This window comes from Ktedonobacteraceae bacterium, assembly GCA_035653615.1.
In the GTDB taxonomy this organism is placed as follows: Bacteria; Chloroflexota; Ktedonobacteria; order Ktedonobacterales; family Ktedonobacteraceae; genus DASRBN01.
Genome location: DASRBN010000025.1, coordinates 173,014 through 230,684, shown reverse-complemented (window position 1 = coordinate 230,684; position 57,671 = coordinate 173,014). Strand labels below are relative to the sequence as shown.

Annotated in this window: 48 protein-coding genes and 2 tRNA genes (2 of these 50 only partly in view); 15 read left to right on the top strand and 35 right to left on the bottom strand. The window is 53.9% G+C overall.

Going from position 1 to position 57,671, the window contains the following annotated elements; all coding sequences use genetic code 11:
* On the top strand, positions 1-858 hold the 3' portion of the coding sequence (locus VFA09_13645; protein ID HZU68313.1) for a F390 synthetase-related protein. Its footprint begins 474 nt before the window's first position; 858 of the gene's 1,332 nt are visible here — the last part of the coding sequence; the start codon falls outside the window, past its left edge; the stop codon is at positions 856-858.
* A 10-nt stretch (positions 859-868) separates the two neighbouring features.
* On the opposite strand, the gene VFA09_13640 is transcribed toward VFA09_13645, so the two are convergent.
* From VFA09_13640 to VFA09_13615, 6 genes are all read right to left on the bottom strand, one after another.
* Positions 869-2,047, bottom strand: coding sequence for a glycosyltransferase (locus VFA09_13640; GenBank protein ID HZU68312.1), 1,179 nt, complete (start codon positions 2,045-2,047; stop codon positions 869-871).
* A complete protein-coding gene (locus VFA09_13635; protein ID HZU68311.1) occupies positions 2,044-3,237 on the bottom strand; it encodes a glycosyltransferase in 1,194 nt (397 codons plus the stop codon). Before VFA09_13635 ends, VFA09_13640 begins: the two co-directional genes overlap by 4 nt.
* A gap of 276 nt (positions 3,238-3,513) precedes the next feature.
* Positions 3,514-3,771, bottom strand: a complete 258-nt coding sequence (locus VFA09_13630; GenBank protein HZU68310.1) for a hypothetical protein — start codon at positions 3,769-3,771, stop codon at positions 3,514-3,516.
* Positions 3,772-3,817: 46 nt separating this feature from the next.
* Entirely contained in the window at positions 3,818-5,116 is a 1,299-nt protein-coding gene (locus VFA09_13625) for an amidohydrolase family protein (GenBank protein HZU68309.1), read from the bottom strand.
* 13 nt (positions 5,117-5,129) lie between these two features.
* The gene (locus tag VFA09_13620) at positions 5,130-5,822 is read right to left on the bottom strand and encodes a response regulator transcription factor (protein HZU68308.1); all 693 of its coding nucleotides are present in this window, start codon (positions 5,820-5,822) and stop codon (positions 5,130-5,132) included.
* Positions 5,823-5,846: 24 nt separating this feature from the next.
* A complete protein-coding gene (locus VFA09_13615; protein ID HZU68307.1) occupies positions 5,847-8,114 on the bottom strand; it encodes an ATP-binding protein in 2,268 nt (755 codons plus the stop codon).
* A gap of 186 nt (positions 8,115-8,300) precedes the next feature.
* Between VFA09_13615 and VFA09_13610 the strand changes: the two genes are divergently transcribed.
* The 3 genes from VFA09_13610 to VFA09_13600 all read left to right on the top strand — a co-directional run bounded on the left by VFA09_13610 (position 8,301) and on the right by VFA09_13600 (position 14,042).
* Positions 8,301-9,638, top strand: coding sequence for an MFS transporter (locus VFA09_13610; GenBank protein ID HZU68306.1), 1,338 nt, complete (start codon positions 8,301-8,303; stop codon positions 9,636-9,638).
* 402 nt (positions 9,639-10,040) lie between these two features.
* Positions 10,041-11,435, top strand: coding sequence for an MFS transporter (locus VFA09_13605; GenBank protein ID HZU68305.1), 1,395 nt, complete (start codon positions 10,041-10,043; stop codon positions 11,433-11,435).
* A gap of 249 nt (positions 11,436-11,684) precedes the next feature.
* Positions 11,685-14,042 (top strand): glycoside hydrolase family 65 protein, encoded by a 2,358-nt coding sequence (locus tag VFA09_13600; GenBank protein HZU68304.1) that lies wholly within the window; start codon positions 11,685-11,687, stop codon positions 14,040-14,042.
* 4 nt (positions 14,043-14,046) lie between these two features.
* Here the strand turns inward: VFA09_13600 and VFA09_13595 are convergent, their stop codons facing one another.
* The 10 genes from VFA09_13595 to VFA09_13550 form a co-directional block, all read right to left on the bottom strand.
* On the bottom strand, positions 14,047-15,354 hold the full coding sequence (locus tag VFA09_13595; GenBank protein HZU68303.1) for a pyruvate dehydrogenase complex dihydrolipoamide acetyltransferase: 1,308 nt from the start codon (positions 15,352-15,354) through the stop codon (positions 14,047-14,049).
* Positions 15,355-15,360: 6 nt separating this feature from the next.
* The gene (locus tag VFA09_13590) at positions 15,361-16,350 is read right to left on the bottom strand and encodes an alpha-ketoacid dehydrogenase subunit beta (protein ID HZU68302.1); all 990 of its coding nucleotides are present in this window, start codon (positions 16,348-16,350) and stop codon (positions 15,361-15,363) included.
* Positions 16,343-17,401 carry a pyruvate dehydrogenase (acetyl-transferring) E1 component subunit alpha gene (gene pdhA, locus VFA09_13585; protein ID HZU68301.1) on the bottom strand — a complete coding sequence of 353 codons (1,059 nt, stop codon included), beginning with the start codon at positions 17,399-17,401 and terminating at the stop codon, positions 16,343-16,345. Before pdhA ends, VFA09_13590 begins: the two co-directional genes overlap by 8 nt.
* A 16-nt stretch (positions 17,402-17,417) precedes the next feature.
* Positions 17,418-17,885 (bottom strand): CBS domain-containing protein, encoded by a 468-nt coding sequence (locus VFA09_13580; GenBank protein ID HZU68300.1) that lies wholly within the window; start codon positions 17,883-17,885, stop codon positions 17,418-17,420.
* Between the two features lie 204 nt (positions 17,886-18,089).
* Complete coding sequence (locus tag VFA09_13575) at positions 18,090-19,931, bottom strand: phosphoenolpyruvate carboxykinase (GTP) (GenBank protein HZU68299.1); 1,842 nt, start codon at positions 19,929-19,931, stop codon at positions 18,090-18,092.
* Positions 19,932-19,950: 19 nt separating this feature from the next.
* Positions 19,951-20,142, bottom strand: coding sequence for a hypothetical protein (locus VFA09_13570; GenBank protein HZU68298.1), 192 nt, complete (start codon positions 20,140-20,142; stop codon positions 19,951-19,953).
* 13 nt (positions 20,143-20,155) lie between these two features.
* The gene (locus VFA09_13565; protein ID HZU68297.1) at positions 20,156-21,340 is read right to left on the bottom strand and encodes an acetyl-CoA C-acetyltransferase; all 1,185 of its coding nucleotides are present in this window, start codon (positions 21,338-21,340) and stop codon (positions 20,156-20,158) included.
* A gap of 650 nt (positions 21,341-21,990) precedes the next feature.
* Positions 21,991-22,371, bottom strand: a complete 381-nt coding sequence (locus tag VFA09_13560; GenBank protein ID HZU68296.1) for a hypothetical protein — start codon at positions 22,369-22,371, stop codon at positions 21,991-21,993.
* 101 nt (positions 22,372-22,472) lie between these two features.
* Complete coding sequence (locus VFA09_13555; GenBank protein HZU68295.1) at positions 22,473-23,342, bottom strand: MOSC domain-containing protein; 870 nt, start codon at positions 23,340-23,342, stop codon at positions 22,473-22,475.
* Positions 23,343-23,580: 238 nt separating this feature from the next.
* Positions 23,581-24,630, bottom strand: coding sequence for a PQQ-binding-like beta-propeller repeat protein (locus tag VFA09_13550; GenBank protein HZU68294.1), 1,050 nt, complete (start codon positions 24,628-24,630; stop codon positions 23,581-23,583).
* 242 nt (positions 24,631-24,872) lie between these two features.
* Here VFA09_13550 and VFA09_13545 point away from each other — a divergent pair, with 242 nt between their 5' ends.
* Complete coding sequence (locus tag VFA09_13545) at positions 24,873-25,262, top strand: hypothetical protein (GenBank protein HZU68293.1); 390 nt, start codon at positions 24,873-24,875, stop codon at positions 25,260-25,262.
* On the opposite strand, the gene VFA09_13540 is transcribed toward VFA09_13545, so the two are convergent.
* Positions 25,227-28,424, bottom strand: coding sequence for an exonuclease domain-containing protein (locus VFA09_13540; protein HZU68292.1), 3,198 nt, complete (start codon positions 28,422-28,424; stop codon positions 25,227-25,229). The two genes, VFA09_13545 and VFA09_13540, sit on opposite strands and share 36 nt — an antisense overlap.
* Positions 28,425-28,512: 88 nt before the next feature.
* Complete coding sequence (locus tag VFA09_13535) at positions 28,513-29,124, bottom strand: XTP/dITP diphosphatase (GenBank protein ID HZU68291.1); 612 nt, start codon at positions 29,122-29,124, stop codon at positions 28,513-28,515.
* Positions 29,125-29,353: 229 nt separating this feature from the next.
* Here VFA09_13535 and VFA09_13530 point away from each other — a divergent pair, with 229 nt between their 5' ends.
* Positions 29,354-30,109, top strand: a complete 756-nt coding sequence (locus VFA09_13530; protein ID HZU68290.1) for an HD domain-containing phosphohydrolase — start codon at positions 29,354-29,356, stop codon at positions 30,107-30,109.
* Between the two features lie 26 nt (positions 30,110-30,135).
* On the opposite strand, the gene VFA09_13525 is transcribed toward VFA09_13530, so the two are convergent.
* The 3 genes from VFA09_13525 to VFA09_13515 all read right to left on the bottom strand — a co-directional run bounded on the left by VFA09_13525 (position 30,136) and on the right by VFA09_13515 (position 34,645).
* Positions 30,136-30,549, bottom strand: coding sequence for a response regulator (locus VFA09_13525; GenBank protein HZU68289.1), 414 nt, complete (start codon positions 30,547-30,549; stop codon positions 30,136-30,138).
* Between the two features lie 113 nt (positions 30,550-30,662).
* Entirely contained in the window at positions 30,663-31,427 is a 765-nt protein-coding gene (locus tag VFA09_13520) for a hypothetical protein (protein ID HZU68288.1), read from the bottom strand.
* Positions 31,428-31,594: 167 nt separating this feature from the next.
* A complete protein-coding gene (locus tag VFA09_13515) occupies positions 31,595-34,645 on the bottom strand; it encodes a LuxR C-terminal-related transcriptional regulator (protein HZU68287.1) in 3,051 nt (1,016 codons plus the stop codon).
* Between the two features lie 238 nt (positions 34,646-34,883).
* On the opposite strand from VFA09_13515, the gene VFA09_13510 reads away from it, so the two are divergent.
* Positions 34,884-34,955 (top strand) — tRNA-Thr (locus tag VFA09_13510).
* A gap of 120 nt (positions 34,956-35,075) precedes the next feature.
* Here VFA09_13510 and VFA09_13505 read toward each other — a convergent pair.
* The 6 genes from VFA09_13505 to VFA09_13480 form a co-directional block, all read right to left on the bottom strand.
* On the bottom strand, positions 35,076-36,257 hold the full coding sequence (locus VFA09_13505; GenBank protein ID HZU68286.1) for a glycosyltransferase: 1,182 nt from the start codon (positions 36,255-36,257) through the stop codon (positions 35,076-35,078).
* 2 nt (positions 36,258-36,259) lie between these two features.
* A complete protein-coding gene (locus VFA09_13500; GenBank protein ID HZU68285.1) occupies positions 36,260-38,008 on the bottom strand; it encodes a carbamoyltransferase C-terminal domain-containing protein in 1,749 nt (582 codons plus the stop codon).
* A 232-nt stretch (positions 38,009-38,240) separates the two neighbouring features.
* Positions 38,241-38,792 (bottom strand): DUF1992 domain-containing protein, encoded by a 552-nt coding sequence (locus VFA09_13495; GenBank protein ID HZU68284.1) that lies wholly within the window; start codon positions 38,790-38,792, stop codon positions 38,241-38,243.
* Between the two features lie 112 nt (positions 38,793-38,904).
* Positions 38,905-40,107 carry a nickel pincer cofactor biosynthesis protein LarC gene (larC, locus tag VFA09_13490; protein HZU68283.1) on the bottom strand — a complete coding sequence of 401 codons (1,203 nt, stop codon included), beginning with the start codon at positions 40,105-40,107 and terminating at the stop codon, positions 38,905-38,907.
* A gap of 169 nt (positions 40,108-40,276) precedes the next feature.
* A complete protein-coding gene (locus VFA09_13485) occupies positions 40,277-40,948 on the bottom strand; it encodes a hypothetical protein (protein HZU68282.1) in 672 nt (223 codons plus the stop codon).
* The gene (locus VFA09_13480; GenBank protein HZU68281.1) at positions 40,945-41,778 is read right to left on the bottom strand and encodes a sigma-70 region 4 domain-containing protein; all 834 of its coding nucleotides are present in this window, start codon (positions 41,776-41,778) and stop codon (positions 40,945-40,947) included. The genes VFA09_13485 and VFA09_13480 overlap by 4 nt, the downstream gene beginning before the upstream one ends.
* Positions 41,779-42,061: 283 nt before the next feature.
* Here VFA09_13480 and VFA09_13475 point away from each other — a divergent pair, with 283 nt between their 5' ends.
* The gene (locus VFA09_13475) at positions 42,062-43,030 is read left to right on the top strand and encodes an HD domain-containing protein (protein HZU68280.1); all 969 of its coding nucleotides are present in this window, start codon (positions 42,062-42,064) and stop codon (positions 43,028-43,030) included.
* A gap of 20 nt (positions 43,031-43,050) precedes the next feature.
* Here VFA09_13475 and glgA read toward each other — a convergent pair whose 3' ends face one another.
* The 6 genes from glgA to extP form a co-directional block, all read right to left on the bottom strand.
* Entirely contained in the window at positions 43,051-44,520 is a 1,470-nt protein-coding gene (gene glgA / locus VFA09_13470; GenBank protein ID HZU68279.1) for a glycogen synthase GlgA, read from the bottom strand.
* A 100-nt stretch (positions 44,521-44,620) separates the two neighbouring features.
* Positions 44,621-46,108, bottom strand: coding sequence for a hypothetical protein (locus tag VFA09_13465; GenBank protein ID HZU68278.1), 1,488 nt, complete (start codon positions 46,106-46,108; stop codon positions 44,621-44,623).
* A 91-nt stretch (positions 46,109-46,199) separates the two neighbouring features.
* Positions 46,200-47,192, bottom strand: a complete 993-nt coding sequence (locus VFA09_13460; GenBank protein ID HZU68277.1) for a c-type cytochrome — start codon at positions 47,190-47,192, stop codon at positions 46,200-46,202.
* A 170-nt stretch (positions 47,193-47,362) separates the two neighbouring features.
* Positions 47,363-48,061, bottom strand: coding sequence for a ubiquinol-cytochrome c reductase iron-sulfur subunit (locus tag VFA09_13455; GenBank protein HZU68276.1), 699 nt, complete (start codon positions 48,059-48,061; stop codon positions 47,363-47,365).
* A 42-nt stretch (positions 48,062-48,103) separates the two neighbouring features.
* Positions 48,104-48,646, bottom strand: coding sequence for a hypothetical protein (locus tag VFA09_13450; protein HZU68275.1), 543 nt, complete (start codon positions 48,644-48,646; stop codon positions 48,104-48,106).
* 107 nt (positions 48,647-48,753) lie between these two features.
* Entirely contained in the window at positions 48,754-49,530 is a 777-nt protein-coding gene (extP, locus tag VFA09_13445; GenBank protein ID HZU68274.1) for a selenite/tellurite reduction operon b-type cytochrome ExtP, read from the bottom strand.
* 742 nt (positions 49,531-50,272) lie between these two features.
* Here extP and VFA09_13440 point away from each other — a divergent pair.
* Positions 50,273-51,388 carry a sensor histidine kinase gene (locus VFA09_13440; GenBank protein HZU68273.1) on the top strand — a complete coding sequence of 372 codons (1,116 nt, stop codon included), beginning with the start codon at positions 50,273-50,275 and terminating at the stop codon, positions 51,386-51,388.
* A gap of 20 nt (positions 51,389-51,408) precedes the next feature.
* Entirely contained in the window at positions 51,409-52,053 is a 645-nt protein-coding gene (locus VFA09_13435) for a response regulator transcription factor (GenBank protein HZU68272.1), read from the top strand.
* A gap of 86 nt (positions 52,054-52,139) precedes the next feature.
* Here the strand turns inward: VFA09_13435 and VFA09_13430 are convergent, their stop codons facing one another.
* Positions 52,140-52,487 carry a hypothetical protein gene (locus tag VFA09_13430; protein ID HZU68271.1) on the bottom strand — a complete coding sequence of 116 codons (348 nt, stop codon included), beginning with the start codon at positions 52,485-52,487 and terminating at the stop codon, positions 52,140-52,142.
* A gap of 570 nt (positions 52,488-53,057) precedes the next feature.
* Between VFA09_13430 and VFA09_13425 the strand changes: the two genes are divergently transcribed.
* The 5 genes from VFA09_13425 to VFA09_13405 all read left to right on the top strand — a co-directional run bounded on the left by VFA09_13425 (position 53,058) and on the right by VFA09_13405 (position 57,471).
* Positions 53,058-53,249: a helix-turn-helix domain-containing protein gene (locus VFA09_13425; protein HZU68270.1), complete on the top strand. Its 192-nt coding sequence runs from the start codon at positions 53,058-53,060 to the stop codon at positions 53,247-53,249.
* A gap of 92 nt (positions 53,250-53,341) precedes the next feature.
* A tRNA-Gln gene (locus tag VFA09_13420) sits at positions 53,342-53,415 on the top strand.
* A 144-nt stretch (positions 53,416-53,559) separates the two neighbouring features.
* A complete protein-coding gene (glmU, locus tag VFA09_13415) occupies positions 53,560-55,047 on the top strand; it encodes a bifunctional UDP-N-acetylglucosamine diphosphorylase/glucosamine-1-phosphate N-acetyltransferase GlmU (GenBank protein HZU68269.1) in 1,488 nt (495 codons plus the stop codon).
* A gap of 7 nt (positions 55,048-55,054) precedes the next feature.
* Positions 55,055-56,518 (top strand): hemolysin family protein, encoded by a 1,464-nt coding sequence (locus VFA09_13410; GenBank protein HZU68268.1) that lies wholly within the window; start codon positions 55,055-55,057, stop codon positions 56,516-56,518.
* Between the two features lie 5 nt (positions 56,519-56,523).
* On the top strand, positions 56,524-57,471 hold the full coding sequence (locus tag VFA09_13405; GenBank protein HZU68267.1) for a hydroxymethylglutaryl-CoA lyase: 948 nt from the start codon (positions 56,524-56,526) through the stop codon (positions 57,469-57,471).
* A 121-nt stretch (positions 57,472-57,592) separates the two neighbouring features.
* Here the strand turns inward: VFA09_13405 and VFA09_13400 are convergent, their stop codons facing one another.
* Positions 57,593-57,671 carry the end of a CopG family antitoxin gene (locus VFA09_13400; GenBank protein HZU68266.1) on the bottom strand. The gene runs 215 nt beyond the window's last position, so the window shows 79 of its 294 coding nt (coding positions 216-294); its start codon lies off the right edge, out of view; it ends in the stop codon at positions 57,593-57,595.

The following is a 57,671-nucleotide window of genomic DNA, read 5'->3' as shown; positions in this document are numbered from 1 at the left end:
TTCTTCCTGCGCTCCAACAGCAACCTGTACGAGCAGATAGGAGGCCTGCTGATCGCCTTTCGCTATTTTGACCTCATGCAGCCGATTGCTGGAGCAGTTGCCGCGCTGAACGATTTCCGGCCTCATATCATTGTTGGGCCACCATCATTGCTTGGTTTTCTCGCGCAAGAGCGAATACGCGGCAAACTCCATGCCACTCCCGAGCGATTGATCTCGGTGGCCGAAGTTTTGGAACCGCAGGAGCGCGAGCGGATTGAAGCCGCCTTCAACGCCCCGGTTCACCAGATTTACCAGTGTACCGAGGGATTGCTGGCGGTGAGTTGTGCCAGGGGTTCGCTACATATTCAGGAAGATATCGTCATGCTCCAGTTCGAGCCATTGCCGGGCAGCGACGAACGGGTGATGCCGATTGTTACCGACCTCTGGCGCAAAACCCAACCTATCATTCGCTATCGCCTCAACGACATCCTGCAACTCGATCCCGCTCCCTGTGCCTGCGGATGCTCTTTCCGCGTTATTCGAGCCATCGAGGGACGCAGCGATGACATCTTTTATTTTGAATCGCTGAGTGGTGGCCTACGCCCTTTCTTTCCCGACACGATACGCCGTATGATCTTGCTCGCAAGCCCGCACATTGTCGATTACCAGGTCATCCAGGAACGCCACGGGCACATACGTATCTACCTTTGCGCGGCTCCAGGCATAGCTTTCAATACCGTTGCTGAAGCAGTAAAGGCCAGCACCAACGAAATTGTGGCACAGTACGATTGCCGCCCGGCAGAGATAAGCGTCGAAGAGGGACTGCTTCCCTTAGCACCTGGTACAAAAAGGCGCCGGATTCGGCGTGTCAATCCCTGAAAGCCGGTGATTACCCGCGTCTCTGCACATAATGGAAGCCACCACCGCGTTCTACTTCTACAATGTTCCCGCGCCAGTTGATGCGCTGCGATGAAAGCAGGGCCACAAGCAACTGGATCGGAAAAATCACCTGCATCAGCGGCACCAGCCACGACTTACGCCATGGTGTCGCTCCTCGCAGGTAGCGCCTGTTGAAGTGGGCAAAGATGGTATAATTGTAGCCGTAGTAGAGCAATGTGTAGCTAAAAAGACGACGCGATGGGCGTACCAGCAGGCACAGTACGAGCAGCAATGGATAGAGCGCCGGAATCAATCCCAACCCGTAGACAATCAGCCGGTCGCGCAAACTCAGGTGACGCAACAGCGACTCGCGAGGCAAAACAAACCAGCGCTGGATCAAACTCAGATAGCGCCGCGGCCCCCGAACCTGCGTGCTGATGCCATGGCAAAGCGGAGTTTGTGCCAGTCGATAACCATGCGAGCGCACTAACTGTGCCACGGCGAAATCATCGGCAAAAATATGTGATATTGCCTCAAAACCGCCGATCTCTTCCAATATCTCGCGTCGCATCGCATAAAACATGCCATTGATCGTAAAAGGCCGTGTCACTGCCGTATAAGGAATATAGGTCAGCAAACTATTGCTATTGACGAAGGCGGAAACCATACTCGACCACGTGTCTGAAAAATTGACGTAGTAAGGCAGGCCAAAAGCCAGTCCAACACCGGGCAAATCGAGGAACGGCAGGCACATCTCAAGACCAGTATCGGGCAGCATCGTATCATCGTCAAGCACGCACAGTATCTCACCACGAGCGATTCTCGCGCCTTCTATCAGCTTGAACACCTTCGGATTGCAGCTTTCTGGTGGTGGTGGTAAGGTGATGAGCCGCACAGAGCGTTCAGGATAGCGAGCCATTAATTGCTCGCAGGTGCGCAGGCCGGCGTCATCATCGCTATCGGCCAACCAGATAAACTCCAATCGATAGCGGCTCGCCAGTTGCAGGCTGCGCTCAAGGCAAGTAAGCATAGTCGGGTCGCCACTGAGAACCGGTTGAAGAATGCTTACCAGGGCCGGCTCAGTGACGGTCGCTGGAATGGGACGCCGGAAAAATCGCATCACCAGCCAGTGCTTCCATATGCGTTCGAACAGCATCAGCAGACCCGCCAGCAGCCATACCTTCTTCATGAAAGCACCTCCATTTTCCCGCCGCGCCGAATACGCAAGCGCTGGCCGCGCCATTCGATCTCCTCGTTTGAGATCAGCGCCTTCAGTATCTGAAGCGGAATGATCAGCGCTACAAACGGCAACAAAACCCAGCGCTTCACCGGCATGTGCCGCTTCAGATAACCCCGTTGGCACACCGCGTAAACAGCGATGAACAGGCCCAGGCTCATGCCCAGCGCCTGCAATGCGGAACGCCTGCGCGTAACAACGGCCAGCAACACAAGCAGAGCGGGCAGCAGGTTGCTCGCGCTGCCAATAAACGAGACGGTCTTCTCCCATCGTGTCAGGTACGGCAGCATCGCCTGGCGCGGAAAGATAAACCAGCGCTTCACCTGTTTGTTATACGCGCTCAGCGAATCGAAATCGTTATTCACGTCGTAGATCATCGGCGTCTGCACACAGCGCAAACCCAGCTGGCGAACGCGCCGCGCCAGCTCATGGTCGTCGTCAATGCGCTGCTCCATGCTCGAAAATCCCCCGGCCGCCTCGAACACTTCGCGTCTCAAGGCAAAACAGTGACCCGTAATCGTGTACGGCTCGGTCAGGTAGGTAATCGGAATGTAGCTCAAAAGAGCATTGGCATTGACGAACGCGCTCATCAGGCTCGACCACAGCGTGCGCCAGTTTGTGTAGCAGGCCAGACCGAAGACGGCACCCGCTCCCGGTTGATAAAGATAGGGTATCATGAGACGCGCCGCCTCTGGACGCAGTGCCACATCATCATCAAGAAACCAGTAGACTTCGCCGGTCGCGTGAGGAATTGCCGCCAGTAGTTTCTCAGTCTTCGTCGCGATCGCGCCATGATGTGTTTCCACTCGCATGATCTCCGCCTGCAACAAAGGAAATACTGTAGGGACAGCGGCTTGTCCCTGTCCCAATGCCGCCTCGCATTCGGCAATCATTTCGCTATCGCCCGCGTCACAGATCAGCAGGTGTTGAATTGGCGCCGGATAATCCAGGCGCAACCGCGACCTCAACGAATCAGGCAATCCACTTACGCCACGTGTAATCGGCTGAAACAGCGTGATGCTCGGCCACCTTACGGGCGCAGGCGGTATGGGACGACGAAAAAAGTGCAGTATCGCAGTCAGCTTCAAAACTCGATCAAGGGCAAAGAGTGATGTCAGTCCATAAGCCAGCCAATCAAGCATCAAGCTCCTCCTTTCGTCTCGTCATTGTACCATCTCTGCCCTTCCTTTCCACCGTGTCAATCGACCCATTCTCATCATCGACCTATTCTCACTAATCGACCTATTCCCATCATCGACCCATTCTCATCATCGGCCATGTCATTCTGAGCGCAGCGAAGAATCTCTGTCCAACTTCTGCTGATTCTCCAGTATTGAATATACTCTGGCCGATTACACAACGAAGTGAGTAATCTGAAGCTTGCCGTGCGGCAACGAGGAAGGCGTTGCTTTGAAGGGTCAGCATGGTCTCATCTCTTTGCTTCCCACACCGAGCAAGAATTCTGCTGGAGCCACCAGGCCATCAGATCCCTCAAACTGGCTCAATGCCTGCCTCACCTCCCTCAACAGGTGCTGTTGCTCAGGTTTGCTGGGCTGCCCCATCACACCGGCGGTCAACCTGCTTGCTGTCGATTGCAGGAACGCATCGAGCGAAGCATAATGGGACTCAAATGGAAGAGCATGGGTAATGGCCCCGGAAAAGCCAGCTTCCGTCAATTCCCGGGTCCTGGCACCCCAACAAGGACAGGTACCAGACCTGCCCCTACAAGGGAGCGGGAAGGCCACAGCAAATCCAGGCGCCTGCTAATACCGATTCTGGCACTCCATTAAGCTCTGAAAGTGGCCCTGCTACAACCTGACCATCCTTGAAGACCAGCTCGATATGGCGGCGGTCTGCGAGCAGGTGTAGATTATCGAGCGGATTGCCGTCAACGACAAGCAGGTCTGCCACCTTACCCGGCTCAATCGTTCCCAGCCAGGAATCCCAGCCGAGCGCGCGTGCGGCATTGGCAGTAGAAGCGATAATGGCCTGCATCGTCGAAAGCCCGGCCTGCTGCATCCAGAGCAGTTCCATCGCGTTATCACCATGATAGTTGTATGGCGTGGCGGCATCGGTTCCCATGGCTATAGGAATGCCGAACTCAGCTGCACGTCGCACGCTGAGCAGCGCATCTTCCTGGACGGTCTTCATCTTCTCGCGAATCCATGCAGGAATGCCAGGACGGTCTCCTTGCAAAATATCAAAGCCTGCCTTCAATGTAGGCACCAGAAAAATTCCGCGCTCGGCCATCGTTGCCATCAGTCGCTCATCCCGATTGAGGTAGGTGCCATGTTCAATCGTGCGCACTCCGGCAGCTACGGCATTGCGTATGCCTTCCAGTGCATGGGCGTGAGCAGCGACGGGCTTACCGACCTTGCTGGCTTCCTCTACCGCAACGGTTAATTCGTCGAGGTCAAATTGTACCGCGCCTGGCTGTTCACCCGGAGTGAGGACGGCCCCGGTTGCCATCACCTTAATCAGGTCCGCGCCCGCTTTCAACTGCTCGCGCACCCCTTTGCGTACCTCCTCGACACCATCGGCCTCGCGATACATGCCATCAAAATATTCTGTGCCTGCCGAGGTGATGGAGAGCAGCTTTCCCGCCAACTGCATGCGCGGGCCTGTCCAGAGACCTTGTTCAATGGAGCGACGAACCGAGAACTCGAGGCCATGCCGCCCTCCTACATCTCGGACGGTCGTGACACCGGCGGCCAGGCTGTTCTGGGCGTGTTTGAGCATTAGTAATGTCGTCCAGGCCCAATCGCCTTGCAATCTGCTATCAGGTGGGCCATCCATGGCCAGGTGTACATGACAATCGATTAATCCTGGTAATACATAGCGTCCACTCAAATCGAGCGTGATTACCTGTTCATGTTCTTCCGGCTGCCACTGGGCTGCGTCACCAACGAAGTCAATGCGTTTCTCTCGCAAGACAATCACTACGTTTTCACGCGGTGCAGAACCGGTGCCATCGATCAGTGTCACATGTTTCAGGGCAACGGGGATAGTAAGGTCGGGCATGATACGATCTTCCTTATTTCACCATATAATAGCCAATTCCGGGTTCGGTTAAAAGATGCGCCGGGCGCGCGGGATCGTTTTCGAGTTTGCGGCGCAGGCGGCCAATGTAGACACGCAGGTATTCGGTCTCGCTATGGTATTCCGTTCCCCACACTCGCCTCAGCAGCGCCTCGTGCGTGAAAATCTTGCCGGGATGCAGCGCCAGTTCTTGCAGCAAGGCAAATTCCGTGGGCGAGAGCTTTACCAGCATGCCATCTTTCCATACACGCCGCTGCTCGAAGTCGATTTCCAGCTCGCCAAAGCGCCGCGTGCCAACCGAAACAGGTTGCTCCGCCCAGTGATTGCGCCGCAATACGGCTCTGACCCGCGCCAGCAATTCTCCCACCCCGAACGGCTTGGTCAGATAATCATCGGCCCCCTGATCCAGCGCCGCGATCTTGTCGGCTTCTTCACCAAGCGCGGTCAGCATAATAATCGGCACAGTGCTGCGCTGGCGGATTCTGCGGCACACTTCCAGCCCATCCATGCCCGGCATCATGATATCCAGGATCACCAATTCGAAGTTGCCCTTCTCGAAGAAGGCCAGCGCTTCCAGTCCATTGCCGGCAAGCGAAACCTTAAAACCCCGTAACTCCAGATTGCGCCGCATAAAATGCTGAATATCCGGTTCGTCATCCACAACCAGGACATGCTTTTCTTGTGGCATATGCTGACACACCTTCCCATCAATTCACAATGCTCTTCCCAGTTCAAAAGGATTGTTTTGCGCGCCGCGCACATGCACTAAACGCTGTGGCAGCCAGATCGTGAAGATCGCGCCACCCCCGTTCTCCGTTCGATTCTCGGCCCAGATACGCCCACCATGGGCCTCGATAAAGCCACGGCAAATCGCCAGCCCCAATCCCACACCGCTGCTGCCACGCCTCCTTCCACTATCGACCTGGTAAAAGCGCTCGAAAATGCGCTCGGTCAGGTCGCCCGGCAAACCAGGGCCATTATCTGCGATGGTCAGGAAGATGCCCTCATCTTCCTGATCGCGGGCGTAACGCATAGCAATTTCTACCTCGGCTCCATCGCCTGCATATCTCTGCGCATTCTCAAGAATATTGCGCAAAACCATCTCTATCCTGCGCCCATCTACGCGTAACACGGGCAACTCCGCTGGTAGAGCGATATGGATAGGTAAATTGTCGCTTTTCGCCGCCTTGACCGCCCGCTCGATCAGCGTATCCAACCTGTACAGGTCTGGCACCAGCTTCAACGTACCGGCCTCCAACTGCGACATCTCCAGCAGACTGGTCACCAGTTCGGCCATACGGTCCTCTTCCTCGACAATGCGCTGGAGAAAATCGCGCTGCGTGGCGGCATCCAGTTCTACATCCGTCTCGAGCAAGCTGGTTGCATAGCCCTTAATCGAAGTTAGCGGCGTGCGTAATTCGTGCGAGACAATCGCCAGCAGGTTCTTTTTCACCTGCTCAGCCTCGCTTTGCTGCGTCACATCGTTGAAAATCTTGCCTCGCCCAATCAGCTGGCCGGTCATATCTCGTACCTCAAAGAGGCGCATACGGATATGCCGTCGCGAAGGAACCAGCTGACCAAATTGATTGTAGTATCCACGCATCCAGAATGCGATCACCTGGGGGCCGTCGCCGCGTTCCGCGGAAGCAAGCGCCTCATGGTATGCCTCTGGCGCCTCCATCAAAGCCTCCAGGCGCTCGGTCAAACGCGATTCCTGGAAGGAGTCGGACAGCATTTCCTGAGCGGAGATGCCCACAAAGCGCGTAAAACGCTGATTGGCGTAGACGATTTGCCCGGAAGGGCTCTCCAATAAAACGCCCTCGTACATACTGCGCATAATCGCATCCAGCGTTTGCAAGCGTGTATGGCTTTGCGCGTCACTCTTGCGGAAGAGTTCATGCATCTCCTCTTCCATCGTCGAGAAGGCATTCACCAGGCGACCAATCTCGTCTTGACGGCTCTTTTCCCTGGCCAGCCGCTTGCTAGCGGTCACTTTCACCGTCTGATCCGGCCTCATCATCGCCACGGCCTGCGCCAGGCGGCTGATCGGCGCGACTACCCAGCCATGCATGACGAACCAGAAAACGCTTGCCCCGACTAACAACATCACCAGCGCAATGATCAGGCTGTGTTGAAAGCTAATGGCTGTCGCAAACGTCGCATCCACGGGCCGGCCCACGGCTACCGCCCACTTTGTACCGCTGACCGGGACATAGCTATACAGCCAGCCTCGCTGCTCATCCTGGGCAACCAGGTTCCCAGCTTTGCCCCGCAAGGCAATCCGCAGGCTGGGGATGCGCCGTAAAAGACTGCTCCGCGGGGAAACTCCAACCGTGTTAGCAATAGTATCGCCATTACTATCGATGATCCAGATGCGTACCTCGCCATTGGCGGTTAGTTGCTGCTGCACAGCTTTCAGATGCGCGTTCAGTTGTGCCAACGAAAGATTGAGAATCATCACACCGATCAAGTGGTTGTGGCCATCGCTAATCCCTGTTGCAACCGGGACGACGTAGGAACCGCCCGATTGAATGATGCGGTCAGCAGAGACGACGTAACTGTTGCCGCGCGGAACCTTTTGAAAATAATCGGGGCCACTGAAATTTTGTCCGCAACTGGTTGGACCCGCAGGATAATTCAACACCACTTTGCCGGATGGGTCGCAAATGACATACTGACTGATTTCAGGATGTATCTGTTTTGAAACGGTGAAGAGCGAGAGCATCTGCAGGCGATTGAGTTGAATCACCGCCTGGCTATGTACCAGTTCCATAGCCTCCTGTCCCACATTGTGTACCTGGGTTTCCACGTTTTGCGCAATGGACTGAGCCAGGGCCAGGTCGGCCTGTTGCGCGCTTTGTTGCAACGCATTATACTGGAAAAAATAGAGTTCTAAACCACCCAGCAGGAGAGGAATGACAAACAGGGCGTAAAAGACCAGCAGTTGCAGGGTAATCTTACGCTCCAGTATCTTTAGCATGGTTCTCCTCCTCTGGAAAGCATTGCCCAATTACTTTATAGTATGTGCTAATCTGGCCAGCAATTCAATTGTTTGGGCGTGCAAGAGAGAAATATTTATATTTTTGTTTATTTCAGGGATAGTTCCGTTTACGGATTTTTTACAGTATTCCAGGTACACTCACTTTCAAACAAAAGAGGAGGATCAATGCCGGTTCTTGACCTGGAAAGAAAGGACGAGACGACTACCCGAGAAACCCTTTTTCCAATCATCGTTGCCAGTACGCTTGGCTCAGCGATCGAATGGTCCGATTTCTTTTATTACAGTTTTCTGGCCGTGACGGTTTTCCCGGTGGTCTTCTTCCCACGACTCGACCCATCTACCGGGATCGTGGCGTCATTCACCGCTAACTTTGTCGGCTTCGTGGCGCGTCCCCTGGGCGGCGCTTTGTTTGGCCGCTTCGGTGATCGCGTTGGGCGCAAATCGACCCTGGTAGCGACACTGTTATTGATCGGTATTACGACGATGCTGATGGGAGTGCTTCCCGGCTATGCAAGCCTGGGGATTGTGGCGCCTCTGCTGCTGGCATTGCTGCGATTTCTCCAGGGCGTTGGCGTGGGAGGCGAGTGGGGCGGCTCAGTCCTGTTGACAATGGAGTTTAGCGAGCAGCGCCACAGGGGTTTCTGGACAAGCTGGCCACAGACCGGGGTTCCCATAGGTCTGGCGCTTTCCTCGGCTTCCATCCTGCTCTTCGAGAACCTGTATCCTGGTGAAGCTTTCCAGAGCGTGGGCTGGCGTATGCCTTTCCTGCTCAGTTCAATGCTGGTAGTAGTTGGCCTGTACATCCGCCTGCGCATCCCTGAAACGCCCGCTTTCCTGCGCCTGAAATCTCGCTTGCAAACCACACCCATATTTTGGGATGCCTGGCGACTCCACTGGCAGGAAATTTTACTCTCGGCGCTTGTTCGCTGCGGCGAACAGGCTCCTTTCTATATCTTTACCACCTTTGCGCTTTCGTATGGCGTGCAGGTTCTCCACCTGGATGCGCCGCTGCTCTATACCGGCCTGATCGTCGCCGCCGGTGTTTCGTTCTTTACCATGCCAGCTTTTGCCGCGCTCTCAGACCGTATTGGGCGACGCTCTACAACCATCTGTGGCGCGCTGGCGATGATGCTTTTCGCGTTTCCCTACTTCCTGTTACTCAACACCAGGATTCCCGGCCTGGTTGTTCTGTCGCTCGCGCTCGCGTTGGGATGCGCCCACGCCTGTCTTTATGGCCCGCAGTCTTCTTTCATCGCCGAGCGCTTTCCTACCAGGCTGCGTTATACCGGAACTTCACTGGGTTATCAACTGGCCTCAATTATCGCCGGCGGGCCTGCCCCCATCGTTGCCACCTACCTGCTGGCACCCTCCTCGTCTCAATCCCTCGTTACCCCTGCCTGGGGGCTTATCGCGCTGTATATTGTCGCCACCGCCCTGGTCTCGTTCTTTGCTGCTTTGTCGTTAAAGGATTTTGCCGGACAAGCCCCTGCTGAAGAGGCTTAAAAATATTTATACATTTGTTTACATCTTCCTCACTTTGTTTATGTAATATTTACCCGCGTCTTCTATGCTTTCCGTAGGAGCGTACCCTGGTGGTCGCCCGCTGTTCTTCGTCACACTCTGTTGGATGTTACCAATCAAAGCCGGTCGTGTCATTCTGAGCGCAGCCCTGAGCGGCTCCAGTCGTGTCATTCTGAGCGCAGCGAAGAATCTCAGCACAACGTGGCACCGATTCTTCGCTGCGCTCAGAATGACGCGGCCGTGAGATCAGAGTGGCACGACCGTGAGATCAGAGTGGCACGACCGTGAGAAAGGAGGTAAAGCAGAACATACGACAGTTCTTCGTCACGCTTTTCCCAATCAGGTTGCGGTAAAGTGAAGTTTTTTGCGAATACGGAGGAAATCATGGCGACTGATAACACTGTACAGGCGCAATCAATGACGCCTGTCATCTTCTCAAGTACCATTGGCACGGCTATCGAATGGTACGACTTTTTTCTCTATGGCACGATGTCAACCCTCGTCTTTCCCAAGGTCTTTTTCCCTGAATCTAACGTCTTCGTAGGCACCCTCCTGTCATTGTTCACCTTCCTCGTTGGCTTTATCGCTCGTCCTTTTGGTGGAGCGCTCTTTGGACACCTGGGCGACCGTATTGGTCGAAAATCCACACTGATTGCCACACTCCTGCTGATGGGCCTTTCGACGTTGATCATCGGATTCCTGCCCGGCTATGCCACCTGGGGAATCGCTGCCGCTGTTATTCTTGTCGTTCTACGCCTGGGCCAGGGGCTGGGAGTCGGCGGTGAGTGGGGTGGTTCCGTTCTGCTCGCCCTCGAATACGGCCATAGGCGTAATCGGGGATTCTGGGCAAGCTGGCCGCAGATGGGCGTACCTGTAGGACTCATCTGCTCAACGGTGATTGTCAATATCGTGCAGGCCGCTTCAGGCCCGGCCTTCCTGACCTGGGCATGGCGCATCCCATTCTTCATTAGCGCGCTGCTCATCGCTATCGGCCTGTATATTCGCTTGAGAGTCCTGGAGACGCCGCTCTTTACTGAGGTGAAAAGACAGGAGCGCGATGTCAAAGCCCCAATCATCGAGGCATTCCGGCATAGCACTCCCGAAATTCTGCTCAGCGCCGGCGCGCGGTTTGTCGAACAGGCCCCGTTCTACCTCTTCAGCACCTTTGTCATCACCTATGGCGTGGACAAGCTCCTGCTGGATAGAACCTTGATCCTGAATGCCATCACCATTGCCGCGGTCGTGGAACTCTTTACGATCCCGCTTTTTGGCTACCTGTCTGATTATGTCGGACGGCGCAGATGGTACCTGATTGGCTGCGTGCTGATGGCCGCCTTCGCCTTCCCGTACTTTTTGTTGATGAATACGAAAGTGAGCGCCGTCTTTATCCTGGCCGTTGTCCTCTCCCTCGCTATGTTCCATGCCTGGGTATACGGTCCTCAAGCGGCCCTCATCGCAGAGCGTTTCGGAACGCGGGCGCGCTATAGTGGCGCCTCTCTGGGCTATCAACTTGCCGCGCCATTTGCCGGTGGATTGGCTCCAATCATCGCCCTGATACTGCTTAATGGGAAGAGTAACCTGGCCCCGCTCGGTCTGAGCAAAGTTGTGGTGAGTATCGGCGCCGGCTCCTGGCAGGCAGATTCGATCTACATCATCATTCTCGCGGTTATCTCATTCGCCTCAGTGCTTGGTCTGAGAGAACTGACGAAAGCAGATATCTCGAATGTTGAGGCTTTCAAGATCACTGAGGATGAGGTCGTGCTGGCCGGCACCGACTAATCGGACGAGCATTTTTCCGGCATTTATGGAAGGCCACCAACCTGTACTGGTGGCCTTCTCGTCTTTTTGGCCCCAAAGCAATCAGGGACTTCTTACGCCTCAACTGCTGTTTGTCCAACTGTATAAATTCAAGCGCTTAGAGGATGTTAACCTTGAAACCTTTCATCCCTATTTTGTATGTTTCTAAATGGGTACTGCGATAAAAGTATGACTGCCTGGCATTAAGAAACATTTGAAGGAAAAAATCCAATGATTGAGCATCCTGCCTTTACTGTCGAACCCTGGAGCGTACACGAAACGCAACTGGACCTGGATAAACTGGCGCCGACCGAATCTGTTTTTGCGCTCTCTAATGGGCATATTGGATTGCGCGGTAACTTTGACGAGGGCGAGCCGCACGGTATTCCCGGCACGTATTTGAATTCTGTTTACGAATTACGCCCTCTGCCCTATGCCGAAAGGGGATACGGCTACCCTGAGTCCGATCAGACGGTCATCGATGTGACGAACGGCAAGCTGATCCGCCTGCTGGTGGACGATGAACCTTTCGATGTACGATATGGCACGCTCGAAGAACATGAACGCGAGCTTGATTTTCGCGCCGGAGTCTTGCGCCGCAACGTTCGCTGGACCTCACCGGCCGGACGCACCATCAGGGTATCGTCCACGCGTATGGTTTCATTTACACAGCGTGCTATCGCGGCAATCAGCTACGAGGTCGAGCCGGTAGATAATCCGGCGCGTATGGTTGTCCAGTCGGAATTGGTAGCGAACGAAGAACAACCTGACGCCGGTATGGATCCGCGTGCCGCCGCGACTATTCAATCGCCATTGGTGAGCGAAGAAGACTGGGCACATGACGCAGCCGGACTGCTCATTCATCACACGAAGTTGAGCGGTTTGCGCATAGGGGCCGCGATGGACCATATCATCGAGGGACCCGAGGGAATGGAAGTCACGTCCGAAAGCTCTCCTGATGTCGCTCGTGTCACCATCACCGTGACACTAAAGCCGGGCGAACGTTTACGGATTACCAAGTTCATTGCCTATGGCTGGTCAAGCGTGCGCTCGCGGCCCGCGATCCACGACCAGGTTCGTGCGGCACTGTCAGCCGCGCGCTCAACCGGTTGGGAAGGATTGCTCAAAGAACAGCGCGACTACCTGGACGATTTCTGGTCGCATGCTGATGTCGAACTTGAAGGAGATCCAGAGATACAGCAGGCAGTGCGTTTCTCGCTCTTCCACGTCTTACAAGCAGGAGCACGCGGAGAACGACGCCCAATCCCGGCAAAAGGATTGACGGGGCCTGGCTACGACGGTCACACCTTCTGGGATACCGAGACATTCGTCCTGCCAGTTTTGACACTGACCCAGCCTGCCGCAGCTGCCGATGCCCTACGCTGGCGCTACTCGATTCTGGACAAGGCGAAGGAGCGTGCCCACCAGCTCGGATTTAAAGGGGCGGCTTTTCCCTGGCGCACGATTGCGGGCGAGGAATGTTCAGGCTACTGGCCCGCGAGTACCGCCGCTTTCCACATCAACGCGGATATCGCATATGCTGTGGTTCACTACCTTGGCGCCACTGGTGACAGTAAGTTTGAAGAAGAGGTCGGCGTAGAACTGCTCGTAGAGACGGCCCGTTTGTGGCGTTCGCTTGGCTTTGAAGATGCGAGTGGGCATTTCAGCATCGATGGCGTGACCGGTCCCGACGAGTACAGCGCCCTGGCCGATAACAACGTTTACACCAACCTGATGGCGCAGCTTAACCTGCGCGCTGCAGCAGATGCAGCTGAGCGCCATCCCAAAATAGCAGAGAAACTTGGAGTAGAGGCCGGAGAAATTTCACGCTGGCGCAGTGCCGCCGAAAAGATGCTGATCCCTTATGATCAGCGCCTGCAGGTGACACCGCAAGACGAGCATTTTACCGAATATGAGGTATGGAATTTCGCCGATACCAGGCCTGACCAGTACCCACTGTTCCTGCATTTCCCCTATTTTGATCTCTATCGCAAACAGGTCATCAAACAGGCAGACCTGGTTCTGGCGATGCAACTCTTCAGCAGCGCGTTTTCTGCGGAGATGAAGGCCCGTAACTTCGCCTATTACGAGCCTTTGACCGTACGCGATTCATCGCTATCAGCAGCCCCGCAGGCAGTCATGGCCGCTGAGGTGGGACAACTCGAACTTGCCTATGATTACCTGGGAGAGGCAGCATTGATGGACCTTGACGACCTGGAACATAATACAAAAGATGGGCTTCATATTGCTTCGTTAGCAGGAAGCTGGACGGTGCTGGTAGCCGGATTTGGAGGCCTGCGCTGGCAGGACGGAGCAATATCCTTCGCGCCCCGGATACCGCGGAATATTACTCGACTGGTTTTCAATATCCTGTTTCGCGGCAGCCGCCTGCGTGTCGAAGTAAAGGACTCGGAAGCAACGTATCATCTTCTCGAAGGTTCACCGCTCAAGACATGGCACCATGGCGAGGAAATACGCCTGGAAGCAGATAAGCCGGTAACGCGGCCCATTCCACCTATCCACGCTGGACCACGACCGGCTGAACCACCAGGACGCGCACCAACCCCACGCGGGGAACATCGCTCCTGATTTATTAACCCAACAGGCTATATGGATTCTGGAGTAGCCGCTTGACCTCTTGCAGGAAACGAGCGACCGTGGCCCCAGAGATAATACGGTGATCGGCGGACAGGGTCATGGTCATCATATCGCGGATGACAGGCTGTCCATCGATGGGAACAAACTGCTTCCGAGCCGCTGCCACCGCCAGAATTGCCGCCTGGGGAGGATTGATGACCGCAATAAAGGTAGAGGTATCCATCATACCCAGGTTCGAGACCGAAAAGGTTCCGCCCTCCAGGTCGGCAGGAGCCAGCTTATTATTGCGGGCCTTCGCGATCAACGCTTTGGATTCGCGGGCGATGGAGCGCACTCCTTTGATGTTGGTATCGCGGATAACAGGCACCACCAGCCCGGTCGGCGCGTCGACGGCCATACCGATGTTGATATGCTTGTAGCGGATAAAGGAATCGTCTTTAAGCGTGCTATTCACTTCAGGAAATTTCTCCAGGGCCAGGGCCGCCGCCTTCATAATCAGGTCATTGACGGTAATCTTCTCCCCTTCTTCGCCAGCAGACGCATTGAGGGTCTGGCGCATCGCCAGCAGATCGGTCATATCGACCTCGCTACTGATATAGTAGTGCGGGATCGTCTGCTTCGATTCGGTCAACCGTTTTGCGATAAGCTGCTGCACGCGCGTGAGTTTGACGACCTCGGCATCAGGTGGAATAGCAGGTGCCGTCGTGGGAGCGGGCTGTGTGGCAGGAGCGGGAGCAGGGGCAGCTGCCGGGGCCTGCTGTGGTGCCTGGGCGACTGCCGGTTGATGCTCCTCCCGGAAATCCAGAATATCATCGCGCACGATGCGCCCACCGGGTCCGGTACCATGAATTTGACTCAAATCGAGGCCATATTCTTCAGCCATGCGACGAGCCAGTGGCGACGCCTTGACTGCTCCGTTTCCGGCAGGGGCGGCCTCGCGTTGAGCGCTGGCGGCCGGTGCAGCAGGAGGAGCGGACGATACCGGAGGAGCAGGTTGTGCTGTTTGTTCGTCCGAAGCGGCAGCAGCCCTGGCAGGCTGCTCTTGTTGGGGTTGAGCAGCAGCAGCGGTTCCTGTGCCGATAATGGCTATGGGCTGGCCTATCGAGGCCGTTTCGCCCTCCTGCACCAAAATTTGTTCTAGCACGCCGGCGTCGTAGGCCTCCAGGTCCATAGTCGCTTTATCGGTCTCGATCTCTCCCAGGATATCGCCTTTGTTGACCTTGTCGCCTGGCTTCTTGAGCCAGCGCGCAATCGTACCCTCCTGCATTGTATCGCTGAGTCGCGGCATAGTTATTTCGGGCATCGTATTCTACCTCCTGCGGCGGGGCGCGAGTTCTTGAATAGCCTCCTCTAGCTGTTTGGCCCCCGTCAACGCTGCCAGCTCTAAAGGTTTGGAGTAGGGCAATGGAACCTCCACACTGGCTACTCGCTTGATGGGCGCGTCCAGATAGTCGAAAGCCCCCTCCTGTATGCGGGACACGATTTCCGCCCCCACGCCGAACGAGAGCCAGTCCTCCTCGAAGACAATGGCGCGATTCGTTTTCTTGACGGAATTGACGATGGTATCAATGTCCAGGGGTCGTAGCGAACGTACATCGACAACCTCAATACTCAGCCCATTTTCCTGTTCTATACGACGAGCGACATCCAGAGCTACCGCCGCCATACGCGAATAGCTGATCACGGTCAAATCCCTGCCTTCCTTCGTCACTTTAGCTTTACCGAAAGGAATCATATAGTCGCCATCAGGAACATCGCCCTTGACATTATAAAGTGCCAGGTTTTCCAGAAAGATCACCGGATTGTTATCACGCACGGCAGTACGCAGCATGCCGCGGGCATCGGCTGGTGTGGATGGCGCTACAACCTTCAGACCGGGGACATGAGCGAACCAGACCTCTAGATTCTGGGAATGGGTAGCCGCCAGTTGTTGCCCACCGCCGCCTGGGGTGCGAATAACCATGGACACCGGGCACTGGCCGCCAAACATGTAATAAATTTTGGCGGCATGATTGACAATCTGGTCCATAGCCAGGATAATGAAATTGATGGTCATGATCTCTACAATAGGGCGCAGCCCGAGCATTGCGGCGCCGGTTGCCATGCCCACGAACCCATTTTCACAGATAGGCGTGTCTACCACCCGCCTGGGGCCGAATTCATTGAGAAGGCCTGCCGTGATCTTGTAGGAGCCTTCGAAGGTGCCGATTTCCTCACCCAGCAGGAACACATTTTCGTCTCGCAGCAGTTCTTCGCGCAGCGTATCATGCAGTGCCTGTCGATAGGTCATCTCAGCCATTGTTACTTCCTCCCTCCGCGGTGGCAGACTCCGTTTCAGATGGAGCATAAATGTAGTTGAAGAGCGTATCCAACGGTGGATCGGGACTCTGATCGGCGAACTGAACCGCCTGGTCTACTTCAGAATCTACCTGCTGCTCGATCTGCTGCAGCCCCTGCTCATCGACCAGCGATGCTGCTTGCAGGCGTGCTGCAAAGGCTGTAATGGGGTCATTGGCGGCCCGTTCTGTTTTGACCTGCTCCTGATCGCGATAGCGGTCAGGATCAACCACGGAGTGACCGCGAAAACGGAAGCTGACAGCCTCAACCAGGCTCGGTTCATGCCGCTCGCGTGCCAGTTTTGCCGCCTGGCGCATGATATCCCGCACAGCCAGCACGTCGGTGCCATCAACGCGCCAGCTTTCCATATCAAAAGCGCAGGCCTTGCGATAAATTTCGGCGACCGCCGATCCCTGCTCTACGCGCAGTCCCATGCCGTACTGGTTATTGACGACAAAGTAGACGATGGGCAGGTGATAAATCTTGGCCAGGTTGAGCGATTCGAAGAAAGCCCCTCCATTAGTCGTGCCTTCACCCATCTGGCAGGCAACAATTTCACGCGCATTGCGATAAGCAAGCGCAAAAGCCGCTCCGGTTGCCAGCGGAACTTGCCCACCCACAATGGCGTAACCTCCCATAAAGTGGCGATTGATATCGAACAGGTGCATAGAGCCGCCTCTTCCGCGGGAAGCTCCTGTCTCCTTGCCGAATAACTCGGCCATGACCGCTCCCGGTGAGATACCGCGCCCAATGGCATAGCCATGCTCGCGGTAGTTCGTATAGACGTAGTCATCTGGTTCCAGCCCCTCACAGAACCCGATAATAGTAGCTTCCTCGCCCAGATTCAGGTGACAATAGCCGCCAATTTTGGCCCTTGTATACATTTCGCCGGCCTTTTCCTCAAAACGGCGAATGAGCAGCATGTCATGATAATAGCGAAGCAGCGTCTCGCGGTCTTCTCCCTCTGGAATGGGGGCTTGAGCAGCTGCCTGTTGTTTCCTCGTAATGTCCAAATTTAGCTCATCCTTTCTATGACCCCGGAGCTGCCGGTTCGACGGAACGGGACACGTTTTTTGCCCCGCAGCGAGGACAACGTTCGGGCTGTTGCCCACTCCGTACAACTTCACCGCATACGGGGCATATCCAATGCTCAGCCACCTGTCTTACCAGGTCGGCGCGACTGACGATGCCTACCAGCCGCCCCTGATCCAGCACCGGTAAACGTTTGATGCGTTCATTGACCAGGATAGTGCGTACCACTTCCAGGTCGGTATCCGGCGTCACACTAATGACATCGCGGCTCATAATCTGGCCAACCGTCTGACCCTGTTTGCTAATGACATCAAACTCGCTGACAACCCCCACCACTGCATTCTCATCATTGACGACCGGCAAGCCACTGATACGATGCTGGGAGAGCAGGCGCGCCGCCTCCTGTTTGCTTTGTTGTTCCGTAACAGTAATAACCCTGGTCGTCATGACATCTTCAGCTTTCATGCCCGCACCTCTCTATTCAGTAAGAAAATAACCCGTAGGGGCGTACTCTGGTGGTCGCCCGTCTTTCGCTTTTCATTGATAGTATGTGCTATGGTACCTTTTCGTTTCAGTCCAAACGAAAGGTCTCACTACCGGCTGGTTATTCGTCCCATCATATCGCGACATGATGACTGCCGGTTATGCCCAAACCTCAGCAACTGGCGTTTATTCGGGTTCCAGGCCCCAATGCTGGGGAGAACGCCACAAGGCCGAGAGAATCAGCTCGCGGATGAAGAGCAATTCCTTGGGCAGGCGGTCGTAGAGGCGTATAAACAGTTCCTCGTGCGCCAGTAGCTCGCGCTGCCAGAGATCGCGATCCACGGACATCAATTCGCTAAAACGCTGGCGCGTGAAATCCTCCATCCCTCGCCAGTCCAGGTCCTCGTAGCGTGGCATCCAACCAATGGGACTTTCGATGCTGATAGCGCGGCCACGAGCCCGTTCGACGATCCACTTCAAAATGCGAAAGTTCTCGCTAAAGCCCGGCCAGAGGAAATTGCCGTCCGCATCCCGCCGGAACCAGTTGACATTGAACATGCGCGGCGGGTTCGGCAACTGCCGCCCGAAGTCGAGCCAGTGATTAAAGTATTCGGCCATGTGATAGCCCGCGAACGGCAGCATCGCAAACGGGTCGCGGCGCACTTCTCCGGTTTTGCCAGCGGCAGCCGCCGTTGTCTCCGAACCCATTGTGGCCGCGGAGTAAACGCCGTAGTTCCAGTTGAAGGCCTGGTAGACGAGAGGCACGGTATTCGCGCGCCGCCCGCCGAAAATAAAGGCAGAAATCGGCACGCCCTGCGGGTCATCAGCTGCCGGGTCATAGACCGGACACTGGCGAATCGGAGCGGTGAAGCGCGCATTGGGATGCGCGGCCTTGCGACCACTTGCGGGCGTCCAGTCCTGGCCGGTCCAGTCGATCAGGTGCGCGGGCGGCGTCTTCGTCATACCTTCCCACCACACGTCGCCGTCATCGGTAAGCGCAACATTGGTAAAGATGGCATTCTCGGCAATCGTAGTCATGGCATTGGGGTTCGATTGCATATTGGTGCCGGGTGCGACGCCAAACATGCCGGCTTCAGGATTAATGGCGTAGAGTTTGCCGTCCGGTCCTGTCTTGATCCAGGCAATGTCGTCACCAACTGTGGTAACCTTCCAGCCCTCTTCCTGGAACTCCTGCGGCGGAATGAGCATGGCGAAGTTGGTCTTGCCGCAGGCGCTGGGAAAAGCAGCAGCAACATATGTCTTCTCTCCCTGCGGGTCTTCGACGCCCAGGATGAGCATATGCTCCGCGAGCCAGCCCTCATCTCGCGCAAGTACCGAGGCGATGCGGAGCGCGAAGCACTTTTTGCCGAGCAATGCATTGCCACCATAGCCGGAGCCATATGACCAGATAGAGCGCTCCTCCGGAAAATGCACAATGTATTTGGCATCTTTGTTACACGGCCAGGCAACATCCTTCTGGCCCGGTTCCAGCGGCATACCGACCGAGTGCATGCAAGGGACGAAATCTCCCTCCGGCCCCAGTACATCATAGACGGCACGGCCCATGCGGGTCATGATACGCATGCTGACGGCAACATAGGGCGAATCGGTGAGTTCGATGCCGATGTGAGCAATTGGCGAGCCGAGCGGCCCCATGCTGAAAGGAACAACATACATGGTACGCCCGCGCATGCAACCATCGAATAGACCCCTGAGCGTCTCCTTCATCTCCCTTGGATTAACCCAGTTGTTGGTTGGACCGGCATCGGCCCGACTGAGGGAGCAAATAAACGTGCGGTCCTCGACGCGAGCGACATCGCCGGGATCGGAACGCGCCAGGTAGCCATTCGGGCGCTTCTCAGGATTAAGCCGGATGAGGGTTCCCGACTCGACCATCTGCGTGCAAAGCTGGTCGTACTCCTCCTGGGAACCATCACAAAAATAGACGCTGTCCGGCTTACATAACCCAACCATCTCTACGATCCAGGCACGCAATTTGGCATTCGTTATGTATTCAGGTATATCCATGAGCTCTCCTATCCGGGTACTACAACTGGAGCCAGAGCAGCTCCAGCTCTATGAAAATAGCAAACAGTTTCTCATCTTTCGAGATTCTTCCCCATTCGCTGCGCTCAGGGCTTCGGCTTCTTTCGCTCAGCATGACACGACCAGGGTCGCTCAGATTAGCGATTCGGTTGAAAAACTCATCAGGATTCCTCATCTGGTTGTCAAAACTCATCAGGATGGTAGAATCATTGTTCGACAATCATCGCCACGCCCTGGCCTCCGCCAATACAGAGGGTTGCCAGACCATAGTGGGCCTGGCGACGGCGCATCTCGTAGAGCAGGGTAACCAGAATGCGTGTGCCGCTGGCGCCGATGGGATGACCGAGAGCAATAGCGCCACCGTTGACATTGAGCTTCGAGCGATCAAATCCAAGTTCTTTGCCTACTGCTACGGATTGCGCGGCAAAAGCCTCGTTGGCCTCCACTAAATCCATATCCGAGACGGAGAGGCCCGCCTTCTCCAAAGCTTTCCTGCTGGAAGGGATGGGCCCCAATCCCATAAGGCTGGGATCCACGCCCGCCGATGCGTAGCTCCGAATGGTGGCCATAGGCTGCAAACCGAGTTCCGCGGCCTTGCGACGGCTCATCACGACAACGGCGGCGGCCCCATCATTGAGGCCTGACGAGTTGCCCGCCGTGACCATGCCACCCTGTTTAAAGGCGGGGCGCAATTTTGCCAGCGCTTCGGCGGTGGTATCTGCCCTCGGCTGCTGATCCTGTTCAAAGAGGGTTGGCCCTTTCTTACCCGGCACCTCTACCGGCACGATCTCGTCGCGGAATTTGCCAGCTTCGATGGCATGCAGCGCGCGCTTCTGGCTTTCCAGGGCAAACTCGTCGAGTTCTTCGCGACTCAAGTTACAGGCGGTACAGATATTTTCCGCGGTGATGCCCATATGATAGTGGTTAAAGGCATCCTCCAGGCCGTCACGAATCATGGAGTCAACCAGCGTGCCATCACCCATGCGATAGCCAAAGCGCGCCTTTTCTACCAGGTAAGGTGCTCGACTCATGCTCTCCATGCCACCGGCAACGATGATATCCGCGTCGCCCAGCCTGATGGCTTGAGCGGCCAGCGAAACCGCTTTGAGGCCGCTGCCGCATACCTTGTTAATCGTCATAGCAGGAATATCTACCGGCAATCCTGCATTCACGGCAGACTGCCGCGCCGGGTTCTGTCCCAGACCGGCCTGCAACACATTGCCCATAATAACTTCATTGACCTGGTTAGGTTTCAGGTCTGCTCGTTCTAAAGCTGCTCGAATACAAATTTCACCCAATTTCACGGCTGGCACTTCCGCCAGTCCGCCACCATACGTGCCTATCGCGGTACGCACAGCGCTTACGATGACCGCATCCTGTAATTCTGCCATGTTCGTCTGCTCCTTAGTAGACTTGATACGAAACTGCACATATATCGATGCTGATGGGACGTGATAAATCAGGACCCCGCTGTTAAAGCACTAAAGGGAAGTATTATCTACTACAATTATACACGCTGCAGGGGGTACAGGAAGAGAGAAACCGAGTTAAGGGTGTCAGCATATGAGCTACTATTCTACGTCGCCGGGCGAGGGCGCGGGTCTGTGCCGTTAGAATGCTGCTGGCGTCCATGACGTGCCCGGTAAAACCTCTCAAAGACGTGGCAGTTCGTCAGGATCAATACCTGGTCCATTGTCTGAAACTGATACGATCACCATATCGTGGACGCCTGTTGCATAAACAGTGTGTAAACGTTTGCCTGCCTCTTTATGGTCATTGTCTCTGCCAATGAGAGGTCAGCTTCATGAAGAGATCTTTGAAAAGATCAGGTGAAAGCGTTTCGGGGTGATGAAAAAGTAAATCAGTCCCGTCTATGGAAACAGGGGGTATCCAGAGAGAGTGGCATCCATGAGATGGAGTGCTGGAGAAGAGAACTCCAGGGATTCCTTCTCATAAAGAGGCAAACCGGTCAGCAAGGGAACAACCACAACAACCGGCATATAGGCCTGAAAGACATTTTGAGGGCCAACCCTGGCCAGGGCTAGCCCTTCTTTTTGTCGCGTTCCTTTTTGGCTTTGTAGAACGACTTTGGCTTGGGATGCCGCTCGGTATCCTCGTATGCCGCCGGGGCGGAATCTTCGCGCGCGCTGACTTCGGTTTCATCGCGCTCGCTGAGAAGCTCTTGCAGGTCATTGTAGATGTTGTAATTGTCGCTGGCCTCGCGCATGCGCAACATGTGGCGGAGAACCTGCACCTGTGTGATGCTGGTCTTGTCACCGCGCGCCGCCTCTGCCCTTTTAATAAGCTTCTCGACCAGGTCCATGCTGTCGTCGTGCGCGCCAATACCTTCCAGGCGTTCGCGGACGACGAGTAATTGCTCATAGAGATTCATAGCTGCTATATACCTCCCGATAATGGGCATGATTACGATATCTCATTGCGAAAGTATGGTAACACAGCATGAGATGCGCGTCAAATAGATTGGTACTCATAGACAGGCGAACCGGCCACGAGAGTGCATCCCTAAGAATGTTTCTTCAAGGTGAAATTCGGGGAATCGGCTACCTCGATGATTTCGATGGCATCACCCACATGGATACTTCCCTGTTGCTCATGTATGACGTTCTGGCCAAACATGACGCCGCGCGGGGCATGCCGGTATGTCGAGAGCGTTTTTAATGGTTCCTTACCTCTCTCCGCCGTAACCTGATCTGTGGTCGGAATTTCACAGCGCGCGCATGATTTGACTATATGAAACGTGATATCTCTAATGCGAATAGTTCGCCAGGTATCCTCGGCATAAGGCGCTGTATTTTTCACGACGATGTTTGGTCGAAAACGATTCATAGGAATTGGCTGCTTCAGGCGCGCATTCAGGTCATCGAGCGAGGCCTGGGTTATGAGCAGAAATGGGAAGCCATCGGCAAATCCCACCTCGTCATGCCCGCTTACAGTATAGCGAGGATCGACCGGCCTTGTGGTATCCTCAGGAAATCTTACCAGGCGGCAGTCGGTGTCTAGAAAGGTACTGAACCAGCTGGCAGCAGCATCGCCCTGGTCTACAGCCACACAGGTATCATTCCAGATAAAAACCTCGCGTCTTTTTTCCACTTGCGAAGGGATAATCGTTATCTCTTGCATACCAGGGGCCTTTACCTTCAGCGCGCCATCTCCGGCGAGGGCAGGGGTAATCAGGGCCATGCGCGGTTGTTCGCGTTGCGTAATAAAGTAGCCGAGCGGATCAACCAGCATGTACGCGCGGTCGTGATAAAACCCCCTGGGGCCTATGCTAGCTGTTTCCAGCGCTATTCCCGCACATGATTTGATGGGGTAAATGTTTAATTCTGAAACGATGGGCATTGAAGATGATGCACTGCTCTTTTCAATAGACATATCTAATCTCTCTTTGCTTTCTGCACCACTAGAGGGTGATAGAGGAACATGGAGCGACTTTTATTATACATCATAAGCCAGGGCTTAGAGGTGCAAAATCTCCGTTATACCACACAATTAGAGCGATGGTGAGTAGTCTCGCTCCAGGATTTCTATAGAGATTGAAAAGAGCCTGGCACCTGTTATAGGTGCCAGGCTGGTAGATCAGATGGGATACGACGGTTATAGTGAAAGTGGTCTAGAAGTGATCCGGTGGTGGAGTTTGCCCGTTATAATCGCCTATGACGACCGCCGAGTAGGGCGCGTTCAGCTGGTCAGGTCCGTTGCCGACGATGTTGGTCATACCGTATTGAAACTCGATACGCTTATTCGGGTCGATGATGATGGCCCGGTCGTTGAACTGATCGGCAATGCAGATATCTCCGTCGTACAATTGCACGGCTCCGGTCGGGTTGGGATTGGGATTGCTGTTCTTTCCCTTGTTCGTGAAGTACTGGAATTCGACCTGCTTATCCTGCGTCACTTTGATGATGCGGTTGTTTCCAGAATCGACGATGAGGGTATCGCCATCAGGAAGTCGGCTGGCAAAGGCGACGACGTTAAGCCCCTGGCTGTATTGCCACACAATATGTCCATCACGGTCGATCTCGATGACACGGTTATTGTTCTCGTCGGCAATCAGAATATGACCGTTAGGAAGCAATTCGGCGCTATTAGGGCTATTTAACGCGCCCGGGCCTGTCTTAGGCCCATACGACCATACGATCTCCTTTTCCTTGTTGACCTCAATCACGCGGTTATTGCCCTGATCAACAATCAGGAAATCGTGATTGGGCAATTGAATGGCAAAAACGGGAACGTTGAGGCGATTAAAGCCCCGGCCTGTCTTCCCGGCTACTCCATACTGCCAGATAATGTTGCCGCTCTGATCTACAACGATGACGCGGTTATCAGGGCAATTGCTCGTACCGGTGCCAGGGATGAGGGTGAAGCCATCGGCGAGGCGTTCAGCATCATTCGGCGCGATGATATGGCCTGGGCCGGGAGAGCAATCATTGGGATCGCCTGTACCAAAGCTCCAGACAATGTTTTTATTGCGGTCGACTTCAATGACACGATTGTTGAACTGGTCTGAAATAAGCACATTGCCGGGGTTATTGAAGCCACCTCCTGATGCATGTGCCTGCCTGATGTTTGTGCCCAGCAATGTAAATGCGAGGCAGGATACGAAGAGTGCTGTTGCGATGACAATAGTGAAAGTTACCTGGCGCGGTTTTGCGAAATACATAACGTGGATCTCCTTCCCCAAATTAATATGGACCTGTAGGGGCGTACCACGTGACGAGTGCGATGAATCTGCACGCTACGCAAATCCGCACTCTACAATGGTTGCCCGCCTTTCTCCTGGGTAGTATGACGCCATTACCTACTACGTTGTCGAGTTACACACCGCTTGCTTGTTGAGAGAATGGGTAAAATGTATGAAGAATATACATGTACTGGTAGTTGGATGATGGGAGATGAGATTCGATGGATGGGATTGAGAGGGCGGATACCGCAAGCGAACCCCCCGAAAGAAATACCCCTTCTGGTTATTTCATAGCAATTATAGCAGTGCTGGGCGGAACACTGCTGATACCACCATTTTCTCTTGTTTTTACCTGGATTGGAGCAATGCTGCTGGTGGCATTAATAGTGGTACTGCTTATTTACAGGACAAGACGGGAGCAGAAACGTCGCCTGGGGGTGGGCTGTAGGGGCCAGTTCACCATGCCCATCGCCGATTCATCGGCCTGGAACGTAGGGACTGGGCAGTCCTGTCTGGGGGACAGGCATACTGCGCCCACCGCCGATTCATCGGCCTTATCGCATCCCTGGGCGGAGCTAGTCCCAGGAGCCGGTAGCCGTCAGCCAATCTAGTATTATTTCGGGCATATGCGATACCTGGCCCTGCCGTTGCGAACAATGGGGCAATGTATTCAGGATGGTGGCACCATATTCCTTGGAGATGATGCGCCGGTCAAAGAGGACGACGGCATTACGCCTGTTGCCACTCCAGGCGAGTCGATTAAGGGCGCGGCGGGTACGCAAGGCGGCCATAGGCACGGTGACCTGGTGCAGCTGGTCGGAGTATTGTTCCGCAATGGCCGCGATGGGCGGGTCGTTGAGTACAGGCATGGGAAGGCGCGATAGAAGCACACAGGCAGGTGGCCGACTGACTTCCTCGATCCCATCCCAGAAGCTGCCCGCGCCAAGTAAGACGACACGCTCTTGATCCGAGAACAGTTGCCAGAGTTGCCTGGGCGAACCATCGATGCCATGACCGAGGACAAGGATACCCCGCGCCTCAAGCAAGGGTTTGACAGTTGCATAGGAACTGCGCAGAGCGGCATACGAGGTGAAGAGTACGACCAGCTGGCCGTCGAGCATGATGGCTAGCTGCGCTATAGCTTCATCGAGGTGCCGCTGGTACTGGGGCATATTTGGCTCCGGCACGTCATTTGGCATAAACAGCAAGGTCTGCTCCTGGTGGTCGGTAACGACGGAAAGAGCAGGACAGGTATCAGCATCGAGGCCGAAGCGCCCGCGATAGTATGAAAAGTTGTTGTCTATGGAGAGGGCCGCACCGGCGAAAATAGCGGCGGAACCTGGTGTCAGTATATATCGTTTCAAGAGCGTGGAAGTCTGTACAAGCTGGCCGTAGAGTACAGGTGAATTCTCGGCCTGCACCACCGGTGATGGCACACTGGCCGGAGATGACCCCGGAGAGGCCGAATCTACTGCGCGCTGCTGCGCAAAAGGTAAGGGGGCCGGCGGAACGCGCAGCCAGTAGACCATGGCATCCTCTCTATTTGCAGAATTACCGCTCCCACCCCCGTTTTCGCTTAATGTAAGAGCCTGCTGGCCGAAGCGCTTTTGCGCACGCAGGCGTTCCGCAAGGGCCGCGAATTCCCAGGCAACCGAATCGTCTTCTCCACTGCCTGGATCGATGCGATGGCGAGGGCGCTGCCTGGTAAGCATGATCTTTTCAGCCTCGTGCGCGAGATCAATGACCATCTGCAAGCGATGGGCGGCTTGTTGCCACGCGTGTTCTACTTCCATCCAGCCGGCAACATTACGTATCTGGGAAGTGAGTCGCAAAGGCTGGTCGACGCGTTCGACGCCCCGTGCATTCGCGGAACGCGGCCCATTCTCCATCCTGGTCGCTTTGCCCTTGTTGTTCGGACCGCCGGAATTGCCGGCGCTTGATGCTTCCTGCATGAGTTGGGCAAGCGCGACAAAGAGGGCATCGATGGCCGTGCGCGCCTGGCGGAGCGTTTGAAACCAGCCAAGCATGCGGCTGTCAAGTTCCGCTTTCGCTATCGTGTGAGTGGTTGAGAGGCCGCCAGGGCCATTCTCGCGTAAGGCAGGCGCGGCGAGGGCCAGTAGGCCCTGGTAACGACCATCGGGCAATTCAATGCCAATTGTATTTAATTGCCTGAGCAGGCTCTGATGATCGAGTTCTTGATTATTCCAGCGCGCAGACTCTTCGTCCAACAGATCGGCATCCAGGATCAGGCGACAGTCCACATGACGCAACAGGCTGTTTTCGGAAGAAAGGTCATCTAGCAGCCCGGCATGCGTAGTTACAACAACATCTGCCGCATTCACCCGCTCTTCTGCGCGCCTGACGAAACAATAGCCTTTGCTACGGTAGAGGCAGCGCTGGTAGGGAGTATTGCCACGCCCGTCGGCAAGGGCAAGTGGGACACGCTCAACTCCCGAACAAATTCGTTCCCAGGCTGTAATTTCCTGTGGTAAGATGGTCAACTCGCTGCGCTCACCGGTGAGGGTCTGCTGCGCCCATAGAGCCAATTTTGCTAAACCACGCGCCTGCTCCGCGGAGAGCTCACCACTGGTTCGACGCAAGGCCGATCCAAACCAGCGGTGAATACATAGATAGCCGCCGTGCTCAGCAAGATATGCTACTTTTACCGGTTTCGCAAGCTGCCCTTGCAGGCGCGGCAAGACATGCTCGATCAAGCGACGCGCTGCCTGCGTATTCGCGCAGGCAATGACAAGACGTCTCGCTTCAGTTGAGGCGGCAGAACTTCCATCGCTTGCGGGCTGCTGGCAAATCCATTGCAATGCAGGGAGCAGAGCCGGCGTAAAATCGTTTGCTCCAATCGTGACTTCGAGCAAAAGGCTGCTTCTCTCCTCCAGCGCCTGTAGCACCGCCCGGTGAGCCGCTTGATAACTGGCAGGCTGCTCTGCCAGGATCGGAGTAATATGCTCTGTTGCCGGCATCGCTTCCTCCTGTTGCTCAGGCACAGTGGAAGACGATGTGGCAGGTTGCATTGCCGGCATGACGTTTTCAGCAGTTGATGGTTCGCTACGGGCAATAGCGAAGGATAAAACGCGTGGGTCCATACCTAATTGGGCGGCGAATCGATCACGTAGATTACCGCGCAAGGGAACATTTTGCATGCCATCCGCTGCCACGCGTTCGCGCCACTCCTGGCGGAAAAAACCAAGTAGGGGCCACGAACGAGGGGCATCAAGGTTCGCCAGATCGTTGAGAAGCCCTATATCGACCTGCTTCAGGAGTTCATCCAACGCTAGAAAGACCTTCATTGCGAGGATGGTATCAACCATGGCGCGGTGCCGTCCCGGTACAAGAGGCACGCCTAGAGCCTTAGCGACCTGCCCCAGGTTATAGCTCGGCAAAGACGGCAGTAGTACAGTCGCCAGTTCGAAAGTATCTATGAGTGGATTATTGCGCACCAGGCCGCGCCGTCTCAGGAAACCGGCATCAAAAGGAATGCTATGACCAACAATTGGATGATCGCCTAGAAATTGCTGCAAACGGTGTGCAATAGACTCGAAACCAGGGGCATCCGCTACCTGTTGTGGGGTTATGCCGGTCAGACGCTGCACGCGGAAAGGAATGGAACGCCCCGGGGCAACCAGGGTCTCCATCGTATCAAGTATCGTTCCCCCTTGAAACTTGACTGCTGCAACCTCAAGTATCGCATCTTGTTCAGCATGCAAACCGGTTGTTTCCAGATCAAGTGCCACGCGAACGGGTGGCTGCTTTGACATACAATTCCTTTTTCTCGTCTATATACTGCTGGAACACGATCTTCGGCTAAGGTGGTCAGGGTACGACGACAGGCACCAGGCGCTGTCCCTACCGGCTTCCCTCAAGTGAGGGCCAGTATTTAAGAAGAATGCGAGCCAATTGGGCCGCACGACCACGATGGCTGATACGATTCTTATCTCCTGGTTCCAGCTCGGCAGTCGTCATACCAAGTTCAGGCACCAGGAAAATAGGATCGTAACCGAATCCGTTTTCGCCACGTGGCGCGTCCGCAATTACACCCTCAATCACTCCCTCCACTATACGAGTATAACCGGAAGGCTCGGCCAACGCAATAGCGCAGCGAAAACGGGCGCCCCGCTGCTCAACCGGCAACCCTTCCAATCGCTCCAGGATCAAACGGAAACGTTCCTGATAAGATGTATCCCTGCCCGCAAAACGAGCGGAGAAGACGCCAGGAGCTCCCTCAAGGGCATCTATTTCCAGGCCCGAATCATCTGCCAGGGTGAGCAGGCCCGAAGCCCCGGCATAGGTATGCGCCTTCAACTCTGCATTTTCCGCAAAGGTGCTGCCCGTTTCCTCAACATCCATCTGTAACTGAATATCTTGCAGTGACAGCAACCTGTACGGCAAATCCGCGAAAATGGCTCGGAATTCCTCTAGCTTATGCACATTCGTCGTTGCCAGCAATAAATCACGCATACATACTTCCCAGGCATGAAGATTTTAACATAGGCCCCTATTTTATCATATAAGAGATAAGCTGTCGAGTTTGGATGGAAGCCATCCCCGGTGTCACTTTTTGGACTGATTTTCCGTATAGTATGTTAGAAGAAGTGGTGAATTTTTTCCAATATTCCAGTAAATATGCCTGGAATGCATTTCCCGGAATAAGCTGCTCCCTCAATACGAAAACAGGAGAGTGCCTCCCATGAGTACCCAGATGCTACCCCCTGCATCCAGTGGTGTGCTGGATACATATAACCGTCCCTCTCTGCAACTCCCAGATGAGTTCTTGCCAGGCATCTCGCTGCAAGCCCCCGGCTCTTTTTTTGCGGCTGAGACGCTCTTCCGTATCCCATCAGTAGAGAAGGAAGTGTTTAATGACCAACAAAGACAGGCGTTCGATAGAGAGCTTAGCTTTCTCGGACTGTTATTAAAGGCAAATGATCTTCCCTGTTACGAACACTCCACGCGTGTGAAAGAACTGGCCCATCTTTTTTTAGAAATGATCCACCTTGCGCCGGAAGATGCAATGATTATCGAGGCCGCGGCGCTCCTGCATGATATCGGCAAAATCATTATCGACGTAAAGTTGCTTGCCAAATCGGTACCATTGAGCGCCGGAGAACTTGAGATCATGAAAAAGCATCCAGCATTTGGCGCTATGATACTGCAACAGTTCAAGACGATGAAGTGCGTGATGCCGCTGGTCTATCACCACCACGAACGATGGGATGGCCATGGCTACCCTTGCGGCTTGCGTGGAAAAGCTATACTACCAGGAGCGCGCATTGTGGCAATTATCGATGCTTTTGATGCGATGACCTCTCAAAGACCCTATCAATCAGCACGCATGCCTGATCAAGCTCTGGCAGAGCTACGCGCTTGCGCAGGAACGCAGTTTGACCCGCTGCTGGTCAGACAATTTTGTGATGGCCTGGAAACATCGTTACTCGCCCGTTAACCAGGCTATCCAAAAAGGCTCCTGCTCTATAAGTCGCTTTCATTAGAGAGCAACTGTGCCAGAATATCCAACAGGTCGCTCAGATCAAAAGGTTTACGCAGCATATACATCCCACGTTCGCGTATCTGCTCAAAAGGCAGCGTAGCCCGCGCGCTAATCATTACAACAGGAACGCCGCGCATATTTGGTTTATCCTGCAAGTAGTCATAGAGTTTCAGCCCATCCATAGTAGGCATCATATAATCGAGCAGGATGAGCGAAGGCCGCATATGCGAAGCCGCTTCCAGCGCCAGATCACTTTCAGCTATCCATACCACCCGGTAATTTGTCTGCTGAGTAATGACGGCGCGCAGCATTTCTCCAATATCATGGTCATCATCTATAATTAAGATCGTTTTTTCCTGGCCAGATACATCAGGGGTTATCTTTCCACTCGACATAGCGCCCCTCCTTTTCTAGCATTTCTACTATGAAAAACGTGCCAGGTCCAAAGGGGACATACATGCTTAACATAAGATAGTACCAATGTACCCGAAACTGGATCAACGAGCTATCATAGCGCGGTTATACGCACGCTGAACACTCGGATAATCGCCTTGTCTACCCTCACGTGGATCGGGCCATTCGAGAGGAAATCGGTTTGTGAGCTGGTCGCGCTACTTTTTCTCTCCTGATCGATGAAGAACTGAATCTCTGGTCCCTGCACCTCGATACGATACGTGTGTACGCCTGGAGAGGACTCGTAATCAGAGATTTGGGGTCTGCTCCCAGCGGCATCGATCGGATTTAGGAAGACGAGCACTTCGGGATTGGAAAATTCCGAGTGCGGAGCCGGCCCATGGAAATCCAAAATGCCGGCGGTATATCCATCTTTTTGCGGTGCCTTGTCTGCTACCACGGCAAAGTTTCCTCCATTCACAGGAGTGCTGATGATCTGGTAGCGGACTTCGATGGCATAGTTGGGAACCACAGGCATATATGGTGATGTAAGGATCTCTCCAGCACCTACATCTGATTGCAGCATGCCGTGCATGAGTTTCCACCCGCCAGTACTTTGCCAGCCATCCAGTCCATGCGACCAATCCGACTGGTAGAGTAAGGTGCCAGCAGGCAGCGAGGTTGGCGTTGGCCGGGCAGGTGCAGTTGGGGTTGTTGAAGCTACAGGCGCAGCGTTGCCTCCCGAGCAGCCACACAGAAGCACTAGAAGGAACAGAACCAGCATAATAACCGGCAACTTCCTTCGTCCGCCTGTAAGGATATGTTTAGGGGTCTCGTTTTGGACATTCCAAAGGCCACTGATGGGAGCAGTCGCCCTCATATATTTCTCCTTTCGGTCAGCGATCTGACACCGGTCAGGTCTGGCTATCATCTTGCTCTTTCTCCTGAAAACCCTTCAGATCTTCATGTTTCAATTCCTGCTAGTAGCTTAACAACAGAAAAGAGAAGGCGCATCGTGAGAAATAAGGATTTTTATGAGGGGCGTTGCTAAACGAGGTGATGTTCAACAGCGTAACGCGTTGCCGCGGATCGAGAAGGAACGCCGAGCTTCGCATAGATCGAACTGACGTGGGTGTTGACGGTGGGAAGACTGATGACCAGCTGCTCGGCGATCTGCGCGCTGGTCAATCCCCTCGTCAGCAAACGAAGTACTTCGATCTCTCGCCTGGTCAGTCGCGCCGGGAAACGCGCCTGTGACTTGACGGGAGTAACTGATTGATATCCTGCGGCGGATAATGGCGACATCTTTCTCGATTGCTCTGTGGCAAGGATCTGCTCCGGTCGCATCGTTCTTCCCTCGGCCCAGGCAGCGGTAAATGTTTCCGCCCGAAGGTAGTGACGGGCAGTTGCTATGGAGCGTTCATAGGAAGCCCGTTGAACAGGCCAGATGGGAGCCGCAATGAGTTCCCGCAACGCCTCTGCTGTACCCCAGAGGTTCGCTGCTCGCATAGGCTCTCCCTGCGCTAGCAGTATACTCGCCATTCCTTCCAGGCAGAGCGCGATGTTGAGCCTGCTATTGATCCTGATGGCTCTCCCCAGGCTCTCTACGTACAGGCCATACGCCGCCTCAAGGTTGTCCTGGCATACCGCGACACGCGCCTGCAGGAACTGTACCCAGGTAATCCCCCACAGATCTCCTGTCTCTTTATGCAGCGCCATGCTTTCCTCTAAAAGCTGGCGCGCGGTAGCTGCATCGCCCTGCTCAAGAGCGACTAATGCCGAATGGGAGAGACAACGGGCAAGATTGCTTTTGTCTCCCAATTCCCTGGAGAGCGCGGTACTTTCTTCGAGCAGCGAGCGAACCAGCGTAGGGTCGCGGCGGGAAATAAAAAGTGTCAGCGCCAGCGCACGCTGCGCATGAGCAAGCTCCCTCACATTCCCCAACTTCCTGTACATCATCATGCTTTCTTCCAGCAGAGCGTGCGCTCTGGCATAATCGCCCTGTTGCGTGACCAGTTGCGCCACGCAAGAGAGCGAGTAAGCAATATTCTTCTCATCGCCTACTTCCCTATAGAGTGCCAGTGACTCTTCTATCGGCGAGAGAGCTGTAGCAAAGTTGCCCTGCTGCCAGTCGAGTGTGCCAAGCAGGTAGAGTGAATAGGCCATTCCAGCCTTGTCTCCGCATGCGCGATACCGCTTCAAGCTTTCCCTGCACAGCATCTCTCCTCGTTCGTGATCGTTCTGATAGACAGCCAGACCTGCTGCCAACTCGAGTACCTTTACCCGCGCAGCTGTCTCGTTTCCTTCGCTGGCGGCCAGGACGCGATCCAGAAAGGCTCGACCCTCGCTCCAGTATCCATGTATGACCCAGAAGCCCCGCAGGGCCTGCCCAAAACGTAGTGCCATCTCGCAGCTTCTCTCGCTGCGACCTTCCGCAGCCATGCTGCCTTCGAGAGACCACTGCATTGCTGCCCGCAGATTATCATGCTCGCGCTCTAATCGCTCCAGCCACTCAGCATGTTGTGACTGTTCTGCCCCGGCCTCTTCTGCTAGTTCCAGGTAATAGTGCGCGTGAACCTGCCGCACATGCTCTATCTCACGATAGCTGGTCAGACACTCTCGCCCATACTCGCGGATCGTCTCCAGCATGGTCAGGCGGGTTTCTCCGTCGCGCTGCGCGCTCTGTATTTGTAGCAGACTCTTGTCACGCAGGGAAGCTATCTCATCGAATATATGCTCCGTCTCCTCACCGAGCGCTTTACAGATGGCTTCGGCTGCCTCGACCGTACAGCCACCGGCGAAGACTGCAAGCCTGCGAAAGAGGCGTTGTTCCCTGGCATCGAGCAGATCGTAGCTCCATTGAAGGGTGTTACGCAGGGTTTGCTGCCTGGGGGGACCATCCCGCCTTCCCTGTGTCAGAACAGCCAGCCGGTGCTCCAGGCGCGATAACAGAGCCTGTGGTGAAAGGAGCTTGAGGCGGGCGGCGGCCAGTTCGAGCGACAATGGAAGGCCGTCTAAGCGGTTACAGATCGCGGCAATCGTGCTGGCATTAGCCGCGGTAACTTGAAAATCGGGCTGCACCAGGCGCAGGTGTTGGACAAAGAGAGCTACGGCTCCATACTGTAACAAAGCACCAGGCTCAGGAAGCTGTGTGAGATCGGGGAGCGCCAATGGGCGCACGGGAAATTCCTGCTCGCCGTACACACGTAATGCCTCACGGCTGGTCACAAGTATCTTCAGTGCCGGACATCTTCCCAGGAGTGCGGTCAGCTCTGACGCGGCGTCTATCACCTGCTCGAAGTTATCCAGGAACAGGAGCAATTCTTTCTCTTGTAAGCAAGCGATGAGCCGCTCGATGAACGGTTGCTCCCCGGATTCTCGAAGTCCTAGCGCTCCAGCAACAGCAGGTAAGACCAGCCGGTGATCGCTAATGGGTCCGAGGGAAACAAAGCAAACTCCGCCGGTAAAGTCACCGGCCAGTTCCGTTGCGACCTCAACTCCCAGGCGCGTCTTGCCGACTCCACCGATACCAACGAGCGTCAAGAGACGTACCTCCGGTCGCCTCAACAACGTACAGGCGGCCACCACTTCCTGCTCGCGTCCAACTAACGGGGCAAGCCGGGCCGGTAGCTGGCCTCTTGAGGAGCGGGCCGTTACTGGGGATGACAAAGTGGAAGCTGGCAACAGAGAAAAACTATTCCTTCCATCCCAGCTATCCAGGGACACCATTGGAACAGTTCTCTCCAGATCGTCCAGGCGAGCCTGTGTACCATTATTGTGATTGCCACGACCTGCGAGTGTTGAGGCTACAGTGTTGAGCCGTTCAAGCGTCAAATCCTCGCTTCTGCCCAGATAGGCTTTGCGCAGCCTCCCTGCACGCTTGCGATAGGCATACCAGTACTGCCCGTGACGTTTCTGTTCACGCCGGGCAGTAAAGCTACCCAGGGCGTTTCTGACCGAAAAGGATTGGGTAGCTTGATTCGCCAACCACGCGTACCAGGCATCCGAGCCAACAACGACCGGCGCGAACTGATCCTTTTCTTCGTCGTATCTGAACAGGAGGTTATTGGAGACCTGTGGCAGAGAGCCGCGTTTCATCGTATCATCCCGTCTAAAGTGGGTATTATATCCCAGTATACGAGTTACGTAACACCTTAAGTCTACCATGCGTTGGGTAACCTGTCCATGCCATGCATTTATCAGGCAGAGTTATTATTTCGGCCTGAAAATAGCCCTGGCTAGAAGAGGAGAAGAGGAAAAAAGCTTGACACCCGTCGCACTTCAGGAGTATAATCGGTTGCGTCAGGAATGCCTTTTAAGCCTTACAAAAGGACAAGCCGGTGTAGCTCAGAGGTAGAGCATCGCTTTCGTAAAGCGAGTGTCAAGAGTTCGAATCTCTTCACCGGCTCTTTATATTTCATCATCCTGTTACATGTTTTTCCAGTTAACATATAGCCCTGAAAGGCATTTTGAATTACATCTAACTGGTAGTGCTTATTATAAGAGATGTATGGCTTGAGTAAACTGGCTATAAGAAAAACACGCGAAAGCGTATCGCTCCAATGATACGCCAGAAGATTGACAATGGCGGAATCAGCATCGATGTCACAATCATCTCCAGCACGTGCGAGGGGGCATGAGAGGTATCGCGCAATCGCTGTAAGACGAATCGCCCTGTCATCAACATCCAGGCAGTAATTGCGCCCAACGCGATGAACCAGAACCCGGCCAGGATACTCGCAAGGGCGATGAGCAGCGCAACGACGATACAGTAGTAGTGCCAGGGTGGCGCGGCCTGAACTTTTTGCCTGTAGAGTTGGGGGTGCTTTTTGTAGAGCAGCGCGTTGTACATACTTTTGCGCTGCTGCTTCAGGCTTATCCCCCAGGGCGCCGGGCGCAGCGGGTGAATGACAACCGCCCTGGGAACGTAGATCAGGGCATGGAAAGGATCGCAGTTATCCCCCTTGCGCGCAGGCTTTTTTGCAATGTGGTCGTCCTTGAAAGAGGCAGGGGCCATCATTGTTTGCGCCGGCAGATGTTGGGGTCGCTCGCTACCAACTCCTTGCGCTCGCCCCGGCATGAGTGCGGCACACATGCCTTCTCTGTACCCGCATTGCTCAACATGCTCATGTATGGTAAAGAAAAGGTCGCTGTCCTCGCGCCATGCCATGCGAAAATGTTCATCGAAGCCACCCACGCGCTCGAGTACATCCCGGCGGTAGAAGCAGTTGGCAGTCACGAATTCGGACTTCTCAAGTTGAACGGCGTCGCGCTCGTAATCGGTGGGGATATGATCCAGGGGCATGACGAGTTTTCCAGACACTCCCACAACGCCAGAATTAAAGGTCGCCAGGCCCGCACTGAGCCAGCCCGGCGTTGGAATGCAGTCATCATCTGTAAAGGCGATTATTTCGCCATGTGCGGCACGCCAGCCAATATTGCGAGCCACCGCTGGCCCATGAGAGCCAGTGACGGGAATATAGCGTATCGCAGGCACCGGGCAGCTACCTGGCTTTCTATCCCTCATACACGCGGCCCATTGATCTACCTGCCGCCGGGTGTTTTCGCACGCGGCATCGTCAACGACGATGATTTCATAGTCGGATGGGTCAAGGTCTTGCATACTAAGGGCCGCCAGGCATTGATGGAGTAAATCCGGGCGTTTGTAGGTGGGCACTACGACTGAAATGCGATACGTCTTGTCTGTCACGGTCAACTGCATGGTTTCTCTACTAAAAACGAGCCGATTGCAAGCGCGTCGAGCGGCGAAGTCCAGAAACACTCAAGCGCGTCACGTGGCGAACACACTATCGGCTCACCACGCGTATTAAATGAGGTATTGACGAGCACCGGGACGCCTGTTCGCGCCTGGAATGCCTTGAGCAGATCATAATAACGCGCGTTCTGCTGCCGGTTGATGGTCTGAATACGCGCTGTGCCATCAACATGGCGCACGGCAGGGATAAGATCGGCCTTATCAGGCAGCACATCGTAAACGAAGAGCATGAACGGCGATACACTGGCGCCGGCGAACCAGTTACTCGCTTCTTCCTCAAGCACCACCGGCGCTACGGGACGGAAATCTTCACGGTCCTTGATCTCGTTGAGACGGGCCTGCATAGAGGCGTGCAGCGGAGATGCCAGGATCGAACGCGCTCCAAGCGCGCGCGGGCCAAATTCCATGCGTCCCTGAAACCAGCCGATGACTTTATCTTGCGTCAATATATCCGCCACCTCTTCCGCCACCGAAGTCATGCGGCGATAGGGTATTTTTGCCCATTGCAGGAACTGTTCGATCTCGTCATCGCTATAGGCGGGGCCGAGAAAGGCATGATCCATACAAAAATGGTGCTCGTCATCCCCGCTCTTCTGCCGCTCCTTCGCATCGATCCAGAGCGCGGCGCCCAACGCTGTTCCAGCATCCCCGGCAGCTGGCTGCACCCAGACATGCTGGAATGGGCCTTCATCGCGTATGCGCGCGTTCATGACACAATTCAGGGCGACCCCACCCGCCATACAGAGGTTTTCCTGTGGTGCCTGATTGTACAGCCAGCTCGTCAGTTCCAGCACTGTCTCTTCAAGCGCGGCCTGCAATGAACTCGCAATATCATAATGACGCTGCTCTAGCGGCCCGCCTTTCATCCTGGCCGGGCCAAAGCGCTCCACCAGGCACGGCGAGGCAATCGTATACTGACCATCGGCGCCGATCTGGATGATCTCGCGAAAATCGGCAAGGTAGCGTGGCTTGCCAAAAGATGCCAGCGCCATGACTTTGTACTCGTCCGAAGAGCGCAGGAAGCCAAGATAGCTTGTGACATCTTCGTACAGCAGTCCAAGGGAATGCGGGAAATTCACCTGCGCGATCCAATGCAATTCGTTACCCTCACCTCTATAGTAGCCGGTGGTAGCTTTTTCACCTCGCCCATCGAGCGTCAACACAGCCGCCTGCCGGAAAGGTGAGGCATGAAATGCGCTGGCAGCATGGGCGATATGGTGTTCCACGAAATGCCAGCTATAACGACCTTTTTTCTCCGACGAGGAATTATGCCCGCGGAAACGCGCCTGCAGGTGCAGCGGAACGCCATCAACCAGGTGGCGCGGGGCGTTGACAATCGACGATAAGAAGAGCGGGTCCCACGCGGACTCCCATTCGGCGGGTGTTGGATAGGCGCTTGGCTCCAGGGGTAGCGTTATCATCGTCTCATCGCGAAAGCGGCCAAGCAGCAGAAAAGGATCATAGGAGTAGGCCAAGTGATCGACATCCGCAAGCGTTATTCCCGCCTCGCGCAAGCAGTAATCGATAGCGTGAAAAGGCAGTTCGTAGGTTGAAAAAGGCACAGGCCGTTTACCATGCTTCACATGAGTAAAACGCTCCTCCTCCGCAGCCGCGATTACCCGGCCATCCATGACGATGCAGGCCGCCGGGTCGTGATAGGCGGCATTGATTCCCAGGGTATACATGAATGTTTACGCTCCTCTCACAAAGAGCTACCTTTAAGCATTGCCGAATCCTTGCAATCACCATTACAGGCCCATCCTGATAGCTTCTTACCTCTACACGAGAAGCGCGCTTCTCCCGTTTCACATAGAGGGGCATACCACGCGATGAAAAGGACTATCTCGCATGTCATCTGAGCGCGTGAGCCGGAGTCCTGAGGCACGAAAGGGAAGAAGCCCCTTGCAAGTGCCGGGGTTACACGGTGAACATAGGACAGGATTCGCGAAATTGTTGCACCTGCTTTTCAACCTCTATCAACGGCCTATGCATAGCAGCGGGTGCTGACAAATTTAGCGTGAGTATCTTGCGGTTCAACTCGCGCAGCTTCTGGCCGTATTCGGCAGTCGCCTTCTCTACGGCGGCATTAAAAGCGCGTTTTTCGCTGGGAAATGGGGGAACGCGACGCGCCCGCATTGCCTGCCCTTGATGGCGCAGCTTCTCCAACTTTGTTTCCGCATCAGCAAGCTCCCTCGAGATTTCGTTCGCCAGCTCGATCTCTGGAGGCGCATAGCCATTGCTTTTGAGCAGGTTATAACCCAGAGTCTTATCACCTGTATAGGGGTTGCTATCAAGGTTGAGCGGTTTACCGAACCCTTGAAGGTTCTCAAATTTACCCTGTTCTTGAGCCTCCCGAATCTGCTCATCGATATAATCGTAGAACCGCCTGCCGCGAAACCTGTTGATCTTTGGCGCCTTTTCCTCTTCAGTGTTCTCTTGCGTCGATTTACGCCAATCTTTGAAATCCATGTGTATGTTCCTGGTTGCAAATGAGAAAATGATTTCTCTCTCTTCTCTATCGTTATTTTCTTCTCTGCCTTCTATTATAGGATATATGAGAACAGGTATCTACGCAAGCGTTCTATTTTCCAAAATGGGATTCTATCGCGCGCCGCGCAACATCGTATACCTCCTCCAGCGCAATCCCACGTTCGAGCGCGATACGGTGGCATTCTTCATATTCGGGTGAGGCGCTGATGATGCGCGTACCGAGGCGTTTGACCTTGATCGTTAAGGGACCTAACGCCGTCTCGATTTGCTGCTGGATGCGCTGAGCCTTCAAGCGTTGTACCTGCTGGATGCGCACGCCGAGAGTGCTGGTCTCTCTAAGAAGTAGTTGAGCCATGGCATCGCTCTCTTCGGAACGGCAGATGATTACCAGCATGACAGCAGGGCGATTCTTTTTCATCTGCATGGGAATATAGCTCACATCCAACGCGCCAGCCGCTAACAGGCGATCCATAAGCCCGCCCAGCAGTTCGCCGGTCATATTGTCAATGTTGGTTTCAATGACCGTGACCCAATCGGTATCCGCCAAGCCATTGTCATCCTGTTCCAATCCATATGATGTGCCAAGGCAGGCACGCAGGCAGTTGGGCCAGGGAAATTGTTTGTGTCCAAAGCCATAGCCTACGCGCTGAATAGCAATGGCAGGCATGCAAAATTGCGCCAGCGTCGCGAGAATGGCCGCTCCGGTGGGCGTCACCATCTCGCCTTCGACCGGGCATGGTTTCCATGGCGCATTGATACGGCGCAGGATTTCGAGCGTGGCGGGAGCAGGAACCGGCAATAGTCCATGCGCAGTTTGCACATGGCCGCTGCTCATAGGCAAAGGTGAGGCGTAGAGTTGCGTTATTCCCAGAGCTTCGATAGCAATGGCCGCTCCGGTGATATCAACAATGGCATCAACAGCCCCAACTTCATGGAAATGCACTTCTTCAATGCTGGTGCCATGGACAATCGCTTCAGCCTGGGCCAGGCACTTAAAGATGTCGATTGTCATTTCTCGCACTCGCGCAGAAAGCGTGGAGGATTCAATCAACGTTACGATGTCTGAAAGATGGCGCGTTTGTTGTTGCTGTTCCGAAGGCACAACTTCAAAACGCGAACCTCGAATGCCCTTATCCTGAAAACGCTCGAGCTTGAGTTCATAGCCCTGGAGAGGCAAAGCGGACAGGCCCTGTTTAAGCGTATCTAATGAGAGACCGACATCGAGCATTGCGCCTAGAAACATATTGCCGCTAATGCCAGAATAACAATCAAGATAGGCGATGAGCTGTGCCATATGCAAATCTTCCTAACACTTCCGGTTTAATAGATCAGAAAAAGAAATATTCTATGTCCCTCCCCCACAGGGCGCTGCCAGGTGCAACCTCTTCTCCCCTTCAGGGGGTTGCTTCCCGGCAGCGCCCACCCCTATCACCTACCCGATATTCAAGTCCATCGCCCGGCCTCTATAATCCTTCTCTATCCAGTATCTCGCGCCATGCTTCTTTTTGCTCGTTTGAGAGCGCAATACTTTCTTCAAGAGCCTCGCGAAAGCTCTGCGCCTGATCCTGCTCTCCGAGAACGTACTCCGCGGTGGCCTCGGCTATTCCACGCGCCGGGCCTTTAGCCGCGCGCGGGCTAAAAAAGCCGGCAACACTATCAGGCGGCAGTTCCAGCACGCGCGATAATCGCCTCAGAACCTCCTGTGGTATTGTAGCAGCATGAATGACATGCCGTGCCAGTTTTTCCAGAACATCTACACTCAGTCCGACCTCACCTGCCAATTGCGATAACGACTTTTGCCGTGTATGTGCCACCTGTTGTATTGTCAAAGGAGCATTCATGTGACGCTCATGGCTCTCACCTGCTTGCGATACACGCCTCAATGCTTGATCGAACGCCAGACGAGCATTTTCTGAAAGAGGAGGCAGCATAGAATCTGTAGAGACTTCCTCGCCAGCAACAGAAGGGATATCGACCTCGACGGCATGATAATAGGTTACAAAATCAGTAATTGCGCTGGCGTAGCGTGGATAGCGGAGCAAGTAATCGCTCAAGCGGGGTTGACGACCGGCTTGCTGTTCCGCAACATATTGGGCAGTTATACGCAGCACATCCTCTTCCTCTTCTTTTTTCATAACCATTCATCCCTTCTTGTATGCAACTCCTCACGTAGTAGCTCCAAGGCCTCATGCTTTCGCTTGCGCACAGTTCGATCAGAAACTTCCAAAATCCTGGCGGTATCCGTTTCTGTTCTGCCCTCCCAGAAAATGAGCCAGACAACGGCCTGTAATTTCTCAGGTAAACGCAGGACGAGGCGCGGTATCTCCGCATATTCCACGGTCAACAAAGCCCGCTGTGCCCCTTCATCGTCCATCTCAAACGCCATTGTCTCATCGCCGGCATGCACAAGCATTGTATCCAGACTATCTATATGCTTGCGCGGTATACGTTCAGGGAGTTTGTCCGGCGAGTGCTGCCATCTCCCTTCGCGCACCATAAAGGCATGATAGACATGTTTACGCTCGAAGCGCAAACAGTGCTGAAAATTCTCCTCCCAGAAGATGCGAGTCGGGTCAATCAGCATCCGTATCAGATGCTCACACAGGTCAGCATAGAGATCACTGAAAAACGCTTGCTGCTCCTCAACCCTCAAAGAAAGCGTATTAAGTACACTCCGTAGCCAATACTCGTTAGATACCTGAATATGGCGAATAATGACCGTGAGAATGCGATTACGGCCTTCAATATCACCTTTTGTAACGAGGCTACGCAGGCATTTTACCAGCACTTCCAGTGGAAGCGCCGATTTCATAGATGGCGTTTCAACAGCGCTCCAGAAAGCCTCCGATCCATATATGGGCAAATGTTCAAATATGCCTGCCAGGTAAGCGCGACGCTTGATTACTTCCTCATCGAGCGAGTCCACAAGTGATAGGTCCGCGGCCTGAGAATGCTGTTGCTCCACGACACCCGCTACCTCCGCGAGAGATAATCTTGAAGATTTCCTCTTCAGTATAGGTATGATGGCGCGAAAGGTCAATGGTAACGCTGCATGGGCTACCAGTCAGTAGCAACCGCAAGGGCCGCCGCTATACATCTGTCCCTCAATCTCGATCCATGCTCACCCCGCCCTACTTTCTTTATACGTGTCGTGTCAAAAAAAGCGGAAAGTATGCGGTGCTTCCGCTTTTTTTGACACGACACGTATCTATAAGAATGAAACCACAAACAATCTGGAGGTTTATAGCATGGCAGAGCAATTTTTCCACCATGGCACCGCGCCTGAACCACTTCGTATCAGAGATTTCCAGGTAAAGAGCACCATCTCTGGATGGCTGTTTGCGACAGAAGTGCAGGTGCGCAAGGCAAACAACGGTAAACCCTTTCTTGACCTCACACTACGCGACCAGCTCGGGCAAGAAATCACCGGTCGATACTTCGACCCACCAGGCAACGAGGCTCTTTTGCCAAGGGAAAGTACGGTTGTGCTTTTAGAGGGATTGGTCGAAAAATTCAATAACCAGGTCTATATACGCCTGTTACGGGCCATAACAGATGAAACTGCTCCACCAGAACTTTTCCTGCCCGCAACTCGCCATCCCCTGGCCCAGCTTGAGCAGAACCTGCGACAACTCATAGACAAAGTCTATCACCCAGACCTGCATGCTCTACTCGAAAGCTGCTTTACTCCTGAAGTCGTCGCGCGTTTTCGCCGCTGGCCAGCGGCGGTGCGGCATCACGGAACAGTCATTGGAGGATTACTGGAGCATACAGTACAGGTGGCCTTGATCGCCGATAGGATGACGCAGATGTACCCCTGCAACGCAGACCTGGTGCTGGCAGGCGCGCTCCTGCACGATATCGGCAAATTGGAAGAATTGGAAGAGCAGGTTGGATCGGGCTTCACGCCTGATGGCCGTATGTTCGGCCATATCGTGCGCGGATTGCAATATGTTCAGGAGCGAGCACAGCAAATGAGCACATTAGACGCGGCCATTCGCAACGATCTGCTTCATATCATTCTGGCCCATCACACCAGGGAATACGGTTCGCCTGTAAGCCCCGTGAGTATTGAAGCCTTGATCGTTCATCTTGCCGATAAGGCAGAGGCCAGCCTGAGCGGTTTTATTGAACATTGCGAACGCACAACAGGCCCCGACGGCTGGTCATCCTACAGCGCTAAATATGGAGGACAGCTGAGAATGCCTGCATTGTGACGAATGATGCCGGAGCGCAATTATTGGCCACTGTTGTGAAACTCGATGGCATCGCGGTAGACATCGACATAGGCTTTTGCGGATGCGTGCCAGGAATGGTCAGCAGCCATGCCGTGTTGTTGCAAGGTACGCCAGATATCTTTGAAACGATAAAGCTCCAGAGCGCGCACAATGGCAGCAAACAGTTCCCAGGGATCATAATGAGTAAAAACGAAACCATTACCCTGCCTTGTGTCTGGATCATACTCCTGTACTGTATCTGCCAGCCCGCCAACATGATGCACGATGGGAACGCTGCCATAGCGCATGGCGATCAATTGGCCCAGGCCACAGGGTTCAAAACGCGAGGGCATTAAGAACATGTCGCTGCCTGCGTAAATCATCTGCGCCAGTTCCGTATTGAACGTCAGAAAAGTAGCGACCTGCTCGGGATAGCGAACAGCCAGGTTCTGAAACATTTCGTGATAATGCTGATCGCCAATACCCAGGATAACGAATTGGATGCCCTGGGCAAACAAGGGTTGAACAATCTGTGCAAGGAGATCAAACCCTTTCTGGTCTGTGAGCCGCGAGATCATGGCGATCAGCGGGACATCGGGCTTGATGGGCAGATGCGCCCTTTCTTGTAGCGCGCGCTTATTTTCGGCGCGTTTATCCAGCGTTTCGGCATCATATTGTGCGGCAATATAATGGTCGGTAGCGGGATTCAATTCGGTATAATCTATGCCGTTGAGAATACCGAAGAGACGGTCGCGGCGCGAGCGCAGCAGGTGATCGAGTTTCTCGCCGTAAGTGGGAGTGAGTATTTCTTGCGCGTAACGCTGGCTCACAGTTGTGACGGCATCGGCAAAGAGAATGCCACGCCCCATGATATCGACCACATTGGCGAGTTCAACGATTTGTGGATAGAGAAAACCACCCGCGGCTACACCCGCAACTTCCAGGATGCGATAGCCAAAAATCCCTTGATACGCGAGATTATGGATGGTATATACAGTTGCAGTTGCAGCAAAGAAAGGATCATCGCGATACACGGTATGCGTCCAGTTAGGCACGATGCCGGTTTGCCAGTCATTGCAATGAATGACATCGGGAGACCAGTTCAAAGCGCGAACTGCTTCAAGTGCCGCACGGCAAAACAGGATAAATCGTTCGCCATCGTCAGTATAGCCGTAAATATTCTCGCGATCAAAATAGCGTGGAGCATCTATAAAATAGACCGGTATGCCATTGCCGATGCTCCCCTGTAGGACGCTCACGTGCTCGTGGAAACTGGACATCTGTACTGTGAGCGAATCGACTACGGGCTTCAGTTCGAACCGTTCCGTGGAAATCTGTCCAAAGCGGGGCATCACTATGCGCACATCGTGTCCCAATTTCTGCAACGCTTTGGGCAAGGCACCTACCACATCGGCCAGGCCGCCCACTTTAGCAAATGGCACCGCTTCAGCGGCCAACATCAGTATTTTCAGTGGCTGTTCGTCCTGCATTGCTCTACTCCCCTACGTTTCCATTTTTCGCATTATAACACGAGCATAAGAGCAAAAAATAGGAGCGCAACGCGTGCGCTCCTATTTTTTGCTCTTATGCTTATATCTTATAGCGGTTACGTGTCAGGAAGTAGAACTGAACAGCCGTGAGCACGCCGGTGATGATAATAACCAGCACCGCGTTGATGCTATTGGTTATACCAGCATTCAGCCCGGCTCCAGGAACGAAAGGAATGTTCGGGTTTGTCTCTCGGAAGCCGGGTATAGAGAAGAAGGCGAATGCCGTCAGGTAAATCAGCAAACAGGTGCCTATGACCAACCATTGACCCAGACAACCGAGGTTGTTTTCTCCCACGACTGCGAACTCGCGACGCGCGACGCTTGTCCAGATGACAGCGAGGATAAGGCTCCCTCCACTAACCAGCATAGCGATTAAAAGCTCATCTGGATGCATGTGTGTGACCAGTGTCGCCAGCGCGAGTAATGCCGCGGTCGTTACTCCTGCGATGACAACAAGGTTGCGCCTGGTCTTCCAGAAAGCCACGGCGGCAATCAAAAGGACGAAGTTATTCATCGTGATAACAGCATCTATGATGTATCCTGCCTGCTGGGAGAAGCCACAACTTTGCGGAACGGCGGATGGCTTGCCGCAGACCGTCAGATAGCTACCCAGGCCGATGAAGGTCCAGGAGTGTATCCACGTGATTAATGGATAGATCACGAACCAGGCAAGCAGGCAAACTGCTCCTACCTGCGCGACTACGATACCTGTAATGTACAGGTTCGACATGGTGCGCTTGCGTACCGGGCGCATCAAATAGTGCAGGCGCAAGGCAAATGCCCCCAACGTGCAAAAAATGGCCGCACCGAGAATGACATTCAAAATGGTGTCTATGATAGCCAGCCCGGTGAATGGTCCAGGACACCCTTTAGCCGCGTTGATGGCATAGGGGCACTGCGGGTAAATCATGGGTGCTAAGCTCTGGTCGGTTACGAAGGTATAAAAGAACATAAAGGCGACCAGCAAAACGCTGCCCACGATGAGCAGGGTGCGAATTGTGCGCGTCGTACCAGGGTCGCTGCGGTCTGGATTGCGCAGCTCGCGCAGAGCAAGCATGCTGTAGAAGACCATACCGACGCCAACGGCCATGATTACTGTGCCTATCATCACAAGGTCTATAGCAGCGGGTTCCAACCAGAGTACATTTCCGCCCAGGACGGGATTCCAAAACACATTGGTGTGTGGAAAATACTGATTTCCCGTATACGATGCCCACAGAAGCAACAACAGGCCGAGGACGCCAAGAATCACGCCCAATCCGGTGAAAATAATCGGTGGTATCAACGGCTTGGGGTCAAAGAGCATCACAATCACCTGAACAATGACGAAGGCGGCAATACAAATGACTCCTAACGCCAGTACACCTTGCTCAAAGCCGGTGAGCGACGAGGAAGTCATCTCCAGATTAATATAGCTGGGGATTTGCCCGATGAGCAAGGCGGCAATGAAGAAAAAGCCGACGCCAAATATCATTGCTCTCGACCAGGATATGCGATCAGGCACCTCCCGTTGTGTAGCTTGTTGCATAACTTGCAATCCCTTTCAACACTCTGCGCCTTTCGCCTCGCCTGCATTGGGATGGCGAAAGGCATATCGCAAGATGTATGATGCGAACGATTTATGGCACAATGGTTATCTCAGCTACCATACTAGGGTGAATCTGACAGTAGTAGAGCACCTGATGATTGCTATTAAAGTTATAAGCTGCCGTTGTCACCGTCCAGGTAAACGACTGGCCTGGCTGGATATACTTCGCAGGTGAGTTACCTGAGTCGAATATATTCGAGGCAGGTGTTGGAGAAGTCGGGCTCTCGCCTTTCATCGCAGTCACAGTATGCGGCGAAGTACTCTTATTCACCCAGGTGATGGTGGTGCCAACCTTGACCTTGATGTTTATCAACTGGAAGCACGCGGGGGTGCAGGTAGCGCCAGGTGGCGACTGGATGATATCAACGGTCACGCTCTTCTGGTTCGTAAAATCCTGCGGTGCGCCGAATTGGCCCGCGGCATCCCTCGCGACAGCCGTCTGATAGGTAGATGGAGCGCTCGCCTGCAGATCAGGCCCTACCTGGCTAAAACCGTTAGCGCTTGCACCGGTAGGATAGCCGTTCTTCTGTAAATAGGCAGGGTCGGCCGAGCGAAGCAGTTCAAATAGATATTGAATTTGATTTGAATCCAGGGGACCATTATATTGTTGACTCATTGGCGGACTGAGATATTGCGAGGGATTAGTGGGATTAGGAATACCGGCACTGATAATCGCCAGCAACTGCGCATCACTCAGGTTATTTACGGCAGCGCTCCCATTGAGTTGCGGGCCGGTACTCAGACCCTGCCCCTTAAGACCATGGCATTGCTGACAATACTGCGCGTAAAGCCCGGCGCCATTTGATACGGCGAGAGTATGCTGCTGCACCTTGGCCATAGCCTGCGCGTTTGTCTCCATGATCCAGAGTACGGGAATAAACATTGAGACCACGGCAAGCATTATCAAGGCGCCATACCCGGTCTTTTCAACCGCATTTGTGCGTGAATAGAACAGGAAGAGCAGGGCGCCAACGACTATTAACAGGATAACAATACCTATTACAGCCTGTACTGGATCTATCATAACACACTACCTCTCCTATCGTCCTGCCATGAAGAGGCGACCCTGGTAGTCGCCCGCCTCATCCCTTGCGGACACCACGCAGGACGGATAGATGCCGATTAATAAATAATGTAGGGGCGACCACCAGGGTCGCCCGCCTTACCCTATCTTTGCCCCGAAGGCGCCTATCACTAGACGCTGCATGGTACGCTTGGAATAGCAATCAAGCGTGTGCTGGCGTCCGGGTGCTGGACAGTTTGATTCAGGGTGCCTGTACTCACTACGACGTTACCCTGCTTATCAAAGTACATGGCAAAACGGTCCAGGCTTCTAGGAGCCGGTCCATCAAGCCATTCTCCATTAACATTATAGTGCGAACCGTGACATGGACACTTAAAGCTATCGCAGTCATCGCGGAACGGAACGGTACAGCCCAGGTGAACACAGCGCTGGTACAGCGCAACCCAGTAGGAGCCATCGCTATCTTTGACGAAGTTCTCCGATTGCAGCTGCTCTTTTAGATCGGAACCATGCAACAGGAAAGGCGTATCCGCGGCCAGGTGAGAAATGTACGTTTTGGCGAGCTGTTCGTAAAATACACCCTTCTGGCCTAATATGTAATTAGCAGGCTTGGCAGCAGGAAAGTCCGTCTTCTTGCCAACGGCGATATCCGAACCAAACTGACCTGCCAGATTTGGATACAACATGTACAATGCTCCACCCACGGCAGCGGTCGTAGACAAACCCCAGACTGCCAGCATTGACCTGCGCAGGAACTTTCGCCGCGAGAGACGCTGTTTGGCTATTTCAGCCGCCTCGGCGCCTCCACCGTGCAAGACCTCATACTGCTGTGGTGTAAGAGCAGGTCTATCGCTACTCTCAATACTCATATTTTAACCTCTTCTAGAGAATGGCTGGCCGAATTGATGGTATTACAAATCAAAGTAGATGTGCTGCCAGGGCCAGACCCAGACCCAGCCAGGGCCGCGGAAGAAGCTACCAAACAAGGTGACCACAGCCCAGAATACGGCAAACATGGTAAAGGTAATAATTGCTACTTTACGGTCGGCATAGGCGCGGCTTGGGTTGCGGTCCACATAAGGCAATACCGCAAGACCAACCAGCACCAATCCGGGAACCAGCACGCCGGCAGTAGTAGGCTCGAAGTAGTGCAGGAGTTCCTGCAACCCGAGGAAGTACCAGGGTGCTTTGGCCGGGTTCGGTGTCACATTTGGATTGGCAGGCCCTTGCAGCGGGGCATCGATTTTAATCGACAGCAGCGTCACCATCACCATCACGATGGTTGCGGCGAAAAACTCGCGCACAAGCAGGTGCGGCCATACAAAGACCGAGTCTTCCAGAGGCTTCTCAACACGTGTGATCGCTTCCTGTTTGACTACTGCCAGTGTGCGGTAGCGCCGCTGAGTTGCCGACGCTTGCGTCTGCACTCTTGGTTCTTTTTGTTCAATCGACATGATGCGTACTTCCTCTCATCTCAATGGATAGAACCGTCTACAGGCCGATAAATCGGCCACTACGGTGAAGCCGTAATCGCTAATTACCGGCCTCCACATCATCGCCATTAACGAACTGTGCCCGTCAATGCACGCTCGGCCTGGGTTCGCGCTTCCAACTCCCTGCGAGAAGGTGGTGGTGGACCGGCCGCGCCGCCATCCTTACGAATACGCCAGAAATGAACAGCCATCAACAGCGCTCCCGCCAGGGGCAACAGGATCACATGTCCTACATAGAACCTGATCAGCGTGGCCTGGCTTACTGCTGCGCCACCAACAAGCACGCTGTACACCGGGTTGCCCAGGATCGGCGTATATGGCGCCAGGTTGGTGCCTACAGTAATAGCCCAGATAGCGATCTGGTCCCACGGCAGGAGATAGCCGGTGAAGCTCAGGAACAGGGTTACAAAGAAAAGTCCAACGCCTACGACCCAGTTAAACTCTCTGGGCGGCTTGTACGCGCCATGATAAAAGACGCGAATCATGTGTAACGTTACCGAAACCACCATCAAGTGAGCTGCCCACCTGTGCATATTACGCGTCAGGTGACCAAACGACACTGCGGTGCTCAACTGGTTGATGTTCTGATACGCCGTATTAGTATCTGGGACATAGTAGAACATCAGGAAGACACCCGTGATTGTCAGCAGCAGGAATAAGAAAAAAGAGATACCGCCCATGCACCAGGTATAGGTAATCTTCATTGCCTGGCGGCTGACTTTCACCGGATGCAGGTGCAGAAATACATTGCCCATCATCACCAGCGACTGGTTGAGTGGGGTGTCAGGATAACCATGACGAAATATAGAGCGCCAGACCTGGCTCTCGACCATTTTCTGCGTCATTGTGTCGAGCAAGCTCTTCTTCGGTACAGAACTCACAGTGCCTGCCTTTCAACTAAAAAGTCCTTTGTCTACACATCATCTGGGATGCGTAGAGAGCTGGTTTACCGCACTCGTCACATTAGCGTTGACGGTGTGGCCTGGTGCCAACTTCTGTGGCCGATTATAGCATACAAACTATCTTGCTGTATACCTCTTGTTGAAACTGAAGTGAGAAATTCTGTTTCAACTCTGGCCTGGAAACAATTTGGTCTCTGTTCTGATTGTAACGCAAACGTAAAGAATTGAGAAGAGTTCAAAGGTGATGTACCACTATCAGGTACACCGGATTCCTACTCAAATTTAGATTACTCTAACCCCCAGCAATGGCGTATCAGGTATATACCTGATATTCCTGCCGTATACACCTGATTTCATGCGCTCTCAGCACGCAAAGCTGGCATCCTCACGTATTAGTAGGACACCAACCAGGGCCGGATCGATCGTCACCGGTCTGCTGGATAGGTAACAGGAACGAGACTTCCTCAAGTGATTTGAGCGAGAACCGGGTTTGACATGTTATCCGTACAACCAGTACAATAGAAGTAATATTAGAGAAGGATTTCAATTCTCCTTTCGTCCTCCTACATGTAGGGACGACCCTCGTGGTTGCCCGTCTATGGGTCCGGCACATCCTTGCAGGTTCCAGGCAGGACGAATCAGGAACCAGCATCGCGAGACAGACCGTCCTCCGAGGGATATCACCATGATTTATTCTCGAACGAATCTTGAGACGGAAACAGAGCCGGTACAAAGGAACCGCATGCTCAAACCATTGCTCAGCATCCCTGTTTTCTATAAAGTTCTCATTGCCAACAGCCTGATCATCTTCATTGGCGCAACAGGGGGCACATGGCTGGCTACCCATCTGAACAAGGAGCCATACGCAACGCCCATGTCCCTCATCATCTTTATCGCCATTGGCTGGCTAGTAAGCATCGTCCTCAACTTCGTTGTCTTGCAGGTCGCCTTTCGCCCGCTCTTCCACCTCGGTAAAGTCATGAACCGCGTCCAGCAAGGCGAGCGTTCCTTGCGCGCGCCCCTCACGGGTGTTGACCCTGAAGCTGATCAGCTTGCACGCACATTTAACATGATGCTCGAAGCTCTCGACGAGGCATCTCACCAGCGTGCCAACCAGATCATCAAAGCCCAGGAGCAGGAGCGCAAGCGCATTGCCCGCGAGCTACACGATGAGACAAGCCAGGTACTCACTTCCCTGCTCATTAGCCTTGCCCTCCTCGAAGAATCCATCGGCCCATCCGAAGCCCGCGAGCGGATCGCCGAAACCCGCGCGCTTGCTCATCAAACCCTGCGCGCCATTCGCAATCTCAGCATCGACCTGCGGCCAAGCGCCCTCGATGACTTAGGACTGCTGCCCGCTTTGCGCTGGTATATCAAAGAGTATCAGAAAAAATGCGCCATCGAAGTCGAATTTCAGGCTTCCGGCCTCAAAGAACGCCTGCCCGCCGAAATGGAGACTGCCCTTTACCGTATTGTCCAGGAATCGTTAACCAACACAGCCAGGCATGCCAATGCCCATAAAGTCACCATCACTTTGAAAGAAGATGGTGAAGCCGTCCACGCTACTATTATCGATGATGGCCACGGCTTTGACTACGAGACTCTTGTGAAAACCGGCGGTCAGGAACGCAGCATTGGATTGGCAGGCATGCAAGAGCGAGCAGTATTGCTTGACGGTATTCTGACCATTCATTCAACACCTGGGCGTGGCACAAGGGTCGAAGCCCATATTCCATTGCCATCCTCCGCCGAATGGCGCAAGCCGTCAATAGATGAGTTGGCCCCCCAGGAGGCGCAATAGATCGTGAGAAGGTTATGAAAATGCATATATTATTAGCCGACGACCACACCATCTTACGTGCGGGACTTAAAATGATGCTCAACGCGCAGCCCGACATGGAAGTCGTAGGCGAAGCCCAGGATGGTCGCCAGGCCATTCATGAAGCCCAACGCCTGCACCCCGATATCGTCCTCATGGATATTACCATGCCTGATATGAGTGGCATCGAATCCACGCGCCAGATCAAAAAACTCCTGCCTGACGTCAAAGTCCTCATATTGACCATGCATGAAAATGATGAATACGTCTTCCAGGCTTTACGCGCAGGCGCATCTGGTTACATGCTTAAAGAGGCAGCAGACACCGAGCTCATCTCAGCCCTGCATGTCGTTCAGAACGGCAACTTCTACCTCTCACCCAGCGCTCAGTCTGTCATGGTCGGAGATTACCTGCAGCGCGTCCATGCAGGTGAAGAGAAGGATAGTTACTCAAGCCTTACCGAGAGAGAACGAGAAATATTAAAGCTTGTCGCCGAGGGCTTCACTAATAACCAGATCGCCGAACGCCTTGTCATCAGCCCCAAAACCGTCGATACCCATCGCACGCACATCATGGATAAGCTTAACCTGCACAGCCGGGCCGAACTCGTCAAATATGCCATGCGACGTGGCCTGCTTGAAGACTAGCACGCGATGCATCGGCCCCTACAAGCTCTGTAGAGGCCGATGCAAGGCAATCGCATCTAAATTTTGGAAACCCTCTACAAGCTGCGTTATGTCTCGTCATCCTCGCCAAAATCCAGGCCAGAATCGTCTTCTTCCGCGAAATATTCATCGCTATAAAAGCCGACATCCTTGCCAATATACACGCTCACCAGAAAATCATCTCGCGGCATATCAGCGGACAGCACAAGGTCCTCATCGATCTGCTCGATCAGCTTCGTTAGATCTGTCTCTTCCAGTTCGCGTTCCAAAATAAGCGTCCCGTGAACCGTTGTCGTCGTAAAGTGAATATCTACCGTCCCTAGCCGGTTATTGCTCTGCAAGCTCGAACCCTGCATAATGTAATAGCTTTCAGAGTAAGGTGTGCGAAAATGTCTCTCAAAACGAATATCTTCCATAAATTCCATTCAAAGCGCAGCCCATTGTACTACTGCGCCCTCCTTTCTCAACGTAGAGCCGCAAAAGTGTTCGCTCATGAATCTATTTGACGAGCTAGACGAATGGCTTGATAACATCTTGCTGAACGCATGAATCCATGCTCTGCACATTATACCATTCATTCTTCCGTACGCATAGAAGTTATTCCTGGTGATTCCCCAGAAGTCGGGCGGCTCCGCTCATTAAGAAACCCCTTCTGCGCTGGCTCAATCATGTTGTCTTTGATGAACTTGACAGCATTGCAGTAGTAGGAGAGGTACCTAACGTGTCACCATAGTGAAACTAGTAAATACTGGAAACCAGTCCATGACCATATATATTGTTGTCACATTTTTTAAAGGACTCATTGCCTATGTTACTACATAGCTGCTTCTTTTAGCAAGTCTCTACTAGTGTAGCTGAATTTATCTTATTAAGTACTTGTTTTTAGTGGTTAATACAAGTGTAACCGAATTTTTCCTGTTCTGTCAATGCTCATTGACATCGATTTGCGTCCTGGCTTATAATTACCAGAAAAATGGGGTACTACCGTGAGTGGTAAGGATTTTCTTTCCGTTGAAGAGGTTGCGAAACGTCTTGGCTTAAAGGAAGAAACAATACGCACATATATCCGTCAAGGCTTGCTCAATGCCTATCGTTTTGGGAATGTTCTTCGTGTTCGTGTTGATGATTTTGAGAAGTTTGTGGAAGAGCGAAAAATCAGGCGAGATAAGGACAAATAATTTTTTGGAAAATTACAATGCTTCGGTATCTTGTCAATACTTTTTCAGCATGTTATAATCGCGGCATAGTGATAGTGCTAGCTGATCAATAATCGGGTGTGGCCAAGCGGTAAGGCAGTGGACTTTGGATCCACGATCCCAGGTTCGAATCCTGGCACCCGAGCCAATTTTCTTCTTGAATGGGCAGTGCAGTTCTCGCTAGTTGTATATCTGATAAATAAACGACCGGAGATTGCGCTGAAACGTTTGCAGCATATCAACTGTGATACCACCTCAAAAAATAGAGCAAAAAAGGTTTGTGAACTTTATTATGAACACGTATGCGGCCGTCGTGCTTGCCGCCGGCAAGGGCACACGGATGCGTTCAACTTTACCGAAGGTCCTTCACCAGGTGGCGGGCCTGCCGCTCATTGCGCACGTACTCAATGCTGTCGAAACCATTCCATCCGCTTCAGCCTTCTCGCCGCACCTTGCCAGCCCCTCTGCTGATCGCCCCATCGTCGTCCTCGGCTATGGAGCAGAGCAGGTTGAAGCGACTCTTGGCGACCGCTGCCTCTACGCTATTCAGTCAGAACAACTTGGGACAGGACACGCCGTTCTCGCTGCGCAGCAAACCATTGACGGCCTGCAGCCCCAACCGCAAGCCGTCCTTGTCTGCTACGGCGATACCCCTCTCATTAGCAACGAAATACTTGCTCGCATCCTGATCGAACATTTCAAGCAGCGGGCCACCATCACATTCTTAACCTCCATCACCGATCTGCCATCTGATTTCGGTCGTATCATCCGTGACGACCAGGACCAGGCGCGTGAGATCGTCGAGGTGAAACGCGCTACCGAAGAACAGAAACGCATCCGCGAAGTTAATTCCGGCGTCTATTGCTTTGATCGAAGCTGGCTCTGGCCGGCTTTGCACAACCTGCCGCGCAACCCCTCCGGAGAATACTACCTTACTGACCTTGTCGCCATCGCCAGCTCGCAACAGCGCACCATCATCACCGTCAGCGGCTCCCTCGACGAAACCATGGGCATTAACGACCGCGTCCAGCTCGCCGCCGTTGAGCAGCTCCTGCGCCGTCGCATCCTCGAGCGCCACATGTACAATGGCGTCACCATCATTGATCCTGCCACTACCTATATCGGAGTGGAAGTAGAAATCGGCATGGATACAATCATATTGCCCGGCACCATCATCACCGGCAAATCAAGCATCGGTTCCCACTGTCGTATTGGACCCGGCACCACTATTGATCAATCCACCATCGGCGACCACTGCATCGTCCGCAATTCCGTGCTGGAAGAAACCACTTTTGAAGATGGCGTCAGTATCGGTCCTTTCAGTCATTGTCGTCCAGGCGCGTACCTGGCACGTAATGTACGTATGGGTAACTTTGGAGAAGTCAAAAACTCCTATATTGGTTCGGAAACCGACATTCATCACTTCAGCTATATTGGTGATGCCACTCTGGGCGAGCATGTCAACATTGGCGCAGGCACCATCACCGTCAATTACGATGGCATACATAAAAATCATACCGAGATCGGCGCATGGGCGTCCATTGGAAGTGATACAATGTTAGTAGCTCCTGTTACCGTCGGTGAATATGCGCAGACAGGAGCCGGTTCCGTCGTCAATCGCGACGTGCCTCCTGGGGCTGTGGTTGTTGGTGTCCCGGCGCGTTTTTTGCGCACGCGCCAGCCTATCGATAGCACGGGAAACTCTAACGATGGCTCTGTGAGTTATTCCGTTGATAGCCCCGTAGATCGCTCCAGGGCGGAGAGTGGCGAAAAGGAGTAGTATAGTTATGGACGGCCCTGGCTTAGCCAGAATACTGGCAAGTGCCTCTGCAGTCATCCACGCTGCCATCAATACACAGGCTCCACAAATTGATAGTGGAACCTGGATCCAAATCTTTGTACTCATCTTATCACTCATACTCGCCGGCATGGCCTCCGCCGCGGAAACCGCTTTTACCTCCATCAGCCGCATCAAGCTTAAAAACCAGGTCGAAGAGGGTGATCGCAAAGCGATTCAGATTGATCATCTGCTTACTCAACCGAATGTCTTCCTCTCCACCATTCTCATCGTCAACAACGTCGCCGTCATCGTTGCTTCGAGCATGGCCACTATCCTGGCGTTGCACTTCTCGGCCACACTTGGCGAACTGATTTCGACTATCCTCACCTCACTGGTCGTCCTCATTTTCTGTGAGATCACGCCTAAAACCGCCGCCGTGCAAAACCCTATGCGCTGGGCACGTATGCTCGTCGATCCCGTGCGTGGAGCCGCCTGGGTCCTGCGCCCCATTGTCTGGGCATTGAGCGCTATCACTAACTCGCTTGTGCGACTCCTTGGCGGACAGATCAAGCACCGCGGACCATTCGTGACAGAGGAAGAACTGCGCCTGCTCGTCACGGTCGGTGAGGAAGAGGGCGTACTCGAAGAGGAAGAGACCGACATGATCAATAGTATCTTCGAGTTCGCCGATACTACCGTGCGCGAAGTTATGATACCGCGTATTGACATGGTCACGCTGCCCAGTACCGCCACCGTTGATGAAGCCGTAGACCTCGCCTTACAGGGTGGCTTCTCACGTATCCCCGTCTATGAAGAAAGCGTTGGCATCGACGAAATCATCGGCATCCTCTACACCAAAGACATGCTCCGGCAACTGCGCGAAGGACACAACTCTCTTCCCATACGCGAACTGGTGCGACCGGCCTACTTCGTGCCCGAAACTAAAAAACTCGACGATTTACTGCACGAAATTCGCCAGCGTCGCGTCCACATGGTCATCGTCATCGACGAATATGGTTCCGTAGCAGGACTCGTGACCATCGAAGACCTGGTCGAAGAGATCGTCGGCGACATTCAAGATGAGTACGACCGCGAAGAAGTCCTGTTTGAACGCGTCAATGAGAACGAATACATCTTCGACGCGAAAATCAGCATCGACGATTTCAACGAGGTCATGGATACGGACCTGGAAAACGAGGATTACGACACGCTAGGCGGATTTTTGTATGACAAGCTCGACAAAATACCGGTGGCAGGCGATACCATCACCCACGAAAATATCACCTATACGGTCTTAGCAACCCGCGGCAGGCGCATTACCAAAGTCAGGGTCGTGCGCAACCAGCCACAGGAAAGTAATCCTGCTAACCGGCAGAACGAGGATTCGAAGTCCGCCATGCTTCCGCCGCCAGATCACGAAAACAACAGGCATTCCGATGAGCCTTCTCATCATGAAATTCGAGGAGTGTAACGCTCATGATACCAAGTCCAGGACCATCTCAGGAGTTTTCTCCACAATTTCCGCGTTCAGTACGCATTGTTGAAGTGGGTCCCCGTGATGGACTGCAAAACGAAAAGGCCCTCGTGCCAACCGAACAGAAGATTCAATTCATCGAGATGCTTGCCGGCGCCGGTTTACCCGTCGTCGAAGCCACGTCATTCGTTAGCCCGCGCGCCATCCCGCAACTAAGCGACGCCAGCGCTGTTATGACGAGTATAAAGCGCCTGCCCACCACTTCCTATCCTGTGCTGGTGCCCAATATTAAGGGTATGGAACGCGCATTAGCCGCCGGCGTGCAATCTATTGCCGTATTCACCGCTGCCAGCGAAAGTTTCACCCGCCACAACATCAACGCTACTATTGCTGAGAGCCTGACCAACTTTCGTCCCGTGGTGCAACTGGCGGGGCAGCACAATATTCCGGTACGTGGCTATATCTCCACCGTCTTCGGCTGTCCCTATGAAGGCTATGTTTCCCCTCGTCAGGTTCTAAACGTTGCGCAGGCTTTGCTAGAAATGGGTGTCAACGAACTTTCACTGGGGGATACTATCGGCGTTGCCACACCCAACCAGGTTGTCGAAGTCATCGGCCTGCTCGTCAACGAGGGAGCAATTCCTATCGAGCAGCTCGCGGTTCACTTCCACGATACACGCGGCACAGCCCTGGCGAACGTACTCATGGCGCTGCAAATGGGTATCAGCATCGTGGACTCTTCCGCCGGTGGACTGGGCGGTTGCCCCTACGCCCCCGGAGCAGCTGGCAACCTCGCCACCGAAGACCTGCTCTACATGCTGCATGGCATGGGCATTCAAACCGGAGTGGACCTCGACAAAGTAGTTGCCGCTACGCGCTTCATCGCAGCATTCCTGGGACACGCGCCAACGAGTAAATATTTTCAAGCTGCCGAGAGTACATGCCAATAGCAGATTAGACCTGCGATGAGTGTGGAGTAGGGAAACTCTATCCAGGGGACAGGTAATTGCAGACCTTTCAGGATGAAGTAGAACAAACGCCGGATGACCTGATCCCAAAACTGAGTTATTTCTATGACGCGTGGCGCTCCTTACGGAGACGCTCAAGTACCCAGGAACGTATAAGAGTAGATTTCTTTAATCCTTTTTCG

What these genes read in the sequence shown, in the direction of transcription:
- VFA09_13530 (HZU68290.1), top strand. Translation starts at nt 29,354, where the DNA reads ATGAGTACCCAGATGCTACCCCCTGCATCCAGTGGTGTGCTGGATACA.
- VFA09_13500 (HZU68285.1), bottom strand. Translation starts at nt 38,008, where the DNA reads ATGTATACCCTGGGAATCAATGCCGCCTATCACGACCCGGCGGCCTGC.
- VFA09_13560 (HZU68296.1), bottom strand. Translation starts at nt 22,371, where the DNA reads ATGCCCATTATCGGGAGGTATATAGCAGCTATGAATCTCTATGAGCAA.
- VFA09_13540 (HZU68292.1), bottom strand. Translation starts at nt 28,424, where the DNA reads ATGTCAAAGCAGCCACCCGTTCGCGTGGCACTTGATCTGGAAACAACC.
- VFA09_13570 (HZU68298.1), bottom strand. Translation starts at nt 20,142, where the DNA reads ATGAGTTTTGACAACCAGATGAGGAATCCTGATGAGTTTTTCAACCGA.
- VFA09_13615 (HZU68307.1), bottom strand. Translation starts at nt 8,114, where the DNA reads ATGCTAAAGATACTGGAGCGTAAGATTACCCTGCAACTGCTGGTCTTT.
- VFA09_13450 (HZU68275.1), bottom strand. Translation starts at nt 48,646, where the DNA reads ATGTCGATTGAACAAAAAGAACCAAGAGTGCAGACGCAAGCGTCGGCA.
- VFA09_13455 (HZU68276.1), bottom strand. Translation starts at nt 48,061, where the DNA reads ATGAGTATTGAGAGTAGCGATAGACCTGCTCTTACACCACAGCAGTAT.
- VFA09_13430 (HZU68271.1), bottom strand. Translation starts at nt 52,487, where the DNA reads ATGGAAGATATTCGTTTTGAGAGACATTTTCGCACACCTTACTCTGAA.
- VFA09_13520 (HZU68288.1), bottom strand. Translation starts at nt 31,427, where the DNA reads ATGAGGGCGACTGCTCCCATCAGTGGCCTTTGGAATGTCCAAAACGAG.
- VFA09_13640 (HZU68312.1), bottom strand. Translation starts at nt 2,047, where the DNA reads ATGAAGAAGGTATGGCTGCTGGCGGGTCTGCTGATGCTGTTCGAACGC.
- VFA09_13485 (HZU68282.1), bottom strand. Translation starts at nt 40,948, where the DNA reads ATGAAAAAAGAAGAGGAAGAGGATGTGCTGCGTATAACTGCCCAATAT.
- glmU (HZU68269.1), top strand. Translation starts at nt 53,560, where the DNA reads ATGAACACGTATGCGGCCGTCGTGCTTGCCGCCGGCAAGGGCACACGG.
- VFA09_13440 (HZU68273.1), top strand. Translation starts at nt 50,273, where the DNA reads ATGATTTATTCTCGAACGAATCTTGAGACGGAAACAGAGCCGGTACAA.
- VFA09_13620 (HZU68308.1), bottom strand. Translation starts at nt 5,822, where the DNA reads ATGCCACAAGAAAAGCATGTCCTGGTTGTGGATGACGAACCGGATATT.
- VFA09_13515 (HZU68287.1), bottom strand. Translation starts at nt 34,645, where the DNA reads ATGAAACGCGGCTCTCTGCCACAGGTCTCCAATAACCTCCTGTTCAGA.
- VFA09_13595 (HZU68303.1), bottom strand. Translation starts at nt 15,354, where the DNA reads ATGCCCGAAATAACTATGCCGCGACTCAGCGATACAATGCAGGAGGGT.
- VFA09_13635 (HZU68311.1), bottom strand. Translation starts at nt 3,237, where the DNA reads ATGCTTGATTGGCTGGCTTATGGACTGACATCACTCTTTGCCCTTGAT.
- VFA09_13565 (HZU68297.1), bottom strand. Translation starts at nt 21,340, where the DNA reads ATGGCAGAATTACAGGATGCGGTCATCGTAAGCGCTGTGCGTACCGCG.
- VFA09_13580 (HZU68300.1), bottom strand. Translation starts at nt 17,885, where the DNA reads ATGAAAGCTGAAGATGTCATGACGACCAGGGTTATTACTGTTACGGAA.
- VFA09_13605 (HZU68305.1), top strand. Translation starts at nt 10,041, where the DNA reads ATGGCGACTGATAACACTGTACAGGCGCAATCAATGACGCCTGTCATC.
- VFA09_13590 (HZU68302.1), bottom strand. Translation starts at nt 16,350, where the DNA reads ATGGCTGAGATGACCTATCGACAGGCACTGCATGATACGCTGCGCGAA.
- VFA09_13550 (HZU68294.1), bottom strand. Translation starts at nt 24,630, where the DNA reads ATGTATTTCGCAAAACCGCGCCAGGTAACTTTCACTATTGTCATCGCA.
- extP (HZU68274.1), bottom strand. Translation starts at nt 49,530, where the DNA reads ATGACGCAGAAAATGGTCGAGAGCCAGGTCTGGCGCTCTATATTTCGT.
- VFA09_13600 (HZU68304.1), top strand. Translation starts at nt 11,685, where the DNA reads ATGATTGAGCATCCTGCCTTTACTGTCGAACCCTGGAGCGTACACGAA.
- VFA09_13475 (HZU68280.1), top strand. Translation starts at nt 42,062, where the DNA reads ATGGCAGAGCAATTTTTCCACCATGGCACCGCGCCTGAACCACTTCGT.
- VFA09_13465 (HZU68278.1), bottom strand. Translation starts at nt 46,108, where the DNA reads ATGCAACAAGCTACACAACGGGAGGTGCCTGATCGCATATCCTGGTCG.
- VFA09_13575 (HZU68299.1), bottom strand. Translation starts at nt 19,931, where the DNA reads ATGGATATACCTGAATACATAACGAATGCCAAATTGCGTGCCTGGATC.
- VFA09_13410 (HZU68268.1), top strand. Translation starts at nt 55,055, where the DNA reads ATGGACGGCCCTGGCTTAGCCAGAATACTGGCAAGTGCCTCTGCAGTC.
- VFA09_13610 (HZU68306.1), top strand. Translation starts at nt 8,301, where the DNA reads ATGCCGGTTCTTGACCTGGAAAGAAAGGACGAGACGACTACCCGAGAA.
- VFA09_13495 (HZU68284.1), bottom strand. Translation starts at nt 38,792, where the DNA reads ATGGATTTCAAAGATTGGCGTAAATCGACGCAAGAGAACACTGAAGAG.
- larC (HZU68283.1), bottom strand. Translation starts at nt 40,107, where the DNA reads ATGGCACAGCTCATCGCCTATCTTGATTGTTATTCTGGCATTAGCGGC.
- VFA09_13535 (HZU68291.1), bottom strand. Translation starts at nt 29,124, where the DNA reads ATGCGTGATTTATTGCTGGCAACGACGAATGTGCATAAGCTAGAGGAA.
- VFA09_13525 (HZU68289.1), bottom strand. Translation starts at nt 30,549, where the DNA reads ATGTCGAGTGGAAAGATAACCCCTGATGTATCTGGCCAGGAAAAAACG.
- VFA09_13555 (HZU68295.1), bottom strand. Translation starts at nt 23,342, where the DNA reads ATGTCTATTGAAAAGAGCAGTGCATCATCTTCAATGCCCATCGTTTCA.
- VFA09_13460 (HZU68277.1), bottom strand. Translation starts at nt 47,192, where the DNA reads ATGATAGATCCAGTACAGGCTGTAATAGGTATTGTTATCCTGTTAATA.
- VFA09_13405 (HZU68267.1), top strand. Translation starts at nt 56,524, where the DNA reads ATGATACCAAGTCCAGGACCATCTCAGGAGTTTTCTCCACAATTTCCG.
- VFA09_13545 (HZU68293.1), top strand. Translation starts at nt 24,873, where the DNA reads ATGGATGGGATTGAGAGGGCGGATACCGCAAGCGAACCCCCCGAAAGA.
- VFA09_13625 (HZU68309.1), bottom strand. Translation starts at nt 5,116, where the DNA reads ATGCCCGACCTTACTATCCCCGTTGCCCTGAAACATGTGACACTGATC.
- glgA (HZU68279.1), bottom strand. Translation starts at nt 44,520, where the DNA reads ATGCAGGACGAACAGCCACTGAAAATACTGATGTTGGCCGCTGAAGCG.
- VFA09_13435 (HZU68272.1), top strand. Translation starts at nt 51,409, where the DNA reads ATGCATATATTATTAGCCGACGACCACACCATCTTACGTGCGGGACTT.